General features: G+C 61.9%; 50 protein-coding genes and 1 tRNA gene (1 of these 51 cut by a window edge). 34 read left to right on the forward strand and 17 right to left on the reverse strand.

Features of this window, described 5'->3' with window-relative positions:
* From WNZ15_RS16690 to tdh, 3 genes are all read left to right on the forward strand, one after another.
* Positions 1-340 carry the 3' portion of an XRE family transcriptional regulator gene (locus WNZ15_RS16690; protein WP_342894125.1) on the forward strand. It extends 221 nt beyond the left edge of the window, so only the last 340 of its 561 coding nucleotides appear in the window; the start codon falls outside the window, past its left edge; its stop codon occupies positions 338-340.
* Between the two features lie 107 nt (positions 341-447).
* Positions 448-1,635: a glycine C-acetyltransferase gene (locus tag WNZ15_RS16695; protein WP_342894126.1), complete on the forward strand. Its 1,188-nt coding sequence runs from the start codon at positions 448-450 to the stop codon at positions 1,633-1,635.
* Entirely contained in the window at positions 1,632-2,672 is a 1,041-nt protein-coding gene (gene tdh, locus WNZ15_RS16700) for an L-threonine 3-dehydrogenase (RefSeq protein WP_342894127.1), read from the forward strand. The genes WNZ15_RS16695 and tdh overlap by 4 nt, the downstream gene beginning before the upstream one ends.
* A gap of 125 nt (positions 2,673-2,797) precedes the next feature.
* On the opposite strand, the gene WNZ15_RS16705 is transcribed toward tdh, so the two are convergent.
* Positions 2,798-3,001: a DUF2892 domain-containing protein gene (locus WNZ15_RS16705; protein WP_342894128.1), complete on the reverse strand. Its 204-nt coding sequence runs from the start codon at positions 2,999-3,001 to the stop codon at positions 2,798-2,800.
* A gap of 189 nt (positions 3,002-3,190) precedes the next feature.
* Positions 3,191-4,402: a crosslink repair DNA glycosylase YcaQ family protein gene (locus WNZ15_RS16710; protein ID WP_342894129.1), complete on the reverse strand. Its 1,212-nt coding sequence runs from the start codon at positions 4,400-4,402 to the stop codon at positions 3,191-3,193.
* A 294-nt stretch (positions 4,403-4,696) separates the two neighbouring features.
* Here WNZ15_RS16710 and WNZ15_RS16715 point away from each other — a divergent pair, with 294 nt between their 5' ends.
* A complete protein-coding gene (locus WNZ15_RS16715) occupies positions 4,697-5,467 on the forward strand; it encodes a transporter substrate-binding domain-containing protein (RefSeq protein WP_342894130.1) in 771 nt (256 codons plus the stop codon).
* A gap of 434 nt (positions 5,468-5,901) precedes the next feature.
* Here the strand turns inward: WNZ15_RS16715 and WNZ15_RS16720 are convergent, their stop codons facing one another.
* Positions 5,902-6,936, reverse strand: coding sequence for a GlxA family transcriptional regulator (locus tag WNZ15_RS16720; protein ID WP_342894131.1), 1,035 nt, complete (start codon positions 6,934-6,936; stop codon positions 5,902-5,904).
* Positions 6,937-7,339: 403 nt separating this feature from the next.
* On the opposite strand from WNZ15_RS16720, the gene WNZ15_RS16725 reads away from it, so the two are divergent.
* The 6 genes from WNZ15_RS16725 (at position 7,340) to WNZ15_RS16750 (ending at position 14,287) form a co-directional block, all read left to right on the forward strand.
* On the forward strand, positions 7,340-8,152 hold the full coding sequence (locus WNZ15_RS16725) for a ferredoxin--NADP reductase (protein ID WP_342894132.1): 813 nt from the start codon (positions 7,340-7,342) through the stop codon (positions 8,150-8,152).
* 655 nt (positions 8,153-8,807) lie between these two features.
* Positions 8,808-9,335 carry a hypothetical protein gene (locus WNZ15_RS16730; protein WP_342894133.1) on the forward strand — a complete coding sequence of 176 codons (528 nt, stop codon included), beginning with the start codon at positions 8,808-8,810 and terminating at the stop codon, positions 9,333-9,335.
* Between the two features lie 493 nt (positions 9,336-9,828).
* Entirely contained in the window at positions 9,829-11,652 is a 1,824-nt protein-coding gene (locus WNZ15_RS16735) for an N-acetylneuraminate synthase family protein (protein ID WP_342894134.1), read from the forward strand.
* A complete protein-coding gene (locus WNZ15_RS16740; RefSeq protein ID WP_342894135.1) occupies positions 11,645-12,676 on the forward strand; it encodes a GDP-mannose 4,6-dehydratase in 1,032 nt (343 codons plus the stop codon). The genes WNZ15_RS16735 and WNZ15_RS16740 overlap by 8 nt, the downstream gene beginning before the upstream one ends.
* A gap of 1 nt (position 12,677) precedes the next feature.
* Positions 12,678-13,373 carry an acylneuraminate cytidylyltransferase family protein gene (locus tag WNZ15_RS16745; protein ID WP_342894136.1) on the forward strand — a complete coding sequence of 232 codons (696 nt, stop codon included), beginning with the start codon at positions 12,678-12,680 and terminating at the stop codon, positions 13,371-13,373.
* A 35-nt stretch (positions 13,374-13,408) separates the two neighbouring features.
* Positions 13,409-14,287, forward strand: coding sequence for a class I SAM-dependent methyltransferase (locus WNZ15_RS16750; protein WP_342894137.1), 879 nt, complete (start codon positions 13,409-13,411; stop codon positions 14,285-14,287).
* Positions 14,288-14,406: 119 nt separating this feature from the next.
* On the opposite strand, the gene WNZ15_RS16755 is transcribed toward WNZ15_RS16750, so the two are convergent.
* Positions 14,407-16,263, reverse strand: coding sequence for a tetratricopeptide repeat protein (locus WNZ15_RS16755; protein WP_342894138.1), 1,857 nt, complete (start codon positions 16,261-16,263; stop codon positions 14,407-14,409).
* Positions 16,264-16,420: 157 nt separating this feature from the next.
* Between WNZ15_RS16755 and WNZ15_RS16760 the strand changes: the two genes are divergently transcribed.
* On the forward strand, positions 16,421-16,729 hold the full coding sequence (locus WNZ15_RS16760) for a hypothetical protein (RefSeq protein WP_342894139.1): 309 nt from the start codon (positions 16,421-16,423) through the stop codon (positions 16,727-16,729).
* A 343-nt stretch (positions 16,730-17,072) separates the two neighbouring features.
* On the opposite strand, the gene WNZ15_RS16765 is transcribed toward WNZ15_RS16760, so the two are convergent.
* Positions 17,073-17,147 (reverse strand) — tRNA-Val (locus WNZ15_RS16765).
* Between the two features lie 144 nt (positions 17,148-17,291).
* On the opposite strand from WNZ15_RS16765, the gene WNZ15_RS16770 reads away from it, so the two are divergent.
* A complete protein-coding gene (locus tag WNZ15_RS16770) occupies positions 17,292-19,262 on the forward strand; it encodes a DUF4139 domain-containing protein (protein WP_342894140.1) in 1,971 nt (656 codons plus the stop codon).
* Here WNZ15_RS16770 and gph read toward each other — a convergent pair.
* A complete protein-coding gene (gene gph, locus WNZ15_RS16775; protein WP_342894141.1) occupies positions 19,249-19,929 on the reverse strand; it encodes a phosphoglycolate phosphatase in 681 nt (226 codons plus the stop codon). The genes WNZ15_RS16770 and gph overlap by 14 nt on opposite strands.
* A 140-nt stretch (positions 19,930-20,069) precedes the next feature.
* The gene (locus tag WNZ15_RS16780; protein ID WP_342894142.1) at positions 20,070-21,755 is read right to left on the reverse strand and encodes a methyl-accepting chemotaxis protein; all 1,686 of its coding nucleotides are present in this window, start codon (positions 21,753-21,755) and stop codon (positions 20,070-20,072) included.
* A gap of 309 nt (positions 21,756-22,064) precedes the next feature.
* Here WNZ15_RS16780 and rpiA point away from each other — a divergent pair, with 309 nt between their 5' ends.
* The 3 genes from rpiA to gor all read left to right on the forward strand — a co-directional run bounded on the left by rpiA (position 22,065) and on the right by gor (position 24,985).
* The gene (rpiA, locus tag WNZ15_RS16785; protein ID WP_342894143.1) at positions 22,065-22,757 is read left to right on the forward strand and encodes a ribose-5-phosphate isomerase RpiA; all 693 of its coding nucleotides are present in this window, start codon (positions 22,065-22,067) and stop codon (positions 22,755-22,757) included.
* Positions 22,758-22,808: 51 nt separating this feature from the next.
* Positions 22,809-23,327, forward strand: a complete 519-nt coding sequence (locus WNZ15_RS16790) for a DUF2059 domain-containing protein (RefSeq protein WP_342894144.1) — start codon at positions 22,809-22,811, stop codon at positions 23,325-23,327.
* Positions 23,328-23,608: 281 nt separating this feature from the next.
* On the forward strand, positions 23,609-24,985 hold the full coding sequence (gene gor, locus WNZ15_RS16795; protein ID WP_342894145.1) for a glutathione-disulfide reductase: 1,377 nt from the start codon (positions 23,609-23,611) through the stop codon (positions 24,983-24,985).
* Positions 24,986-25,068: 83 nt separating this feature from the next.
* On the opposite strand, the gene WNZ15_RS16800 is transcribed toward gor, so the two are convergent.
* The gene (locus WNZ15_RS16800; RefSeq protein WP_342894146.1) at positions 25,069-26,595 is read right to left on the reverse strand and encodes a diguanylate cyclase; all 1,527 of its coding nucleotides are present in this window, start codon (positions 26,593-26,595) and stop codon (positions 25,069-25,071) included.
* A gap of 377 nt (positions 26,596-26,972) precedes the next feature.
* Positions 26,973-28,184 carry an aminotransferase class V-fold PLP-dependent enzyme gene (locus tag WNZ15_RS16805; protein ID WP_342894147.1) on the reverse strand — a complete coding sequence of 404 codons (1,212 nt, stop codon included), beginning with the start codon at positions 28,182-28,184 and terminating at the stop codon, positions 26,973-26,975.
* Between the two features lie 53 nt (positions 28,185-28,237).
* Between WNZ15_RS16805 and WNZ15_RS16810 the strand changes: the two genes are divergently transcribed.
* Positions 28,238-28,837 (forward strand): gamma-glutamylcyclotransferase family protein, encoded by a 600-nt coding sequence (locus tag WNZ15_RS16810; protein ID WP_342894148.1) that lies wholly within the window; start codon positions 28,238-28,240, stop codon positions 28,835-28,837.
* A gap of 21 nt (positions 28,838-28,858) precedes the next feature.
* On the opposite strand, the gene WNZ15_RS16815 is transcribed toward WNZ15_RS16810, so the two are convergent.
* On the reverse strand, positions 28,859-29,590 hold the full coding sequence (locus tag WNZ15_RS16815) for a VIT1/CCC1 transporter family protein (RefSeq protein WP_342894149.1): 732 nt from the start codon (positions 29,588-29,590) through the stop codon (positions 28,859-28,861).
* Between the two features lie 288 nt (positions 29,591-29,878).
* On the opposite strand from WNZ15_RS16815, the gene WNZ15_RS16820 reads away from it, so the two are divergent.
* The 5 genes from WNZ15_RS16820 to gltX all read left to right on the forward strand — a co-directional run bounded on the left by WNZ15_RS16820 (position 29,879) and on the right by gltX (position 36,751).
* Positions 29,879-31,261 (forward strand): 3-deoxy-7-phosphoheptulonate synthase class II, encoded by a 1,383-nt coding sequence (locus WNZ15_RS16820; protein WP_342894150.1) that lies wholly within the window; start codon positions 29,879-29,881, stop codon positions 31,259-31,261.
* Positions 31,262-31,438: 177 nt separating this feature from the next.
* Positions 31,439-31,966 carry a response regulator gene (locus WNZ15_RS16825; protein ID WP_342894151.1) on the forward strand — a complete coding sequence of 176 codons (528 nt, stop codon included), beginning with the start codon at positions 31,439-31,441 and terminating at the stop codon, positions 31,964-31,966.
* A gap of 111 nt (positions 31,967-32,077) precedes the next feature.
* Positions 32,078-33,745 (forward strand): NAD+ synthase, encoded by a 1,668-nt coding sequence (locus WNZ15_RS16830; RefSeq protein WP_342894152.1) that lies wholly within the window; start codon positions 32,078-32,080, stop codon positions 33,743-33,745.
* Positions 33,746-34,119: 374 nt separating this feature from the next.
* Positions 34,120-35,334 (forward strand): MFS transporter, encoded by a 1,215-nt coding sequence (locus WNZ15_RS16835; protein ID WP_342894153.1) that lies wholly within the window; start codon positions 34,120-34,122, stop codon positions 35,332-35,334.
* A gap of 55 nt (positions 35,335-35,389) precedes the next feature.
* Positions 35,390-36,751, forward strand: coding sequence for a glutamate--tRNA ligase (gene gltX / locus WNZ15_RS16840; RefSeq protein WP_342894154.1), 1,362 nt, complete (start codon positions 35,390-35,392; stop codon positions 36,749-36,751).
* On the opposite strand, the gene WNZ15_RS16845 is transcribed toward gltX, so the two are convergent.
* Both WNZ15_RS16845 and WNZ15_RS16850 read right to left on the reverse strand, forming a co-directional pair.
* Positions 36,714-38,060, reverse strand: a complete 1,347-nt coding sequence (locus WNZ15_RS16845; RefSeq protein ID WP_342894155.1) for a DUF2865 domain-containing protein — start codon at positions 38,058-38,060, stop codon at positions 36,714-36,716. The genes gltX and WNZ15_RS16845 overlap by 38 nt on opposite strands.
* 224 nt (positions 38,061-38,284) lie before the next feature.
* Positions 38,285-38,791: a MarR family winged helix-turn-helix transcriptional regulator gene (locus WNZ15_RS16850; RefSeq protein ID WP_342894156.1), complete on the reverse strand. Its 507-nt coding sequence runs from the start codon at positions 38,789-38,791 to the stop codon at positions 38,285-38,287.
* A gap of 369 nt (positions 38,792-39,160) precedes the next feature.
* Here WNZ15_RS16850 and WNZ15_RS16855 point away from each other — a divergent pair, with 369 nt between their 5' ends.
* Both WNZ15_RS16855 and WNZ15_RS16860 read left to right on the forward strand, forming a co-directional pair.
* Positions 39,161-40,462, forward strand: coding sequence for an MBL fold metallo-hydrolase (locus WNZ15_RS16855; RefSeq protein ID WP_342894157.1), 1,302 nt, complete (start codon positions 39,161-39,163; stop codon positions 40,460-40,462).
* Between the two features lie 115 nt (positions 40,463-40,577).
* Positions 40,578-41,093, forward strand: coding sequence for a CreA family protein (locus WNZ15_RS16860; protein ID WP_342894158.1), 516 nt, complete (start codon positions 40,578-40,580; stop codon positions 41,091-41,093).
* 27 nt (positions 41,094-41,120) lie between these two features.
* Here the strand turns inward: WNZ15_RS16860 and WNZ15_RS16865 are convergent, their stop codons facing one another.
* The 3 genes from WNZ15_RS16865 to WNZ15_RS16875 form a co-directional block, all read right to left on the reverse strand.
* Entirely contained in the window at positions 41,121-41,462 is a 342-nt protein-coding gene (locus WNZ15_RS16865) for a metalloregulator ArsR/SmtB family transcription factor (protein WP_342894159.1), read from the reverse strand.
* Between the two features lie 68 nt (positions 41,463-41,530).
* The gene (locus WNZ15_RS16870) at positions 41,531-41,719 is read right to left on the reverse strand and encodes a sugar transporter (RefSeq protein ID WP_342894160.1); all 189 of its coding nucleotides are present in this window, start codon (positions 41,717-41,719) and stop codon (positions 41,531-41,533) included.
* A gap of 137 nt (positions 41,720-41,856) precedes the next feature.
* Positions 41,857-43,506, reverse strand: a complete 1,650-nt coding sequence (locus tag WNZ15_RS16875; protein ID WP_342894161.1) for a L,D-transpeptidase family protein — start codon at positions 43,504-43,506, stop codon at positions 41,857-41,859.
* Positions 43,507-43,809: 303 nt separating this feature from the next.
* On the opposite strand from WNZ15_RS16875, the gene cysS reads away from it, so the two are divergent.
* From cysS to rarD, 5 genes are all read left to right on the forward strand, one after another.
* Positions 43,810-45,225 (forward strand): cysteine--tRNA ligase, encoded by a 1,416-nt coding sequence (cysS, locus tag WNZ15_RS16880; RefSeq protein ID WP_342894162.1) that lies wholly within the window; start codon positions 43,810-43,812, stop codon positions 45,223-45,225.
* Between the two features lie 296 nt (positions 45,226-45,521).
* Positions 45,522-45,890 carry a DUF559 domain-containing protein gene (locus WNZ15_RS16885; RefSeq protein ID WP_342894163.1) on the forward strand — a complete coding sequence of 123 codons (369 nt, stop codon included), beginning with the start codon at positions 45,522-45,524 and terminating at the stop codon, positions 45,888-45,890.
* Positions 45,890-46,396 (forward strand): GFA family protein, encoded by a 507-nt coding sequence (locus WNZ15_RS16890; RefSeq protein ID WP_342894164.1) that lies wholly within the window; start codon positions 45,890-45,892, stop codon positions 46,394-46,396. Before WNZ15_RS16885 ends, WNZ15_RS16890 begins: the two co-directional genes overlap by 1 nt.
* 32 nt (positions 46,397-46,428) lie before the next feature.
* A complete protein-coding gene (cimA, locus tag WNZ15_RS16895) occupies positions 46,429-48,024 on the forward strand; it encodes a citramalate synthase (RefSeq protein ID WP_342894165.1) in 1,596 nt (531 codons plus the stop codon).
* A 70-nt stretch (positions 48,025-48,094) separates the two neighbouring features.
* Positions 48,095-49,024, forward strand: a complete 930-nt coding sequence (gene rarD / locus WNZ15_RS16900) for an EamA family transporter RarD (protein WP_342894166.1) — start codon at positions 48,095-48,097, stop codon at positions 49,022-49,024.
* A 105-nt stretch (positions 49,025-49,129) separates the two neighbouring features.
* Here the strand turns inward: rarD and WNZ15_RS16905 are convergent, their stop codons facing one another.
* A complete protein-coding gene (locus tag WNZ15_RS16905; RefSeq protein WP_342894167.1) occupies positions 49,130-49,765 on the reverse strand; it encodes a TIGR00730 family Rossman fold protein in 636 nt (211 codons plus the stop codon).
* A 243-nt stretch (positions 49,766-50,008) separates the two neighbouring features.
* Between WNZ15_RS16905 and WNZ15_RS16910 the strand changes: the two genes are divergently transcribed.
* From WNZ15_RS16910 to WNZ15_RS16920, 3 genes are all read left to right on the forward strand, one after another.
* The gene (locus WNZ15_RS16910) at positions 50,009-51,709 is read left to right on the forward strand and encodes a LysM peptidoglycan-binding domain-containing protein (protein ID WP_342894168.1); all 1,701 of its coding nucleotides are present in this window, start codon (positions 50,009-50,011) and stop codon (positions 51,707-51,709) included.
* Positions 51,710-51,846: 137 nt separating this feature from the next.
* A complete protein-coding gene (locus tag WNZ15_RS16915) occupies positions 51,847-52,239 on the forward strand; it encodes a metalloregulator ArsR/SmtB family transcription factor (protein ID WP_342894169.1) in 393 nt (130 codons plus the stop codon).
* A gap of 149 nt (positions 52,240-52,388) precedes the next feature.
* Positions 52,389-54,236 carry an ABC transporter ATP-binding protein/permease gene (locus WNZ15_RS16920; RefSeq protein ID WP_342894373.1) on the forward strand — a complete coding sequence of 616 codons (1,848 nt, stop codon included), beginning with the start codon at positions 52,389-52,391 and terminating at the stop codon, positions 54,234-54,236.
* 5 nt (positions 54,237-54,241) lie between these two features.
* Here the strand turns inward: WNZ15_RS16920 and WNZ15_RS16925 are convergent, their stop codons facing one another.
* Entirely contained in the window at positions 54,242-54,430 is a 189-nt protein-coding gene (locus WNZ15_RS16925; RefSeq protein WP_342894170.1) for a hypothetical protein, read from the reverse strand.
* A 94-nt stretch (positions 54,431-54,524) separates the two neighbouring features.
* Between WNZ15_RS16925 and WNZ15_RS16930 the strand changes: the two genes are divergently transcribed.
* From WNZ15_RS16930 to WNZ15_RS16940, 3 genes are all read left to right on the forward strand, one after another.
* Positions 54,525-55,463 (forward strand): LysR substrate-binding domain-containing protein, encoded by a 939-nt coding sequence (locus tag WNZ15_RS16930; RefSeq protein WP_342894171.1) that lies wholly within the window; start codon positions 54,525-54,527, stop codon positions 55,461-55,463.
* Positions 55,464-55,618: 155 nt separating this feature from the next.
* Positions 55,619-56,323: a phosphatidylserine decarboxylase gene (locus tag WNZ15_RS16935; protein ID WP_342894172.1), complete on the forward strand. Its 705-nt coding sequence runs from the start codon at positions 55,619-55,621 to the stop codon at positions 56,321-56,323.
* 94 nt (positions 56,324-56,417) lie between these two features.
* Positions 56,418-57,203: a phosphatidylcholine/phosphatidylserine synthase gene (locus WNZ15_RS16940; protein ID WP_342894374.1), complete on the forward strand. Its 786-nt coding sequence runs from the start codon at positions 56,418-56,420 to the stop codon at positions 57,201-57,203.
* Positions 57,204-57,208 lie beyond the last annotated feature (5 nt).

Consider the following 57,208-nt stretch of genomic DNA (forward strand, 5'->3'; position numbering starts at 1 on the left):
GGAAGACCGGGTCGAGATCCTGCACGAGCACCAGACGCCCGCGCTCGATCGCGCCGGTGACGGCTGCAGGATCCGGATCCTGTCGCCGCCGCAGGACACCGGCCGTTTCGAGGTCTACGAGCTGATTTTCAGCGACGGCGGCAGACTGGAAAGCAAACCGCATGAACGCGGCACCCGCGAGCAGCTCATCGCCGAGGACGGCCGGCTGGAAGTCACCTCGGGTGTTGCCAAGGGGGTCATCAATCGGGGCGACACGGCGCGCTATGCCGCTGATGTGCCCCATGGCATCGAGGCGGTCGGTGGCCCCGCTCGCGCGATCCTGATGGTGGTCAAATTCTGAATCCGTTCAGGAGGGTCAAAATTCCGCTATAGTGGAAATCATGTCTTTTATTGCGAACGAAAATCCGGCATGGTGGACAGAACGTCCATTTCGCCGGAGAAGCCCCCGTGTCCGATGCCTTTCTGACCCACCTTTCAAAGACGCTCGATGAGATCGAGGCCGAAGGGCTCACAAAGCACGAGCGGCTGATCACCTCGCCCCAGGGCGGACTGATCACGGTTGACGGGCGCGAGGTCATCAATCTGTGCGCCAACAATTATCTCGGCCTTGCCGATCATCCCGCCCTTGAGGAGGCGGCCGCACAAGCGCTCGGACCGAAGGGCTACGGCATGGCCTCCGTACGCTTCATCTGCGGCACCCAGGATATTCACCGGCAACTGGAACAACGTCTCGCGGATTTCCTCGGCAAGGACGACGCCATCCTGTTCGCCGCATGTTTCGACGCCAACGGCGGTCTGTTCGAGCCGTTGCTCGGGCCGGAGGACGCGATCATATCGGATGCGCTCAATCATGCCTCGATAATTGACGGCATCCGCCTGTGCAAGGCCAGGCGCTTCCGCTACGCCAATTCCGACATGGCCGATCTTGAGGTGAAACTCAAGGAAGCCCGGGAAGCGGGCGCCCGCCACATCATGATCGCCACCGACGGCGTCTTTTCCATGGACGGCTATCTGGCCGATCTGCCCGGCATTACGGCGCTTGCTGAAAAATACGATGCCGTGGTGATGGTCGACGACTGCCACGCGACCGGCTTCATGGGGCCGAAGGGGGCGGGCATGCCGGCCCATTTCGGCGTTGACGTCGATATTCTGACCGGAACCCTCGGCAAGGCGCTGGGCGGTGGCATCGGCGGCTATATCGCCGGACCGCAGCCGGTGATCGATCTCCTGCGCCAGCGCGCGCGGCCCTATCTGTTTTCCAATTCCCTGCCGCCGGCGATCGTCATGAGCGCGCTTGAGGCCATCCGGCTGGTGGAGGAGGGCGACGATCTGCGCAAGGCCCTCTTCGACAATGCACGCTACTGGCGTGAAGGGCTGGAAAGCCTCGGCTTCACCCTGCTGCCCGGCGAGCATCCGATCATTCCGGTGATGCTGGGCGAGGCGAAACTGGCCCAGGCGATGGCCTCGAAGCTGTTCGAGGAAGGTGTCCATGTGTCCGGCTTTTTCTTCCCCGTGGTGCCGCGCGGCCAGGCCCGCATCCGCACCCAGATGAACGCGGCGTTGACCCGGGCCGATCTGGACCGGGCCCTTGGTGCCTTCGAAAAGGCCGGCAAGGCGACGGGTGTCCTGTCATGAGCAGCAACCAGATGAAGGCGCTCGCCAAGTCCGAGCCGCGGGAGGGCCTCTGGATGACGCGGGCGCCCGTGCCGGAAATCGGTCCGGACGATGTCCTGATCCGGATCAGCAAGACCGGGATCTGCGGCACGGACATCCACATCTGGAACTGGGACGACTGGGCGGCGCGGACCGTCCCGGTGCCGCTGATCACCGGGCACGAGTTCGCCGGGGAGATCGTCGAACTGGGCAGGAACGTCACGGATCTTGAAATCGGGCAACGCTGTTCGGGCGAAGGGCACCTGATCGGGCGGCATTCCCGCCAGTCCCGGGCGGGCAAGTTCCACCTGGATCCGGAAACCCGTGGCATCGGCGTCAACGAGCAGGGCGCATTCGCCGAGTTTCTGCGCCTGCCGGCCTTCAACGTCGTGCCGCTGCCCGACGAAATCGACGACGAGATCGGTGCCATTCTCGATCCGCTCGGCAACGCGGTGCATACGGCGCTCAGCTTCGATCTGATCGGCGAGGATGTCCTGATCACCGGGGCCGGGCCGATCGGCATCATGGCGGCGGCCGTCGCCCGTCACGTCGGCGCCCGCAACGTGGTCATCACGGACATCAACCAGGCGCGCCTCGATTTGGCGGCAAGGGTCGCGGACGTCATGCCGGTCAACGTTGCCGAGCAGGATCTCAAGGGCATCGAAAAGAAACTCGGCATGAAGGAGGGCTTCGATGTCGGCCTGGAAATGTCCGGCAGTCAGGCCGCGCTCGACCAGATGGTGGAGAACCTGGTGATGGGCGGCCGGATCGCGCTGCTCGGCATTCCGCCTGGCAAGTCCCCGGTGGACTGGTCGCGCATCGTCTTCAAGGCGATCACCCTCAAGGGGGTCTATGGCCGCGAGATCTTCGAGACCTGGTACAAGATGATCGCCATGCTCCAGAACGGTCTCGATGTGCGCAACGTCATCACCCACCGCTTTGGCGTCGACGACTTTCAGCAGGGCTTCGCCGCCATGAAATCGGGTGAAGCCGGCAAGGTCGTCCTGACCTGGGCCTGAGGACCGGTATTGGATGGCGTCCGGCCGCACAGAAGAACCTGTCGGCCCGATCCAGGGTCATCTCCGGTCTGGCCGGGGATCACCTCGGGTCGAGGGCCGTGCGGGCCTCGGCAAAGCCCTGAAGATTAGGAAAATCCGGCTTTTTGCGGCAGGCCGATCTTTTTCAAGATCATGACCACCGGGCACAGGCCGGTGAAGGAAGCCTGCACCAGATGGGCGCCAAGAATGCCCGTCAGCCAGAGCCAGTTGATATTCACATAGACGGCAAGCAGCACGGAAGCGACGATCAGCGCCCCGACAACGAGAAGAATACCTCTTTCCACGGTCATGATGGTCTCCTGGAGTTCATGAGGCCCTGTGAACGAATTTGAGAGGCATTTCGTCCACGGACCATAGTTTCGCAAGGATGAAAGTATGCGCTCATTCCGTTGCGCGCACCAGCGGTTTCAAGCGCAAGTCTTCCGCGGACCCTGCGGCATTTTGCCAGCCGGTCTGAAACTGACGGGGACGTTCCCGGTCTATGCCGGCCTCAGCCAGCCGCTTTCGTAGGTGACACCCGAACAGCCTGAAAACCGGGCGGTGCGATCCAGCTCCGCCTCAAGTTTTGCAATCCGGCCCCTGGACGGCCTGATGCCCTGTTCCGGCCAATAGGCGCGCACGTGAAGCCGGTCGTCGCTTCGAAACGCCTTCATGTCGATCCGCCCGATCAGGCGGTCGCCCTCCAGAACGGGAAAGACGTAATAGCCGTATTTTCGTTTGGGTTCGGGAACGAATATCTCGATCCGGTAGCTGAATCCGAACAGGCGCTCGGCGCGCTTGCGATCGCGCAGCGCGGGATCGAAGGGTGACAGAATGCGAACGCGGGACGGCGGATCCGGAAGATCGTCCAGGGTTCCGAGTGTTTCGGGAGAGGCGAAAACCTTCCGGTATGTGCCGTCGGCGTTTTCGATCTCGATTTCGGCAAGGGTGCCGGCCTCCAGGCAGGCCTGGCACCAGGTCCTGGCCTCCGGCGGCGTGATCAGGTCCCAGAACGCGGCGAGTTCGCCCGGCGTCGCGAAGCCGAGCCGGTCCAGCGCGGACCGTGCCGCCCAGTCGACCGTTTGGTCCACGTCGGGGGCAGGGCGCAGATGCGCGGACGGTATGACGCGCTCTGTCAGATCGTAGACTTTCTGAAAGCCGTCGCGGCGGCACACGGAAAGTTCGCCGGTCCGCCAGAGGAACTCCAGTGCGGTCTTGGACGGATGCCAGTCCCACCAGCCGCCACTGCTGCGCGGCTCGTCAGCGCCGACCGATGCGGAGGTGACCGGCCCGTGGTCGCTGATCTGCTTGCGGATCTCCTCGAATTTCTCCTCGAAGCCGGATCTGCGCCAATCCCGCCAGCGTCCTTTCAGCTTTTCCCGGTCCCTGCGGAACCGAAGCTGCCAGTGGGGGAAAAATTCGGTCGGGATGACGGCCGCATCATGTGTCCAGTGCTCGAACACATGACGGTCGCGCTCCAGCAACGACTTCAGGTTCTTTTCCCTGTAGGCAGGCCGGCGCGCCGCCAGGATCATGTGATGTGCGCGGGCCACCGTGTTGATGCTGTCGACCTGGACGAACCCGAGCGTGTCGATAACCGCACGCAGATCATCGCCCTTGCCGCTTCCCCTGGGTGCGGTGGCAAGTCCGTGTCTGTCGAGGAAAAGGCGCCGGGCAAGGCCGTTCGGCATCCTGAGAAGAGCAGCAGGCATGAACGCACGGTATCATCTTGCCGCGACGGATGGAACGCACTGCAAGGAAATCAGGCGTGCCAGGCCAGTTATTGTAATTATTAACAATGCTTTGGATCGCGGTACGACCATTCAGTTCAAAAACACACCCGCAATGCACGTTTACCGTGTCTATTCCGATTGACCGGGTGAGTGAAAACAGTTTCACTCAAATCGTGGGCATGCGAATTTTTGAGCTGGGCAGGTAAAAAAATGAGTAAATGCAATAGGTTAAATAAACTAATTGCGAATTTCTGTGTTGCGGTTCTTTTCAATGTGGTTGCGGGACAGGTACACGCAGCCTCTGAATCCTGTTCGACTGTCAAGCTGAACGGCTCGAGCGTCTGGTTTCCGGTTTCCATCCGGGAAGAGCCTGCCGGCGGCCTGCGGGGCGTTTTTCCGGATCTGGCGGGCAGGATCTTCGATATCCTTGACATACGATTGAAATCCGGGCCGGATCTGCCCTGGAAAAGGCAGCTCACCTTGCTCGAGAACGGCCAGATCGATGTGCTCGCCGGAGCCTATGTGACCAACGAAAGGCTTCAGAAATTCGGGGTCAGTCGGCCCGTCATGAAAGAGGATGTCGCGGTTTTCATCCGCGCCGGTCTGCCATTTCGCCCGCAAGGCCCGGCAGAGCTGGCGGGGCTGCGCGGTGTTGCCCCGTTCGGGGCCTCCTTCGGGGAGGAGTTCGATACATTCGCCGAAGTCAATCTTGCGATCGACCGGCATCCGGTCGATGATCTCAAGACACTCATCCGGCTTCTGATCGAGGACAAGGCCGACTACATGGTCAGCTCGCGTCCGGGCGGGGAGCGGTTGGTTGGAGAGATGTCCGCCTACGGTGTGGTGGAAGTCCTGCCCTGGCCGGCAGCCGTGAACACGCTGCATTTTCTGTTCTCCAGGGCAACGCCCTGCATTGATCTGCTGCATTCGTTCAATGCGGAACTGGAGCGGCAAATCGATGCCGGCAAGCTCGAGGACTACATGAATATCTATGGCCATGGTGCGGACAGTCGGACACCGGGTTATACCAACCTCAACAAATAAGAACCCATCTGATGGCACTGTTCCTATTTGTTGAGGTTGGTATTAGGTCACACGCTCCTCAATGAGGATGAACTGGCGACGGCACTGTCGAAACCGCGCCAGGACGCGCCAGGAACAGCGTGCAGAGCGGGCTTGTGCCCGCTCAAACACTCTGAAGCTGCGAAGTGATGCGGTTTCCTTGTTCGCCGGAATTGACCGGAAGCTGCCTCAAGCCATGTCACGCTCTTTTTTGAGGCCGTGACCTGGAACCAAGGCGCCTGCGGGAGGGGCATGACCGTCTGGTGTGGCTGGTCTTGGTATCGTCCCGCCGATCCTCCCGCCGGGACTTTGGAACCGTTCCGCCCGGGGCAAACGGCGGAACACACCGGCTACATCCATCGACGGACCATGCTGGGGCGCACCGCGGCTTGGTCCGGTACCTTGTCGCCGCGAGCCTATTTGGCGACGAGGCGCATCGGCGTGGCGGTGCCGACACCGGATGTCGACTTGGTATTGGCCCACTGATAGGACTGGCGTTCCTCGGTCGGTGTGCACAGGAACCGCTCACGGTAGCATTTGGTAAAGTGAGACGTGGATGCGAATCCGCAGGCCAGGGCGACGTCCAGAACCGGACGGCTGGTCCGGCGCAGGAGGTCGCGGGCGGTCTCCAGCCGAAGCCGGAGGTAGTACTGGCCGGGAGTGCAGTTGAAATGCCGCCGGAACAGCCGTTCCAACTGGCGCGGCGACAGGTTGACGGTCATGGCCAGTTGCTGGCAGCTGAGCGGGTCCTCGATATGCAGGTCCATGATCCGGATGGCGTCGAGGATCTTGGCATTGGAAATACCGGTTCGCGCCTCGATGTCGTGACGCTGCGCGGATTCGCCCGAACGCATGTTCTGATAGAGTGCGACTTCGGCAACCTCGTGGGCCAGATAGGCGCCGTGCTGGATCGCGATCAGACGCAGCATCATGTCGAGCGAGGCCATGCCGCCGGCGCAGGTGATGCAGTTGCGGTCGATCGCGAAAATGTCGGAGGTCACTTCCACATCCGGAAACTCTTCGCGCAGCGAGCGCAGGTTTTCCCAGTGAATGGTGCAGCGGCGCCCGTCAAGCAGATGGTAGCGCGCCAGGAGGTAGGCGCCCGTACAGATGGCGCCGAAGGTCCGGCCCATGGCGTTCAGACGGCGCAGCTTGTTGCCGAGATCCGCATTCAGCGGCAGTCGCTCGACATCGATCCCTGTACACAAAAGTGTAACATCGGCATCGTGAAGTTCGCGAATAGACTTTTTTACTGCGACTTCGCATCCGTTGCTTGCCAACACTGAATTCCCGTCAAGGGAATAAGTTGTCCAAGCGTAGTATTCTCGGCCAAGCAGCCGATTTGCTATGCGAAGGGGTTCGATCACGCTCGCGAAAGCGTTCATGGAAAAGCGGTCCAGGAGCACGAATGCTATGGTCTGGCCTGTTTCTTCGTGTGCGTGTCCAGACATTTACTTTGCCTCATTGGAAGGTATTATTGAAGCTTGTCTTTTGTTTGTAGTAAGCTTTGCAGTTTTTATTTATGTGTCAAATAAAAAAGACGAATTGCGCACTATTTCTACAGGTTGTCATAAATGGAGCAGAGGCGTGATCAGGCTGCTGCGCCCTGTGTCGGCCGGTTGCGGGAGCCTGTTGCGGGAGACAGCTGCCGGTGTGCGGTGCCTGTTTGCGAGGCACGGCTGCGCCTGCCAGACGCCAAAATCATGGGTCCGTACCCTGAAACCTGACCGGCATTAGAATGTTTTTTTTGCGTCAAGCCGGTTTAGGGGTTCCGGGTTGCTTCAAGTCAATGCGTGAGTGGTGCTACATGGGGCATGATAGATTGTGTGCTATGACCCACGGACCCCGATTGATATGAATGTACTTGCCAAACCTGCCGATCTCGAAGACGCGGCTCCGGCCAACGTTTTCGTCGAAGAGGTGAAATCCGTCCAGCATTACACGGACCACCTGTTCCGGTTCCGGATGACCCGCCCTGCGAGCTTCCGGTTCCGCTCAGGCGAATTCGTCATGATCGGCCTGATGATCGACGGCAAGCCGCTTTACCGCGCCTATTCGATCGCCAGCCCCGCCTGGGACGAAGAGCTTGAATTCTTTTCCATCAAGGTGCCGGACGGTCCGCTGACCTCGCACCTGCAGAAAATCCAGCCCGGCGACGCCGTGCTGATGAAGAAAAAGCCGACCGGCACGCTGGTGAACGATGCGCTCGTTCCCGGAAAGCGGGTCTACATGTTCTCCACCGGAACCGGCATTGCGCCTTTCGCCAGCCTGATCCGCGACCCCGACACCTATGAAAAATTCGACCAGGTCATTCTCACGCATACCTGCCGCGAAGTTGCCGAACTGAAATACGGCGAAGACCTCGTGAACGAGACCATCAACGATCCCCTGATCGGGGAATTCGCAAAGGACAAGCTGGTCCACTACACCTCCGTGACCCGCGAGGATTTTCCGCGCAAGGGCCGCATCACCGATCTGATCAAGTCCGGCAAACTGTTCGAGGATCTCGGCGTGCCGCCGCTCGATCCGGCCATCGACCGGGGCATGATCTGCGGCTCCATGGACATGCTGCGCGATACCAAGGCATTGCTCGAGGAAGCGGGCCTCAATGAGGGTGCCAACAACAAGCCGGCCGAATTCGTGGTTGAACGGGCGTTTGTCGGCTAGACTTCGGACTGATTTCCAGTATCAGGCGGTTGCAGCGGGGCAGAGTTCCGCAAGAACGTTTCTGATGTTGCGGTCTTGGCAGGTCGCTATCAATTGCGGTTGCTACGCGCCTGCCTTTTCCACCATGTGCGACCCGGCGGGCTCTTGCCGCCGTGCAATCAGTCATGACCTCGAGAGCTGGGCCGCCATTTCGCGGACGGGTGTCCAAACCGTTGTCCAGACACCCTTCTCAGCCCATCGAACGAACCGATTGTAGAGGGTTTTCCCTGGGCCGCAGGCTTCCGGGGGATCGATCCTGCGACCGCCAGTCTTTGAACATGAAACTTGCCGCTGATCGCCCACCAGTCATCAACAGGCACCTTGCCGCGCGGTTCGGCTGGCAGAAATGGCGGCAGCTCTGAAAACTGTTCTTCTTTGAGCCAGAAACCCCCCTCAGACATCGCCAAACTCCCATTCGGGAGTTTGAATAAGACTCTATCTGATTTGCAAATTTATTTTAAGGTTCCCAGATGTACTATGCGGCGGCCTGTGCGAGCAGAAGAGGCCATCAGGCGTCGCGAACCGCTTTGGGTACTGATCAATTGCCGAAAGGTGAACCAGCACGGGAACGCCGGTTTATGAAACGAAAAATTTGGATACAGGAGATTTTCCAAACATGCAGCTCTCTAAAATAACTGCAACGATGATGGCTCTGGGCCTCTTCGGCGCGGGGATAGGACAATCCGCGGCGGTGACTGCAGTTCCTCTTGCCGCTTCCTCGATAAATGCCGCTGCGCCAGATACGACTTCGGTTCATTCCGGGTTTGTGCAAATCGCTGAAAGAAAACGTGAAGTCCACAAACACAATAATCACAACAATAAAATCAAGAACAACAATGTCAACAACACAAAGATTGACCGCAATATAAACAATAAGAATGTCAACCGGAACGTGAATAACAAAACCGTCAACCGGAATGTGAACAATACCACGGTCAATCGGAATGTGAACGTGAATGTTGTTAACCGTCCGCGTGGATGGCATGGCCAATACTGGGGTGCAGCCGTATTCGGCGTAACCCTCGGAACGCTTATCGTCGTTGCGGCGAACACACCGCCGCCGGCACCTGATCCGACACTTTGCTGGACGTGGAGCAACAGCGCCATGACCGAAGGTTACTGGTATTATTGCACAGGGGGCTGAACTCGGTCGCGCTTGCCGTTTCGAAACAGGGAACGACCTGAAAGCGTGATTGTATGGGGCCGTGCCCTAAGTCCAAACTCAACTTAAAGACCCTCTTGGAGGGCTTGTTCCGGTCCGCCGGCAAAGAGCATCGCGGGTCCTGGCCGATGCTCCGCATCGAGCTGGGACACGCTCCTTGTCGATGGCTCTCGAATCACGGTCGATCAGGGTCTTGTTTGATGAGCTTCGGAAGACTTTAGTTTCCACCAGAATCAGAAAGGCCGGAACCTTCCGGCCTTTTTTGCATTTCACGGTCAATTCGGGGCAATGACTGCGTCAGGGGGGCATTCGCGCCGAAGAAACGCTGTCAGGACCTGCTAATCTGTGGAAGGTGAGGTCCAAGGAGGCGGTATCAATATCAACTGCTTAGTGCTTGCCATACTGTTTTGGCCAATGCACGTCGCAAGGCATGGCCTCTTTCACGAAGGCTTGGGTCCGGTTTGGGTTTCTCGACATGAAAGTTATCGCTGAACTCGGCATCAACCACCGCGGATCTTCAGGTGTCGCAGAACAGCTGATCGATATCGCCGCGGACGCCGGAGCCTGGGCCGCGAAGTTTCAGTACCGGGCCCGGCACGGCTTCTATCAGGCCACCGACGAAATCGGCGACGAAATCCTCAGCCGCGAAATCGATGACAGCTACATTTCCCCGGACACCGTGCTGCAGCTCGCGGACCGGATCCGGCGGAAGGGCATGGCTGCGGGAATCAGTTTCTTCAAGTTCGAGGACAGCGCCGATTTCGGCGACCGCATCCGGGAATTCGACTTCTTCAAGGTGCCGTCCGCGGAACTTCTCAACGAAGACCTGATCTTTTCCATGGCCGGGCTCGGCAAGCCCCTGATCCTGAGCACGGGCGGTCACAGCGAAGAAGACATATTCAGGGCGATCGAGGCGACGGCGTCGATCGCCGATGTCACTTACCTGCACTGCATCTCGAATTATCCGGTCCTGCTTGGCAACCAGCAGATGCGGTTTCTGCGGACCTTGCGGGAAAAAACCGGATCGGCCATCGGCTATTCAAGCCACGATCAGGACTGGGAGGTCTGTCTGGTCGCCGCCGCCAACGGGGCGACGGTGTTCGAACGGCATCTGACCATGGACAAGCTCGGCCAGGGGATCGACGACAGCTCGAGTTCCGATCCGCAGGAATTCCGCCGCATGTGCAAGCTCCTCAACGCCTATGACGAGGTTCAGGGCAGCGGCCGGCGCGAGGTCAACCAGGGCGAGCGCATCAACATGCAGAACCTGGGCTCGTCCCTTTATGCGAGCCGGGACATAGCTCCCGGCGAAACGCTGTCCGCCGACAACACGGTGGTCAAGGCCCCGCGCAAGGGGCTGACCTGGTCCGACGTCAAACGGCGCGGGGCGCCCGCGGTCAGGCGGCCCGTTGCGGCGGGTGCGGCTGTATCCGGGCTTCATTTCAGCGAAGCGAAAGCGCCGCTCGAAGACGCGCTGGTGGCCTTCTGCGATGACAGGCAGCTGTCGATCCCGCTCCGTCTGCATGACGCGGAAGTCCTGCAAAAGCGGTTTCCGATCCGCAACAACGAGCTGCATCTTTCCTGCCAGGAAGTCGGCAGCTTCGGTGAGGACATGGCGGCCGGCCTCGCGCAGCTTGACCTCAGCCGCCATTATTCCATTCACATCCCCGACTATATCGACAGCAAGACCCTGATCGATCCGCTCACCGGCGATGACCGCATCCGCACGGGAAGTCTCAGGATCATCGAGACCTGCGTGGATCTGGCGCTGGAGCTTCAGGCGAAGACCGGCGCCACTGTACCGATCGTCGGCAGTTTCTCGCGATTGCGGCCGGAAGGAAAAAAAGACACCTATCTGCGCCTGCGCGACTGTCTGGAGGAAACCGGCAGCGCGCGCGGCAGTCCGATCTATCCGCAATGGCTGCCGCGCATCGCCTGGTATTTCGGCGGCGCCGATGTGCTCGACATGTTCTGCGGTGCCGACGACATCGATATTGTCGTGGAGATCGGCATGGAACTCTGTCTTGACCTGTCGCATCTGATCCTGTCCGCCAATTATGCCAAGGACGACTGGCGGCAGTGGTGCGACCGGCTGATGCCGCTGGCCAGGCACATTCATATCGCCGATGCCACCGGCATCGACGGCGAGGGCATCGAGTTCGGCCGGGGAGACCTCGGCGATCCCGGCGTTTATCTCGACGGACCGCAGCGCAAGGTTCTGGAAGTCTGGCAAGGTCACCTGTCTGAAGGCGACGGGTTCGACAACGCCATCCGGCAATTGGGAGAAAAACATGGCTAAGGTGCTGATCACCGGTATTACCGGGCAGGACGGAGCATTTCTGGCGCGGGCGCTATTGGATCGCGGCGACGAGGTCTGGGGTGCGATGCGGCGCGGAAGCACGTCCAAGACCGGCCGGCTCAAGGAGCTCGGCATTCGCGAGAAGGTCAAGTTCTGCACACTTGAGGTGACCGAATTCGCCAATGTGCAGAGCGTGCTGAACGAGATTCGTCCGGAACTGATCTTCAACCTCGCGGCCCAGAGTTTCGTCGCCGACAGTTTTCAGTTCCCGCATTACACGTCCGACGTGAACTACATGGGGGTCCTGAATATCCTGGAAGCCATGCGTCTGCTCAAGCTGGATGCAAAGCTCTACCAGGCTTCGACGTCGGAAATGTATGGCGATGTTCTGGAAAAGCCCCAGACGGAAAAGACGCCGTTCAATCCGCTGAGCCCTTATGCGGTGTCGAAACTGGCCGCGCATTCCCTGGTCGTGAATTACCGGCAGGCCTACGACATGTTCGCCACCTCGGGCATCCTGTTCAATCACGAGTCCGAGCTCAGGGGCTATGAATTCGTCACCCGCAAGATCACCAGCTGGCTGGCGCGCATCAAGCTGCAGAACGCGGAAGCCATGCCGCTCGGCAACCTGAGCAGCGTGCGCGACTGGGGCTATGCGCCGGAATACACCGACATGATGATCAAGATGCTGGATCATGACCGGCCCGACGATTTCGTGATCTCGACCAACACCGAATACACGGTCCGCGAGTTCCTGTTCATGGCGGCGCAGGAAGTCGGCTTCGATCTCCATTCCGAAGGCGAGGGCGCTGAAGAGAAGTGCTACGACCGCAAGACCGGCCGTCTGATCGCCTTTGTCGATCCCCGCTATTTCCGGGCATCCGATGTCGTCTACCTGCGAGGCGACAACACCAAGGCCCAGGAAGTCCTCGGCTGGAAACCCGAAGTGCTGGCGCCCGATATCGCGCGGCGCATGGCCATCTACGATCTGAAGAAGGCCGCCGTCGACATGCCGGGGCTGTAGCATGAGCGAGCGCGTCGTTGCGGTGATTCCGGCCCGGGGCGGCTCGAAGGGCATTCCCGGCAAGAATATCAAGCCGTTTCTGGGTCTGCCCCTGGTGGCCCATTCGATCCGGGCGGCGCTGGCCGCCGGAACGGTTTCGGAAGTCGTCGTCTCGAGCGACGATGACGCGATCCTGAAGACCGCGGAAGACCATGGCGCGACGAGCCTGAAACGACCGCCGGAGATCGCCGGGGACGAAGCCTCGTCGGAATCGGCGCTGCTGCACGCGATTGCCGCCTATCAGGGATGCGCGGACGCGGACACGCTCGTGATGTTGCAATGTACCTCGCCGCTGACCACGGCCGGGGAAATCGATCTGGTGGTGCGCGCTCGCGCCGCCCAGGCAGCAGATACGGCGTTTTCGGTGGTCGATGTGCATGCGTTCTTGTGGGAGATCGCGCCGGACGGCAGCGGCATCGGTGTCAATCACGATGCTTCCAGGCCGCGTCAGCGCCGCCAGGACCGCCCAAAGCAGTTCCGCGAGACCGGCGCGATCTATGCATTGCGCAAGGCCGGTTTCGGAGAGGCTGGCCAGCGGTTTTTCGGCAGGAGCGTTCCCGTGGTCCTGCCGGACGCACCGGAAATCGACCTGGACACGCCGCGCGACTGGATTGCGCTGGAAGCCTACGCGAAGGCGGCCGGCAGGACGCCGGACTGAAGTCCGCCGCAAATGGCTGAAAAAGGCAAGCTGTGATGACGAGCATCTTTGAAACACTGTCGCGGATCGGCGTTGCCGCCGAGGACAGCCGCGAAGTCTATTCCGCCGGAACACGCGACCGGGACGATGTCACCGTGTACCGGGACAGCCGGTCCGGTGTCATCTACATAGACGGCTTTTTCGGCGGCGACGAGGTTTACCGGGAGGGCGGTTACCGGGAAATCAATCTGGCGAATACCGGTGCCCGCGACTATGAAATCTCGCGGGACGCCGGGCGCCGCGCCGCAGCCTGCATGCCGTTCGTGTGCGGACGGGATATCGTCGATTTCGGCTGTGGCGACGGTGCCTTTCTGCGCGCGGTTCAAGGCACGACCGGCTCGTGTTGCGGCATCGAACTGCAGCGCGACTATGTCGACGCGCTGAACCGCGAAGGTATCGCGTGTCACACTTCGCTTGACGTGCTGATGGACGACAGCATCGACACCGCCCTCAGTTTCCATGTCCTGGAGCATCTGCCGGAGCCTCTTGAGGTGCTGCGCGACCTGCGCCGGGTCCTGAAGCCCGGCGGAACCGCTGTGCTGGAAGTGCCGCACGCCAATGATTTTCTTCTCAAGGACCTCGATTGCGAAGCCTTCCGCTCCTTCACCCTGTGGAGCCAGCACCTCGTGCTGCACACGCGCGACAGCCTCAAGCGCCTGCTCGGCGAGGCCGGTTTCGAACAGGTCGTGGTGGAAGGCGTGCAGCGTTATCCGCTGTCCAACCATCTGACGTGGCTCTCGGCCGGCAGGCCCGGCGGCCACAAGTCCGCGCTTTCGGCTCTGGACACGCCTGAGTTGAGCGGGGCCTATGAGGCCGCGCTCAACAGGATCGACGCGACCGACACGCTGGTCGCAATCGCCCGCAATCCCGGGTGATCGGCATGGTGCGGGGCGTGTCCCGCAAGGCCGGGATGAACATGCCTCTCCGCCGGTGGGGACGGCGTCAAGTCATGGGGTCCGCGCCACGCTTGGGCAGGGCTTCCCGAACCCGGTCCTCACAGGCCCAGGCGCTCGTTCCGCCGGTCCGGTGACCAGCTCTCCAGTTGACGGTCCATTTCCTTGATGATCTCGGGCACGAACTCGGCGCAGGCACGGTCCGTGTACGGCAGCATGTAGGTCATGGACGGGTACCACGGCGGGTTCTTCTGGCCCAGGTTCAACGCCGCTTCCTGTTGTCCGAAGCGGATGGAAGGCACATTCAGGAGACCTGCCATGTCGGCCACGCTGGTGTTGGCCGACACGACAAAATCGCAGCAGGCCGTCAGTGCGGCAGCGCCCAGAAGATCGTCGAACAGATCGACATCCTCGAAATAGTTGAATGTTTCGGGGAAGCTGTTTTTGAAATAGGCGATTTCCTTGTCGATGGCCTTGTATTGCAGATTGACGAAGATGGCGTCCCGCGACGCCACCACAGGGGCAATGTCCGGTGCAGACAGGTAAAACCGGGCGCGGTTGGCAGCGAGGTTCTTCGAGCGCCAGGAGATGCCGATGACCGGTTTGTTTTCGTGGCCCGGCAAGCGCTTGAGATAGTCCCTTGCCCGCTCCTTCTCGAAGGAAAAGACCGGGCAGGGCGCGCGCCGGAACGATTCCAGATCCGGGCGGAAGAAATCCACGAGATCGGTGATGTTGGCATGCAGGTCATAGTCGGACAGGGTGGACCGCAGGTCCTTGTCCATGGCCGAACGCCGGCACAGGGTTTGCGGGAACGAATACTGAAAGAACTGCGCCCCCTTGTCGGAGAGTTCGACAATCACCTTGCCCGCCCGTGAAATCAGTTCCGGGAGCATCGTCCCGGCCCGCAAGGCATCGCCCAGTCCCTGATCGGACCAGACCAGAACGGTCTTGTCGGAGATGTCCTCGCCCTCCCAGGCAGGCACGTCGAACTTGCGGTCGTGTACCTTGGTGGACTTGTCCTCGAAACGGGCCTTGTGAAGCGCCCATCCGTTTGTCAGGTCGCCGTTTGCCAGATAGGCGAGCGACAGGTTCCAGTCGACCGTCCGGTTGTCCTCCGGAGCGTATTTCCTGGCCAGCTTCATCGTTTCCAGAGATTCCGCAGCCTGCCCGTTCATGAGGTAGGATACGCCGAGCGTGATCGCCTTGTGGTAATTGCGCGGATCGGAACTGAACGCCATTTCGGCATATTTCACGCTCTTGCGCGACTCGTTCATGGTGAACAGCAGGCGCGCGGCCTCGTGTTCCACGTCACTGTTTCCCGGAAACCGTTCCAGCGCCTCGGTGAGTTCGTATTGCGAAGGCTCGAATTGTTTCATTTTCAGGCGCGCACGGGCGCGCTGAATGAAGTTGTTCGCGTTGTCGGGTTGCAGCATCACCGCCTTGGTGAAAAAATTGACCGCGTGTTCTGCCTGGTCGGCTTCCATCAGAAGCAATCCGAAATTCTGATAGGCATCGACATAGTCGGGAAAATCGACGATGAGGCCCTGGAAAATATATTCGGCTTCCTGGTGTTCGCCCTTCCGGGTGAGCGCGATGCCCTTGATGTTCCTGGCCTCGCGTTCCTTTGGATTGAGCGACAGCGCCTTGTTGCTGAGCGCCAGCAGCGTTTCGGCTTCCGCGCCGACATCAATCATTGCCCGGGCGAGGTTGGCGTAAAAGGACGATTCCTTCGGATTGCTGGCAACCGCGCGCTGAATGTAGTCGATGGCGCGCTTCGGATAGCCGAGCTGCCGGTAGGTCACCCCCAGGAGGTTCAGGGCGTCGGGATGGTTCGGAACCTTCTTCAGCACCTGCTGATAGCAACGCTGGGCTTTTTCCAGCTCGCCGGCTTTTTGATAGTTCAAGCCTTTCAGCAGCTTCTCGAGAACCTTTTTCTGGGGAGCGGTCTGGACAGTCATCACGTCTCTGCTTCAGCGGGAATCACTTCGCGAGGATAGCAGGTGGACGTCCGAAAGGCAGGGGAGGAGGTTTTACCGGGGCAATCCCCTGGGGATTGCCTTGGAACGGCGCCGCCGGACAGGGGCGACACGCCCCCTATTGCCGACGGAACTGCTGTTGCCGGAACTGTTGCCGCTGATGGTGTTGCGGCTGGTTGCGCTGCCGCCCGTAGGTCTGGCCACGATGCTGCTGGCGCTGGTAGCTTTCCCTGTTCGATGGCAGGGACGGCTGTCGAATTTGTCTCTGCCGCTGTTGCTGCTGCTGAATTTGCCGGCGTATCCGGTAGGCGTCCAGATCCTGCCGGCGGCGCATGTCGTCCAGTTCGCGCCGCATCTGTTCCAGGCGCTGCCGTTCCAGTTCGAGGATACGTCTTTGCTGCTCCATATTCGCCTGGGCGAGTTGATGCGCATCCGCGGCGAGCGCTGAAACGGGCGTGAGGCCCGCCTGGAGGCACAGCGCAAGCATCACGATGAAGGCCGGCGGGATGAGTGTCCGGCACCAGACCGACCGGAAGATGACTGTCTGAAACATCGAAGCGCTTGCTCGTGAGCCGTTGCTGAACCGGTTCCCGGTCCGGGAACCACTGCCGAAACGCTACCCCCGATTGCTTTCGCCGGGCATTCCATCTGGGAGATATGCCCAGTTATCCCGCTGAGGGCCGATCATGATTCATCTGATGGCCCGTTTCCGTCGGCCGGCAAGACGCCGGCTGCCCATCAGGGGCGCCGGAATGCGGCAACGGGCTGAAAACACATCTGAAACTGGAAAATGGTGGGCGATACTGGGATTGAACCAGTGACCTTTCCGGTGTGAACGGAATGCTCTCCCGCTGAGCTAATCGCCCCAAGATCCGCGTGGATGGCGGGTGTCTAAGGGATGCCGCGGGGCTTGGCAAGTCCTTTTTGGCAGATGTCCGGGAGCCGGTTCCCGAAAAGGCCGCAATTAGAGCCGACGATCCGCGCGGGTTTGCATTTCCGGAGAAATTTTTATGATTTTGCGTGTTTCATCCGCCGTTTTCCTGCTGGTTGCCCCGCTCGCTTCGGCAACAACGGTCCTTGGGGCGGACAATGGTCCGATCACCTCCATCACCCTGTCCTCCGGCGGCCTGGCCGAGGTGGTGCGCCGCGCCGACATCGACAGCACCGGCCTGATCGAAATGACCGTGCCGCTCGACCAGGTCAACGACGTTCTCAAGAGCATCGTCGTCTTCGACGCCGCCGGTGCGGTCGAGGGCATTACCTTGCCGGGTCCCGACCCGCTTGCCGAGACCTTCAAAAATCTGCCGTTTTCGGTGGACGACCTTCAGTCCCCGGCGCGTTTGCTGTCGGCGCTGCAGGGCACGCGCGTGCGTCTCGATCGGGCCGGTTCCGCCGTCGAGGGGCTGGTGCTCGGGGTCTCTGCCCGTGATGAGGGCGACCGGGGCCAGTCCTTCGTGGTCTCTGTTCTGAGTGACGGCCGCATCAAGGCCGTCGGGCTGTCCGCGGACACGGAAGTGACCTTCCTGGACGAGGATATCCGGGTGAAAGTGGCCAGGGCGCTTTCGGCGGTCGGGCGCGGCAAGTCGGATGGCGCCCGCACGGTCGCCCTGAAGGTGGCCGGCGAGGGAACCCGGCAGGTTGCCGTGTCCTACGTGGTGCCGGCGCCGATCTGGAAAACCGCCTACCGGGTGGTGACGCTGGCAGGCGACAAGGCACGGCTGCAGGCCTGGGCGGTTCTGGAAAACGCCAGCGGCGAGGACTGGGACAATGTCGAGGTGACCCTGTCATCGGGCGCGCCGGTGACCCTGAAGCAGCGCCTTCACGATCTTTACTGGAAGCAGCGCCGGGAAATTCCGGTCGATGTCTCGGCGGGATATGTGCCCCCGACCGATCCGGGCGCGGAACCGCAGTTCGACATGGCTGAAAGCGAGGCATTCCTGGAGACCCGGTCCCGGATCACCGGGCTGGCGGCACCTGCCGCAGCCCCGTCGCCCATGGCGCGCGACATCGCCAGAGCGTCCGTGGGGGAGGCGGTCGAGGGAGCCGTGACCGCGTCCTTCACCTTGCCCTGGCGCGTCAGCCTGGAGAGCGGCGACACGCTGTCGGCGCCGATCGTCGACAAGGTGGTGAACGCGGAGACCGTTTCGGTGTTTCAGCCGGAAAGCGGACTGGCCCACCCGGTCGCCGCCATCCTGATCGAAAACGAGACCGACACCAGTCTGCCAAGAGGAATTCTGACCGTCTACGACGAAACCGAAGGGTATGTCGGCGATGCGCAAATCAGCGGAATGCCTGCAGGCGAAAGCCGCATGGCCAGCTTTGCAACGGACAAGAAGGTGCGGATTGCTCAGGAAACTTCCGGCGACAACAGGATCGTCTCGATCAGGGTTGCCGACGGAGTGTTGACTGCGGCTATACGCGAATTGTCCGAGACGCACTATGCGGTCAAGGGCGCACCGGACGGAGACCGCACCATCATCATCGAACACGCCAAACGGCCCGGCTGGACGTTTTCAGCCGACGGGCAGATGGACAGCACTGCCACCCATCACCGGTTGAGGCTTGAGGTGGCGGCCGGCAAGACCGGAAAGATGTCCGCGCTGCACGAGCGCACGCTTTCACAGACCTACGCATTGATCTCGACGGATGCGAACCGGCTGTTGCACCTGTCCCGGCAGGCCCCCGATGCGGAGGCCGCCGCCAAACTGCGGGAGCTGGCCGGACTGCAGGCCGAAATCTCGCGCATCGAGCGGCGGATCCAGGAACTGCACCGGGACAAGGACGGCGAGACCGCCGATCAGGAGCGGCACCGGGCCAATCTGACGGCCGCCGGGCCGGGCGCGGATCTCTACAAGCGTGCGGCGCGCAAGCTTGAGGACTCCGAAACCCGCATCGAGGTCATCGACACCCAAATCGTCGCGCTGACGGATCGCCGGACAGAGATCCGCAAAACGCTGGGAGACGCGATCAGGACGTTTTGACGTCCGGAACAGCGAGGTCGGCGACCGCCCGGGAGAGGTCGTTGAAATGCGAGATCACCCGGTCGGGGCCAAGTTCGCTGACCGGGACGGGCGTATAGCCGAAATCGACCGCGATGACCGGTATGCCGGCGTTGCGGGCGGCGTTGATATCGGCGGCGCTGTCACCGATCATGATCGAGCCTTGCGTCCGGCCACCGGCGCGTTCGATCGCCCCGTGCACAGGCTCCGCGTGCGGCTTGGCCCGGGCGTAGGTGTCGCCGCCCACCACGGCATCGAAATGCCTGGCAAGGTCGAGTTCGGCCAGCAGCGGCAGCGTCAGCCGTTCCGCCTTGTTGGTGCAGACAGCCAGTTTCCAGCCTTCCTCGCGGAACGCCTCCAGCGCTGTGACGACGCCGTCGAAGGGGCGTGTGTGAACCGCGATGTTCGCGGCGTAATGCTCCAGAAAATGGCCGAACAGCACGTCGACATCGTCCTCGGTCCAGGCGATGCCGTTGAAGTCTAGGCCGCGCTGGATCAGCACTCTCGCGCCGAGACCGACCATGTTTGCCACGTCCTTCTGCGGCACCGCGGTATGGCCGGCACCGGTCAGCACCACGTTCAAAGAGGCAACGAGATCTTCCATGGAGGACACGAGCGTGCCATCCAGATCGAATACCAGTACGGACATGAAGCTCCTCCGGGGGATTGTTTCCGGTGACTGACTAGCCGGAACGGCGGTGCTTCGCAAGGAAGGTTCCGGGGAACTCCGGCCGCCTGGCCTCGTTTCACGGGACCCACGGCGGAACGCCTTGTGTCAGCAGGAAGCGCCTACAGCTTGTAGGCCGTCCGGAACCCGCCCCAGTGGCGCCCCTGAACGATGATCGGGGCATCTATTTCCTTCATCCAGACGATGTTGCCGCCGCCCATGTCGCGCGCGTAGGACTGGATCAGGAACGGTCGTGTGTTGCGCGCGGCGCTGAGACCGGCCCGGTCGTCGAAGATCCGCTTGTTGCGGCAATTGGCGGTGTTCCAGGCCGGATCGTCGGGTCTTTGCGGTTTGGAATAGATCAGGTTGTGCACCGGCAGGTAGGCGTTGCGGTCAATAGCGACGCAGAACGCCATGTTTCGACCCGACCCGAGAATGTCCTGTTGGATGTCGGGCAGCGCCTTTTCCAGCTGGTGCAGGGCGCGGTTGGACACCTGAAGCGGATTGGTGCCGGCGATCGGCTGATAGTCGGTGTCGAACAGGTCGTCCAGGCTCAGTTTCCGTTGCGCAACGAGATCCTCCATGGCGGCCGCGATGCGCGCGGCGCCGGACTGGACGAGGCGGACTTCCTCGGCGTGGCTGGCTTGAACCGCGGCGATCTTGCGCTCCAGCGCTTCCTGGAAACGGGCCTCCGGTTCGACGAAACAGGCGTGGCAGCCGTGCTCCGAAATCGCGGCAATCCGGACACCGACGCGGCCAATTCCTTCCAGGTCTACCTGCACCTTGCTGCCCGGCTGCAACTTTTCGGCAATCTCCGACCTGAACAGGACGCCACCCTTCGAAATGTCCTGGGTCTCGAGCTTCGCGGTTGCCGGGCCGTTGGTCACGGTGCCGGACAGCTTGACCGGAAGCCGGTCGTGGCTGCGCCGGTCACCGATTTCGGTCTGCCGGATCATCATGGTGAACCGCGACTGCAGCGCGCCCGAGGCAACGCTCATCTCGGTACCGGTCGCGCGCGCCTGTCTGCCACCTTCCTCGGCAGCAAGCGCTGCTTCGGAAATTTTCTGTACGGTCCGCACGACGTCATGGACGAACTCGGCGGTCTGCTGGGCCTGTTCCCCGATCAGGTTGGTGGTTTCCACCTGGGTCTGGACGGCTTCGTCCACGGCGGCAAAACTCGGCCGGATCTTGCCGATCACCTCGATGATCTGATTGACCGAACCAAGGCTCATCTCGGCGGAGTGGTTGAGCCGGTCGATATTGGAGACAATCTGTTCGGTGGCGGACTGGGTCTCGACCGAAAGGGCTTTGACTTCGCTGGCCACGACGGAAAAGCCACGGCCTGCTTCTCCCGCCCGCGCGGCCTCGATGGTCGCGTTCAGGGCAAGAAGATTGGTCTGTTTGGCGATGTCCGAAATCAGGCTGACAACATTCGAAATGTCGTCAATGGCGCTTTTCAGTTCCAGCACGCCCTGATTGACCTGTTCGGCGACGTCGCGGGCGTCCTGGGCGAGCTGATTGGAGACACCGACCTGCGAGCCAATTTCGGAGCTGGACGCGCTCAGTTCCTGAATGGATGAAGCCAGGCTGGTGGCGTTTTCGTCCGCGGCTGCGGACTGGTCGGCCAGCGACTGGCTGTCGCCGCGGATGGCTTCAAGCATTTCAGTCTGACTGACAAGCCGGTCCTGAACCTTTTCGGCCGCCCCGTTGATGGTCTTTGCGGCGACCTGCAGGTCGTCCTCGAGGCTGTCGAGAACAAAATTCATCTGCGATGCGGCGGGCGCGGGTCCGGTGCTCGTCCCGGACAACCTGTCAATTTCCTCAAGGTTAGGCAAGTCTTTGATGGTATTGTTATTTTTATCATGCTGTCTTGATTTAAGTCGAAGGATGTTCATTGGGCTATGTGCTTTCCGGTCCCTGGACATTTCGAAGCATTATTGAACTTCTATCTAAAGTGAGTGTTAATAAACTCCACAATTCGACATGGGGTGCGGGTTTCCCCGGCGAAGTGGGGAATGCCACTGGACCGGCGGATACCGGCCATGTTAAGCACCCGGCGGCCTGATGAAGATCAGCGGCGGCTACCTGTCAGCCAGCCGGGGCCCAAGGGATCGTGAATGAGCGAACAGTACAAGAAACAGGCAGCGGAGCGTGCCGCCGAAGACGTCACCTCCGGAATGCGGATCGGGATCGGCACAGGCTCGACAGCGGAGTTTTTCGTTCATGCGCTCGCGCACCGCGTGGCCGGCGGCCTGGACGTGATCGGTGTGCCGACATCGGAGCGCACACAGGCGCTGGCCTCCAGCCTCGGCATCCGCCTCACGACCCTCGACGAATTGCCGGAACTGGATCTGACCGTGGACGGCGCCGACGAACTGGATCCGCGTCTTGCCCTGATCAAGGGCGGCGGCGGAGCGCTGCTGCGCGAGAAGATCGTCGCCAGCGCATCGGCTCGAATGATCGTGATTGCAGACGAAAGCAAACAGGTCGAGACGCTTGGGCAGTTTCCGCTCCCCATAGAAGTCGTGCCTTTCGGACTGGAAGTGACCCGGCGTGCCATCTTGAAGGTCCTGGCGGATCTTGCGCTGCCGGGCGAGCTGGATCTGAGGGGAGGGCCCGACGATCCGTTCAGGACAGATGGCGGGCACTTCATTCTGGACGCTCGTCTTCGTGAGATCGCGGATGTGCGCGCGCTGGCCGACCGGCTGGTCGCGATACCGGGCGTTGTCGATCATGGCCTTTTCATCGATCTTGCAACAAAGGCTTACGTGGCCGGCTCGGATGGGGTAAAGACCGTTCTGCCCATCTGAACAATGTGTTCGGCTTTTTGACCGTTTTGAAAGCCGCCTAGGAGTAGAAAAATGAATCTTATCAAATCTTTCCCGCGGGCAGCTGTTTTGGGCGCAGCCATGATGGCCGCAGGTTTCCTGACAGGCAGCGTCACAGCGCAGGAAGATGAACTGTCGGAAAGCCATATGGCCGCGGCCAAGAAAGTGGCGCTGGCAACCAAGATCCTCGAGCCGTTCGACGATATTCTGCCGATCCTTGCAGAACAGACCCGGACCGCCTTCATCCAGTCCGATCCGGCCCGCGCCGAAGAGGTCATCGAGGTGACACAGGACGTCGCCCTCAAGCTGGCCGGAAACAGGTCCGAGCTGAACGACCAGGTCTACAGGGTCTGGGCGCACAGCTTCACGGAAGAAGAGCTCAATCAGCTGGCTGAGTTCTACAACACCGAACTGGGCCAGAAACTGACGACGACGGTTCCCAGCATCACTCAGTTTTCCGTTGCTGTCGCACGCGAATGGCAGGACAAGATCTCCACCGAGATGGTGACCATGGTCCAGGAAGAACTTGCCAAACGGAACGCGGCTGAGTGAAACCGGCCGTCAGCGGGGTCATCGCCTGCGCGGATGACCTGCGCGGGCACCGCACGAACAGGTGATGCCCGGTGTGAATCCGGCGTTGTGGGCCGCGCAAGCGGCCCAATTCTTTTTGTCGGGCGGAAAACCCGCCTGTGTACCGGGAGATCCCGGCCCGTGGCATTCGGGCGTCGGGGCTTGCAAGACGGATCCGGCTGCCTATGTGGGACGGACGCCTTGCGGCCCCGCACTGGCGACCGGGCCGGCCGGCAGATGCCGTCAAGACTGAAGAGGCGTTCATGAGCGACTACGATTACGACCTATTTGTTATTGGCGGTGGTTCCGGCGGTGTCCGCGCCGCACGGATCGCGGCTACCCATGGCGCCCGGGTCGGGATTGCCGAAGAGTACCGCTACGGCGGCACCTGCGTGATCCGCGGCTGTGTGCCCAAGAAGCTTTTCGTCTACGCATCCAAGTTCTCCGAGGAATTCGAGGATGCCGAAGGGTTTGGCTGGACCGTCGGCGAGCGGGGTTTTTCCTGGCAGAAACTGATTGCCGCGAAGGATCAGGAGATCACGCGTCTTGAAGGTATCTACCGGCGAAATCTGGAAAAGACCGATGTCGAAGTTCATGACAGCCGCGCTGTCATCGAGGACGCCCACACGGTGTGCCTGCTGACGACCGGCCAGAAGATCACGGCGAAACACATTCTGGTCGCGGTCGGCGCATCGCCGAATGTCGATACGGACCTGCCGGGTGCCGAACATGTGATCACGTCAAATGAAGCGTTTCATCTGGCTGAATTGCCGGACCGGATCGTGGTCGCCGGCGGTGGCTATATCGCCGTGGAGTTTGCCGGCATCTTCAACGGTCTCGGTGTCGAGACGACCCTGATCTATCGCGGTGAGGAAATCCTGCGCGGCTTCGATCAGGATCTGAGAGCCACCGTTCGTCAGGAAATGGAGAAGAAGGGCATCCGGGTCATCCGGGAGGACACGTTTTCCCGGATCGAAAAACGGTCTGACGGTTCCCTGGTTGGGCACACCAAGGGCGGACTGGAGCTGAAAGCCGATCAGATCATGTTCGCGATCGGCCGGAACCCGCATACCCGCGAACTGGGACTGGAAAAAGCCGGCGTGGACATGGACGCTTCCGGGGCCATCAAGGTCAGCGCGGATTCACGCACGAACGTCGCATCCATCTATGCGGTCGGCGACGTGACCAATCGGGCGAACCTGACACCGGTCGCAATCCGCGAAGGCCATGCCTTCGCCGACACGGTCTTCGGCGACAATCCCTGGACCGTCGACCACAGCCTGATCGCCACGGCGGTTTTCTCGCAGCCGGAAATGGGCACTGTGGGACTGACGCAGGACCAGGCACTGGAGCGCACACCGAACCTCGACATATACAAGTCGAGTTTCCGGCCGATGAAGCACACCCTGTCGGGCCGTGACGAAAAGATGCTCATGAAGATGATTGTCGACGCCGACAGCCAGAAGGTGCTCGGCGTTCACATCGTCGGACCGGACGCGGGTGAACTGGCCCAGATCCTGGGCGTCACGCTGCAGATGGGAGCCACCAAGGCCGATTTCGACAAGACAATCGCCGTCCACCCGACAGCGGCCGAGGAACTGGTCACCATGCGCGAGCCAACCGAGCGCTTGCGCGGATAAGCGGTCCGGGCCGGCAGCGCTTGGCGGTGCCCAGACCAGCCTCGACTATCAGGACCCTGATTGATGGGGTGTTGAGGCTGGAATTATCCGGCAGGGCGTCCTGAGGCCGAGCGTAGCGGCGCTGCCTCGGGATCGTCGGCCTGATGCGGTATGTCCGAATAGAATGAAAACCGGTTGCGGCCCATTTTCTTGGAATGATAAAGGGCCGCATCCGACTGTATGATCATTTCTTCGGAAGTGGAGCCGTCCACAGGGGCGATCGCCACTCCGGCGCTCAGACCGACACGCGCTACCGTCCCGTCCGCCAGCGGCACGGGTTTGCTTCCCGCGGCGACCAGGGCCTCGCACAGTGGCACCAGAGAGTCCCTGGCGACCGGCCCTCTGTAAATCACCATGAATTCATCGCCGCCGACGCGGCAGACCAGTCCGGGTTTGCCCACGGCCGCGGTCAGCCGTTCGGCCATGGCCTGGATGACCGCATCACCGGCCGCGTGGCCAAACGTGTCATTCACCGCCTTGAACTTGTCGAGATCGCAATGAATGACGGTGAACGGTTTATCGGGCAGCAATTTGATCGCGTTTTCCAGCACGCGGTTGAATTGCAGTCTGTTGGCGAGACCCGACAAGGTGTCGTGCAATGCGAGATGACGGTTCTGGCGCTCGCTTGACTGGAGCGACGAGGTCAGCTGACCGATCCGCCATGCAATTCCGAAGGCAAGCGCTCCAAGTGCGACGCTGAGCAGCACGATCACCGGAATGATCGTCGGCCAGATTGAATCGCCGACGCTCTGGCTTGTCCATGTAAAGGCCCCGAACGGAGTTCCGTTCAGGTCGGATACCATGTGACGCGGGCCGTCAATTTGCAGGTTTTCTGTTTCGACGAAATCGAAATTCATGAATTCGAGCTGACTGTTCAACTGTTTGAGCAGAAGGTCATCGATGTAAAGCGCCGACAGGAGCATGGTCGGAGAGCCATCCGGAAGCGTGCTCTTGTAGGCATCCGGCATAATCGGCATCGCACCGAAAATGGCCGGTTTGCCGTCAATTCTGACAAAGCCCATAACGGAGTAATTGCTCGGATCGACCCCTTGCAGGGAACTGTGGCCGAACCCGCTGGGCACCCGCACGAGATTGCTCTGAAACAGTTCTTTCTGTTTCTCGAAGATGACTTCCAGTTCGGGCGTCTCGGCGATGGGGCGCTCGATGATGTGGGTGTAGTCTTCAAAGGACTCGGCGAGCACTTTGCCGCTGCCCGATATCAGCATGACCTTGCTGTGCCGGTATGTCGCCCAGAGCGTGTGAAAGCTGGCGCGCGCGTAGTTCTGATCCAGCGTGCGGACCAGTTTTCTGACGGAGTCGTCCGACGCGGCAATGGTGATCTGTTCGCGGACGATCGCGCGCATGTGATGTGCAAGGGTGCTGTGGAACAGGCTTTCTTCGTTGGCCACGGTCTGCTGGCGCGAGGCGTGCGAGGCGACCACTCCGACAAAAAGCAGCGAGACAGAGGTGACGGCAATCAGCAAGGCTGCCAGGATAAACGCGAGCCTTGAGATTTGTTGCCGTGGAACATTGACGGGCTGATCACTGTATCTGCGCCGAAATTCCGTCAAGCTGTGACCTTTATAGTTAAAAGTGACATTGTCGTAGTCTGAAGTTGAAGCGGCTAAGTGATTGTAGGCGTGAATACATTAACAAGTCGTGGGAATATTGAAAAAGATGGCCGGGAAATCTGGACTGTAACTTCCTGATCATCAATCAGGGGATGTGCTTCGGAGAAGGACTTGAAAACGCCCCAGGTGTGATTTCCGAGAAAGTTGGCACTTTCTGTTGAAGGTCCGGGACCGGTTGGTGACCGGGCAGACGCAGTTTCGGGAGCGAAGGCATCACCAAACCGCGCCGGCGATCCCGGACGTGTTCTTACTGTCGGGAGCACGCCGTTCAGCGATACCATCAGACGTCCTCCTGCCGGATCTGTTCCGGTCCGCGTTCAGAGAGACACCGGACCCTGGCCGGATTTTCCGAGCGCCTTGATGAAGTGTTCGATCTCATCCTCGGTATTGAAGGCATGCAGGGACGCACGGATCACCGCGTCGAGGCCGCGATGGGGAAGATCTATCCGTGAGGAACTCGCCTTGCTGACCGAGACGTTGATCCCGGCTTCGGACAGGCGCGCCTTGGTGTCGCCGGGGTCCTCTCCGTCCAGTGTGAAAGTGACGATGCCACCCTTGCGGCGCCCCTTGTCATGCAGGGCGACCCCTTTGATCGCGGAGAGTTCGGACCGCAACTGCGCTCCCAGGGCGCAGATCCGGTTGCCGATACGCTCCATGCCGAACCCGATCGCGTAGGTGGCGGCAACGCCCAGGCCGATCTGGCCGGCAACATAACGTTCCCACGTCTCGAAGCGGCGCGCATGTGGGACCAGTTCATAGGTCTCGTCATCGGTCCAGACTGCGGACTGAAGGTCCACGAAGGGCGGTTCCAACTGGTCGAGCACTTCGTCGCCGACATAAAGGAACCCGGTGCCGCGCGGGCCCCGCAGATATTTTCGTCCGGTTCCCGAAAGCATGTGACAACCGATGCTGTCGACCGCGAGCGGGATCTGCCCGACGGACTGACACGCATCCAGCAGGTACAGGACACCGGCCGCGCGGGCAATCTCGCCAACGTCTTCGGCCGGATTGATCAGCCCGGAAAACGTGGGGACATGGGTCAGGGCAATCAGGCGGGTCCGGGGCGTGAGAGACGCCTTGAGGGCGGCGAGATCGATCTGGCCGAACTCGTCGTCTTCGATGACGTCGATCTCGATGCCCTTGCGCCGTTTCATCTGCAGCAGGGCAAAGAAATTGGACACATACTCGGAGCGGCCGGTGACCACCCGGTCGCCTTCGCGAAAATCGATGCCGTAAAAGGCCATGTCCCAGGCGCGGGTGGCATTCTCGATATAGGCGATTTCATGGGGTTTGCAGCCGATCAGAGCGGCGATCCCTGTGTAGAAAGTGTCCAGTGCCAGGGTTGCTGCCGCTGCCGCTTCATAGCCGCCCAGACTGGCTTCCAGATCGAGATGCTGCTTGACGGCGCTCAGGACCGGCTCGGGAGCCAGTCCCGTGCCTGCGTTGTTAAAATGGATCCGCTGCCGTACACCGGGAGTGTCCTGCCTCAGGCTCTCGATGTCCTGGAGGGAAAGGGAAGGAACAATCATGAAAACTCCCGATACTGGAATGGGACAATGTACAGACACCGGACAAGCGCCAGATGACGATCACATATTTCGGTTATGGCTCCCTGGTCAATACTGACACGCTGGCCGCCGACGCAGAGGTCACGCCGGGACGCTTGGCGGGGTGGCGGCGTGAATGGAAGATTTGCGGCGAGGGGCCGGACGGGCAGGGGCGCTGTGCACTGTCGGTCCGGGAAGTGCCGGATGGCGCGATCCGGGGCGTGATGGCACGCGAGCCGCGCGCGCGCCTGGCCGACCTGGAGCGGCGGGAAAAGCGCTACGTCAAGGTTGACGCCGTCGGTCATGCCTTCCGCTGCGATGTCAAATCGAAAAGGGGGCCGGACGACCTGTTTCTGTTCAGGGCGGCGCCGGAGCAGTGCCGGTGGGGCTCGGCAACCCACCCCATCCTGCAAAGCTATCTGGATTGTGTGCTGGCGGGATTTTTCCGGTTCTGGGGCGAGGCGGGTGTCGACCATTTTCTCGACACCACCGACGGCTGGCACGTGCCGGTCCTGAAGGATCGCGACCGGCCGCATTATCCAAGACGGATCACCCTTGCTCCGGATCTCGCCGATCTCATCGATAGCAAACTGCGCGCCCATGGCGTGTCATATTTAACGCCGGGCCACGGGTAGGGCGCGCGTGAAGACCCGCGACTAGCCGAGCCATGTCTGCAGGCCGTGGCCCGCGAGAAAGGCAATGGCCGCGGCCACCGTGCCGATGGCGGTGGTTTCCAGACCGCAGGAGATCCAGTGTCGCTGCGACCATCTGGCCCGGAGCGAGCCGATCGCGAAAAAGGCCATCACGGTCAGTCCGGTTGCTGTCGAAGCGCTCGCCGGTACCGGCAGGATGAAGGGCAGCAGCGGAATGGATCCGAACAGGACAAAGGCAGCGAAAGTGTACAAGGCCGCTTTCAGCGGATTTCGGGACGTGTCCGACAGCCCGTATTCACCCTGCATCATTGTCTCTATCCAGGTCGTCTTGTTCGACGAGACCAGGGAGACCAGGGCTTCCAGTTCGTCGCCCTGAAACCCCTTCTGGTGGAAAATCTGGCGGATTTCTTCCCGTTCGCCATCCGGAGCCACGGCGATGTGCTTTTCCTCGATGGCCCTGAGGCGCGCATAATCCTCGTTTTCGGATTTGGAGCCGCTGTAGTTGGCCGCGGCCATGGAAAAGCCGTCGGCGAGCAGGTTGGCGATGCCCAGAATGAGGATCACCTTGGCGGACAGACTGGCGCCCACCGATCCGGCCACGATGGCGAAGGTCGTGACCGCGCCGTCGATGCCGCCATAGACCCAGTCCCTCAGATAACTGGCATCCGGTCCCGAAGACAGGCGGCTGGCAATGTCGGCGGGCCGATGGCTGTGCTCCAGGCGTGGAGTTGGCATATGGCATCCTTTCTCTGGTGCGCCAAGTTGGTACCATTTTCGACCTGTTCGCAATGATCCGTCTCAATGCGTTCTTCCGGGCACTCTTCCGGAGCCTCTTTGAAACGGGTGAAATTTCACGCGGTTTTGCCGTATGATTTGGGAGATTGCCCTGTGGCCTTGGCGACGCATGGCGTGTATAAGGCCGCACGTTTGCTTCGATGAGGCAGATCAGAATGGAAGACTAATTCGCGGACGCCGTGCCTGGGAATTGGAATGACCCTGCGGGTCCAGTGAGGAGTGACGAAAATGGCGGACAAGTGGAGCCCGGACAGCTGGAGATCCAAACCGATCCTGCAGGTGCCGGAGTACCCGGATCAACAGGCCGTGGCGGATGTTGAACAGCGTCTGTCGACGTATCCACCGCTCGTTTTTGCAGGTGAAGCGCGGGCGCTGAAGGCCCAGCTTGCCGACGTTGCACGCGGCAAGGGTTTCCTGCTTCAGGGCGGCGATTGCGCCGAGAGCTTCGCCGAGCACCATCCCGATCATATCCGTGATTTTTTCCGGGTGTTCCTGCAGATGGCGGTTGTCCTGACCTATGCGGCGAGCCAGCCGGTGGTCAAGGTCGGCCGCATCGCCGGACAGTTCGCGAAACCGCGTTCGTCCAATTTCGAGAAAAAGGGCGATGTGGAGCTGCCCAGCTACCGCGGCGACATCATCAACGACATCAATTTCGCTCCGGAAAACCGCATTCCGGATCCGGGCCGCATGGCCATGGCCTACCGCCAGTCGGCCGCGACGCTCAATCTGCTGCGCGCGTTCGCCCAGGGCGGTTTCGCCGATCTCGATCAGGTCCACCAGTGGATGCTCGGCTTCATAACCGACAGTCCCCAGGGACACCGTTACAAGGAGCTTGCCGACCGCATCTCCGAGGCCCTGGCGTTCATGCGGGCCTGCGGCATCGATAGCGGCAGGGTGCCTCAACTGCGCTCGACCGATTTCTTCACCAGCCACGAAGCGCTGCTTCTGGGCTATGAAGAAGCGCTGACCCGGGTCGATTCCACCTCCGGCGACTGGTACGCGACCTCCGGCCACATGATCTGGATCGGCGACCGGACCCGGCAGCCCGATCACGCCCATGTGGAGTTCTTCCGCGGCATCAAGAACCCGATCGGGCTCAAATGCGGTCCTTCGTTGACGCCTGACGGCCTGCTTGAGCTGACCGATCTGCTGAACCCGGAAAACGAGCCGGGCCGGCTGACCTTGATCGCGCGTTTCGGGGCCGACAAGGTCTTCGACCACCTGCCGCAACTGGTGCGGGCGATCGAGCGTGAAGGCAAGTCCGTCGTCTGGTCCTGTGACCCGATGCACGGCAACACCATCACCGCCGGCGGCTACAAGACCCGTCCGTTCGACCGCATCCTGAAAGAGGTCGAGGCCTTTTTCGCGGTCCACCGGGCCGAGGGAACCCATGCAGGCGGTGTTCACGTCGAAATGACGGGCCGCAATGTCACCGAATGTACCGGGGGCGCGCGCGCGCTCACCGCAGAACAGCTCGGCGACCGCTACCACACCCATTGCGACCCGCGCCTGAACGCGGATCAGGCCCTGGAGCTTGCTTTCCTGATTGCCGAGAATTTGAAGACGGAACGCGACGGCCGGCAGGCGGAACCGATGATGGCGAGTGCATAGCACCGGCCTGCACTTACGAGACGTTAACTATAGGGCGGCATTTGCCGCCCTTTTTGTTGCTTTTCGCCTGTTTTTCAAGCGTGAGACGGCCGCGGGTAAGTCTCGCTTAACGCGCCGCGCGATATCTGGTTGTAGGGAAAATCGACGACCGGGATGCGACGAAGGGGAGACGGGGGTTTGCGTGACAAATGGGAATTGTCGGCTGTTTCCTGCATGATTGCGGAAGACAACCCGCATATGCGCACGATCCTGCGCTCCGTCCTGACTGGGTTTGGCATCCGGACGATCTGCGAAGCGAGCGATGGTGCCGATGCACTGGAGCTGGTCGTGGACCGCAGGCCGGACATCGTTCTGTGCGACTGGGTCATGAGGCCGTTCGGAGGCAACGAGTTCCTGCAAATTCTGCGCAAAGACCGTGATCCGGACGTGAGCACGACGCCGGTTCTCGTGGTTACGGCGCATGCCAACCGCAAGACCATTCTGGAGGCCATCGAAATCGGCATCCACGGATTTGTCGCCAAGCCGATCGCTCCCGCCATTCTCTATCGTCACATCGGAGAGATTCTCGACCGCCAGCTCGTTCATGGCCGCACAAAGGGTCTGAGCGAAGCGGGGCAGCAGCCACCGTCGCGCGTCTCCGGTTCGGAAGCTCTGTCCGGTCTTGCCGCGCGCGCGCCCGCCGACGACGGCCTCGCACTGCTGTAGGGAACGGACCCGTATCCGCTTGCGGACAGGCAGTTCTGCCGACAGGGCGATTGCATGCCTTCCAGCTTGCCGCTACACCAGAAAGCCATGTCACTTTCTGGTACACCTCCGATGATTTCAGACCGTTTCAGACTGGCTGTCGCGCAGCTCAACCCGACTGTCGGCGATGTCGCCGGCAATGCCGGCCTCATCCGCGAGGCGCGCCGCGAGGCCGCCGCGCAGGACGCCGACCTTGTCCTGACCTCCGAGCTGGTGCTGGCCGGCTACCTGCCGGAAGACCTCGTCCTGAAACCGGCATTCGTCACGGCCTGCATGGACGCCGCAAGGGCGCTGGCGCTGGAAACCGCGGATGGCGGCCCGGGTCTGATCGTCGGCTCTCCCTGGAGAAGCGAGGAGGGCAAGACCTACAACGCCGTGCTGCTTCTGGATCAGGGCGAGGTGAAGGCGGTCCGCTTCAAGTACGACCTGCCGAATTACAGCGTCTTTGACGAAAAACGTGTCTTCGCCGCAGGACCGCTTCCCGGGCCCGTCGATTTTCGCGGTGTGCGCATCGGCCTGCCGATCTGCGAGGACATCTGGAACGACGAGGTCTGCGAGTGCCTGGAGGAAACCGGCGCCGAGCTGCTCCTGGTGCCGAACGGATCGCCCTACTGGGAGAACCGGGCCGAGGAACGGCTCCAGGTCGTGGTTTCCCGCGTCGTGCAGACCGGATTGCCCCTGATCTACTGCAACCAGCTCGGCGGCCAGGACGAGCTGGTGTTCGATGGCGGCTCCTTCGCCCTGCACGGCGACAGGTCGCTGGCTTTCCAGATGCCGCAGTTTCAGCCGGCGATGGCCATCACCGACTGGACGCGCACGGGCGATACCTGGATCTGCGCCAATGGCCCGGTCGCCAGTCTGCCGGATCTGAACGAGGCCAACTGGCGGGCCTGTGTTCTGGGTCTTGGCGATTACGTGATCAAGAACGGGTTCCCGGGCGTCGTCCTCGGGCTTTCGGGCGGGATCGATTCCGCCGTGTGCGCGGCCATGGCGGTCGATGCCCTGGGCGCCGACAAGGTCCACGCGATCATGCTGCCCTACCAGTATACCTCAAAGGAGAGCATCGCGGACGCGGACGCCTGTGCATCGGCTCTGGGAATCCGCTACGACACGATTCCGATTGCCGAGCCGGTCGCAGGCTTCCGGAATGTGCTGAGCGATCTTTTCGCCGGCACCGATGAGGACACGACAGAGGAAAACCTGCAGTCGCGCACGCGCGGCGTCATCCTGATGGCGGTCTCCAACAAGTTCGGCTGGATGGTGGTGACCACCGGCAACAAGTCGGAAATGTCGGTCGGCTACGCGACGCTCTACGGCGACATGAACGGCGGCTACAATCCGATCAAGGATCTCTACAAGACACAGGTCTATGACCTGGCGGCCTGGCGCAACACCGCGCGCCCGGATGGGCTGTCGGGCCCGGCAGGGGAAGTGATCCCGGCCAACATCATCACCAAGGTCCCGAGCGCGGAACTGCGGGAGAACCAGACCGACCAGGATTCGCTGCCGCCCTACGATGACCTCGATGACATCCTGGAGTGCCTGGTCGAGAAGGAAATGTCGGTTGGAGAAATCGAACGGCGCGGTCACGAGCGGGCCCTGATCCACCGGATCGAACACCTGCTTTATATCGCCGAATACAAACGCCGGCAGGCGCCTCCGGGCGTGAAGATCACCGAGCGGAATTTCGGCAAGGATCGCCGCTATCCGATCACCAACCGGTTCCGGGACCGCTCGTAAGGGCAGGGCGTCACTGCTGTCCGGCGCGAACGTGTCGATGCGCGTTCGCGCGCAGCAAGCGGCGATCCTTTGCGACAGACCTTCGGCCTTTTTCGGGATGAGGGTGAAGAGAGTTGACGGTCTCGAAATAGAAACCGCATGATCCTCATCGTGAGGAGGGGCCCGATTTCCGGAAGCCCCGGAATATCAACACATTGACCCTCGTTCTGAGGTAGGCCGGAGGCCTGACACGGAGAACGGGCCGTCCTCCGCACAAGAACTCGCCAGTCTTTCGGGACGAACCTGGCGTCTCTCCTCAGCACGAAACCGTTTCCGCGATCAATCCTTCCGGCCCACACTTTCCAGACGTTTTTCAAAAGGCGTTTTCAGACCCGATGACCTATTTCACGTTCCTGAGAGACAATGCGCGCTGGCTGTCCGCCAGCTATCTGCTCGCGGTGTTTTCCGGATTTGGACAGACATTCTTCATTTCCCTGTCGGGCGGGGACATCCGGGCCGAGTTCGGCCTCAGCCATGGCGACCTGGGCCTGATCTACATGCTGGCAACGCTCGGCAGTGCCCTGACGCTGCCTTATGCGGGCAAGAGCCTGGACCATTTTCCGGTCCGCTGGATTGCGGCTGTCGTCATGATCGGCCTGGCTCTGTTCTGCCTGATGCTGGCCGGAGCGACGTCCGTCTGGATGATCGCAATCGCGTTTTTCGGCCTGCGCCTGTGCGGGCAGGGGATGATGACACACACCTCCATCACGGCGGCGGGGCGCTGGTTTTCCGCGCAGCGGGGCCGGGCGGTGTCCATCGCGGTGCTTGGATTTCCGACCGCCGAGGCGCTGTTTCCGATCTGCTTCGTGGTGCTCGACAAGGCCTTCGACTGGCGTGGGGCCTGGGCGGTCTCCGCACTGGCCGTTGCCGTGATCGCCATGCCGGTGATCCTGACGCTGCTGGCCCGGGACCGCGTTCCAAGCGCCACCGAAGTGGCCGCCGCCAGGCCCGAGGGGCGGCAATGGACGCGCAAGGAGGTCTTGCGCGACCCGCGTTTCTGGCTGGTCTCTTGCGGCGTCAATGCGCCGGCCTTCATCGGCACGTCGATCTTCTTCCACCAGATCTATCTGGTCGAGTTGCGGGGCTGGACACTGGAACTGTTCGCGACGTCGTTTCTGTTCATGGCATCCGGCGTTGTCGCCGCGTCGCTGGTGATCGGCCAGTTGATCGACCGGTTTTCCGCCCGTCAGTTGTTGCCGTTCACGCTGCTGCCGTTGACGACCGCCTGTTTCGTTCTGGCGCTCTTCCACGCGCCGCTGTCCGCGTTCATTTTCATGACGCTGGTCGGATTGTCCAACGGCTTCAATGGGACCCTGGTCGGTGCCCTGTGGCCCGAGGTCTACGGCACCCGGCACATGGGGGCAATCCGCGCGGTCGCGTTCTCCTGCATGGTGTTCGCTTCCGCGGCGGGGCCGGGGCTGACCGGCTGGCTGATCGACCTGGGCATCCCGTTCGATCTGCAGGTTCTGGGAATGGGCCTCTACTGCCTCGTCTTCTGCGTTGTCCTGGCACTGACGGCGCGGGCGTATCGGATTGGCGAACAATCTTGATTGCAAAGCTCGTTTTCGGTTGATGGCGCCCGCATCACGGGCTAACTCAGACGCCATGACCGTCACTGTTCGCTTCGCGCCGTCGCCGACCGGCCACATTCATATCGGCAACAGCCGTCCGGCCCTCTACAACTGGCTCTTCGCCAGAAAGATGGGCGGGCAGTTCATCCTGCGTTTCGACGATACGGACGTTGCCCGATCCCGGCAGGAATTTGCCGAGTCGATCGAAAACGATCTGCGCTGGCTCGGCATCGATCCGGACCGGATTGAACGCCAGTCCGACCGGCTGGCCGGCTACGACGTGGCCGCGCAGAAGCTGAAGGACGCGGGGCTTCTGTATCCGTGCTTTGAAACTCCGGACGAACTGGAGCGGCGCCGCTCGCGCCAGCGCGCGCTCGGCCGTCCGCCGGTCTATGACCGCGCCGGCCTGAAGCTTGACGACGACGACCGGGCCGCGTTGGAAGTCGAGGGCCGCAAGCCGCACTGGCGGTTCTTGCTGCCAAATCACGACGGCGATCCCTTCGAGACGCGCCGCACGGATGTCGCCTGGAGCGATCTGTGCCGCGGCGATCAGGCGATCGATCTCTCATCCATGTCCGACCCGGTGCTCATCCGCGCCGACGGCTCCTACCTGTATACCTTCACCTCGATCGTCGATGACATCGAGATGGCCGTGAGCCATATCATCCGTGGCGAGGATCACATCTCCAACACGGCTGTCCAGATCGCCATCTTCGAGGCGATGGGGGCGGCAGCGCCGGTCTTCGGCCATCATAACCTTTTGACGACGCCGGACGGCGAAGGCCTGTCCAAGCGCAAGGGCGCATTGTCGATCGGCTCCCTGCGCGAAGCCGGCGTCGAGCCCATGGCCGTGGCATCGCTGGCGGTGCTGACCGGCACCAGCCAGGCGGTCGAGCCGGTGCAGACCATGGACCTGCTGGTGGAAAAATTCGATCTGACCAGCGTGTCACGTTCGTCTGCGAAATTCGATCCCGAGGAACTCAAGGGTCTGAATGCCCGGCTGGTACATGGCCTGCCGTTCGCGGCGGTTTCAGACCGGCTGGCGAACCTCGGTATCCGTCCGAGCGCGGAATTCTGGGAAACGGTGCGCGGCAACTGCGAGATTGTCGCTGATGCCCGCCAATTCTGGCAGGTGGTGGTCGGGCCGGTGGAAAGCCGCGTCGAGGACGAAGACCGGGATTTCATCGCCTCCGCAAGGGCCTTGCTGCCCGAGGGCGAGATCACCCCTGAAACCTGGGGCGCCTGGACATCGGCTCTGAAGGCACAGACCGGACGCAAGGGCAAGGGCCTGTTCATGCCGCTGCGCAGGGTGCTGACCGGAATGGATCACGGTCCTGACATGAAGGCGATGCTGCCGCTTATTGGGCGACAAAATATTCTGGACCGACTACCCTGACCGGCATCTGACTGCCGGAGGCGTCCCGGAAGCCGTCATCGTCCTTTGCGAACACTGGAGAAAAGACGGCGACCTCGGCATCGCCGGTTTTCTGTCTGCGTTCCATCGACAGCACCGGAAGCCCGTCGCGCAGACCTGTTCCCGCAAGCGTCTCGCGCGCGGGACCGATCCGCGCCGCGGCACGGCTCAGGCTGACAGTCACGTCGAAACCCTTTTCCAGGTTGAACAGGGTGTCGGGATCCTCGTAACGCGGCAACTGGGCGCGCCGCAGGGGCGTGCGTGCGAGCGGCGAGGGCGTCCCGCCGTCATCCGCATCGAAGGTGCCGCCGCGGCTCGGCTGCAGGGTCCGTCGCGGCAGTCCGGCGCTGATGTCTGAAAAGAACACCCGGTCGCCGGAGCTGGTGCCGAGTTCTGTCCACGCCGATTTCGGTTCCGACCGGCTTGCCGCACGGCAACTGCACCCCTCCACGAACTCGCTCTTGTAGCGGTGGGCAAACGGCTGTTCGGAATAAAGGTCACCCGCGAGCGACATCATCTGTGCCTGATCGCCGCCCGGATTCCGGTAGACATAAAGCTCAGTCCGTGCGGCCGGGCAGATTTCCGAGCACCGTGCCTCGTCGTTGGCGAACTGGGCCTTGCCGGTGGAAAAACTGACCGGAAAGAAATAGCCGTCACAGGTCCTTACGCACAGGGTTCTGAAGGTGCCGCCAGTTGGCAGGCGGCGGCTTCCCGACGTGTTGCGTGACTGCCGCCGGACGGTTTCGATCTCCCGGTCTCCGGGTTTCGCGGCGACAAGATCCGCGCGCGACTGGGGATTGAACAGCCGGGCGAGCAGAGACCGGGGCTTGTCAGCGTCCGGTTTTTGCTCTGTCCCGGCCTTGCGTGGTTTCGATGCGGCATTGCAGTTCTGCCGGGCAATCGCGGCGCGCACCTGGCGGAGACGCTTGGGGCTGGCCGAGGCGCCGCCGCCGGCCTTGGCCAACTGGCGGTCGATCGCCGCCAGGTTTTTGCGCATGCGCTTGATCTTGCTGTTGAGGCCGGTGCATCTGGAGGACGCTGCCGTGGCACAACCGAAATAGCCGGCGTCCCGTTCGGCGGCGGACAGTGCTTTCTGCTGCTGGCGTTTTGCCGTCGTCCACTTGCGGGCGTCTGCCGATTGAGACCCCGACCCGCTTTCGAGACGGCGCAATTCGCTCTTCAGGCCGGAACAGGTCGCTGCCCCGGCCGATTGCGCGCACAGCACAACAATCGCGCCGGCCGCAAAAGCGCGCGCAAACAACACAGACCTGGCAGTCCCGCGACGTCCCATACCCGTTCCCTGCGGCTCGTGTCCCCGCGCCGTATCGTGCGAATGCCTATTCGTTAGAGCGTGTCTCAATCCGATGGTTTCAGTCCACGGGACACGCCCTGAGTATCTCCGCTCACCCTATCAATAGCAACGAAAGCTCTCACGATAGGTTAATCCCGGCCGTGATCGGCGGCCCTTCGTCAGCGGCGTGCGGCGGCGCGCACCGGTGCCCGGTTCCCGGCGTGTCAGGCGCCCCGGCGTCCGCCGGCGGCGCGGTGGAGCCGGTCGAACAGGTCAGGCAGGAGCGCCCTCTGATCTTCGGTGAGCGCATTTTCCAGTGCCGCGGAGTAGGCGAGCGCCCTGGGCACGATTTCCTCGTAAAGGGCCTGCCCCGCCGCGGTCAGCCGAAGGACCAGCTCGCGCTGGTCCGCGGGATTGGTCTCGCGCAGGATCAGATCACGCTTCTTGAGGGCGGCGACGGCGCGGCTGACCTTGGTCTTGTGCATCGACGTCGCCTGGCCGACATCGCGGGCGGTCATGGCGCTGATCTCGCCAAGTGTGGCGAGCACCCGCCATTCGGGAATGCCGATCCCGAATTCTTCCGCGTAAATGCCGGAAAGGGAGCGGCTCACCGTCTCGGCGAGGTCACTGAGCTGGTAGGGCAGAAAATGCCGCAGCTTCAGAACGGGTTTGGCGCCCGGAACCGGGCCGGATGTGTCTTTGCGGGAACCTGTGTCGTCGCGCTTTGGCATGCTGCCGCCTTGGAGCTGTGTGAGGTCGGTTCGAACGGCAGATGAATGCCGCCGCGTTCCGGCCATTTTCTGTGATTAGCAAGTATATCCAATTAAAATGATCGGCAAGAACAACCCGGCCTGCAGGAAAAAATCGCCAGTGTGGGAAGCAAGGCGGGCGGAGAGCTTTGAGGGATACAGTCAAAATGTGGCATTAGGCTCAACCTATCTGTTGATAAGAAGGGAATAGTTAAGGATTTCAGAAGCGGGAAATTGCGAATCGGCCCCGGAAGCTGAGACGCTACAGTCAACAGCAAATGCGCGGCATCCACCGTGCGCAATGCTTCAGGCAGCCGCCGGCCACGCAGCAGGCAGGAAAGCGAGACCGTTATGGTAGAGATGACAAACAGGTCCGATGCAGTGCCGGGCGCCAACGGGCGCATCGAGCAACTCGGTCGCGGCTGTTACGCCTATTGCGCGGACGGCTGCGCGAACACCGGCATCGTCGTCGGTGAGCGTGGTGTTCTGGTCATCGACACACCGGCAACTCCGGCGCTGGCGGAACATGTGCTGGAGAAAATTCGAGAACTCACCGACAAGCCGGTCAAGTCGGTGGTGCTGACCCACTTTCACGCCGACAGCTCGCTCGGCACCCCGGCGTTTGAACCCGGTGAGGTGATCGCCTCCGATCTGACACGGCGCATGATTGAAACGCGCGGCATCGAAGACATCCGGGTCTCGCGTCAGCGCAACCCCGACCTGTTCTCCGGACTTCCCGAGGGGACCGGCGTGACGGCGCCGACCATGACGATCGCCTCCTCCATGACCATGGACCTCGGCGGGCTCGAGGTTCGGCTGATGCATCTTGGCCGTGGTCACACCATGGGAGATCTCGTGGTCTGGGTTCCCGAGACCGGTGTGATCTACGCAGGCGACCTGGTCCAGAAATCCGCCGTGCCTTATTGTGGCGACGCGCATCTTTCCGACTGGCCCCGTGCGCTCGACCGCATCACCGCCTTCCGTCCGGCCGTGCTGGTGCCCGGCCGCGGCCGGATCGCAACCGGTGCCCAGGCGGTCGCGACCGCGATCGAGACCTCGAGAGATTATGTCACGACGTTGCGCGACGGGGCTGCGGCGTGTGTCGAGCAGAGCTTTGGTCTCGGGGACACGTTTCTCGCCGTTTCCGACACGTTGTCACCGCGCTTCGCTTCGCGGGACGACTTCGAATTTCATCTGCCCATCAATGTTGCCCGTGCCTATGACGAGGCGCTCGGCCTCGACCTGCCGCAGGTCTGGACCCGGGAACGGCTCGCCGATCTTCACGACGCGCTGGAGGGCATCGTTCCCTCGGCACAGCCGGACGGGGAAAGCGGTCCCGCCGGAGAAGGGGAGACTGCAGAAGGCGCGGCCGCCGAGGCGGCGCCGGATGTCAAAGACATGATCCAGACAGAAGAGGATACGGCGACCACGGAAGAGGGGGCCACCCAGGGCCTCGTTTCCGACAGCGCGTTTGCCGCCTCTCTCGCCCAGGAAGACGGCGCCCAGGAAGACGGCGCCCAGGAAGACGGCGACCCGGAGGAAGAAGCTTCCATGGATCTGTCCACCGAGGACATTGTCGAGGACGGCGGCAATGAAACGCCGGCACCGGACGACGTCGCGGACGACGGAAAGGTGCTGGAGACCGCCCGCTGATCCGGGGACAGGACACGCATCCGCGCGCCTCGGGCATGCAATTGTTTCTTCAGGGCGCTTGACCGCGGCATCGTGAACCCCACATGAAGGGCGTTTCATGCACCGGAGGATTTTCATGCGTTTCCTGACCGCCGCCGTTCTGGGTTTTTGCCTGCTTTTGCAGGGCGCGGGCGCAGCGTTCGCGGCCGACGAACCCGACCTGATCTTCAAGAAATCGACGGTCTGGAAGTTTCTGACACCCGACCACAAGCTGGCGACCTACGCGATCGACGATCCGATCATCGACGGCGTTTCCTGCCACTTTACCGTACCGGAAAAGGGCGGCGTGTCGGGCTGGCTTGGCGTGGCCGAGGAGGTCTCCGACGTTTCGCTGGCTTGCCGGCAGGTTGGTCCGGTCACGATCAAGGAGAATTTCGAGCAGGGCGAGGAAATGTTCCGTCAGCGGCGCTCCTTCATGTTCAAGAAGATGCGGATCGTGCGGGGCTGTGACGCTGACCGGAACGTGCTGGTCTATCTCGTCTATTCCGACAAGTTGATCGAGGGCAGCCCGAAAAATTCGACCTCGACCGTGCCGCTGATGCCCTGGGGCGACCAGACGCCGCCGCGATGCGGTGATTTTCTGCAGGGATAGAAACGTCCGAAACGTCCCGGACGGCGCTCACTCTGCGTCGAGCGTCTCCAGGTGCTTGGCCACGGGCAGATCGGTGCCGGCGCAGAAGTGCTTGTAGAGCATCGCCATGATGTCCTTGACCGGTTCGCTGGCCAGCCGGTAATAAATCGTGGTGCCTTCGCGGCGGGTCGTCACCAGACCCTGTGCGCGCAGCAGCGCCAGCTGCTGGGAAACCGTCGGCATGCGCATGCCGGTTTTCTCGGCCAGTTCACTGACGCAGCGCTCATCTTCCAGAACAAGGCACATGAGCAGCAGTCGCGGCGCGGATGCCATCATTTTCAGGAATTCAGCTGCGGATTCTGCTTTATCTTCAAGTGCTTTGTAGTCCATGCGCAGACTTTGCCAAACATCGGTTTAAACTGCAAGTCAACATTCGATCCGGCGCAGGGAGCGCCGCATCACAGTCGGCTTGCGACAGTCACGATGATGTTTCCGTTGCCGCATCCCGTCCCGGTTGTCAGGCACATGCCTTTCTGTTGCGCTTCCTGCCCGAAAGCCCGGGTGCCGTCCGTGATGGCGATGATGGCGGCAAACGGGCCGCCGAGGATCAGGGTCAGGAAGATCAGGACGAAAATGCGGTTCAACATGGTGCTCTCCAGAAGACGGTCCGTATTGGTTGACCGGACAATAGGAGAGGTCGCTTGAACCCGTTCTGAGCGCGCTATTCAGCTGCCGTTCAGATATGTGAACGGAAATAAATCACGTTATTTCAATGGTTTGTTGGTTACAGGTTTTTCGTCATCGCCGTTCTGAGAGCTTCGAGAAGCACCTTGTCGCGGCCGTAGATATCTTTCCTGAAGTGCGTGGAGCCATCCTTGTTCATCCAGGCGGTCAGATAGGTGAGATGAACCTCGATCGGGACCTTCGGCTTGACGACGGTCCGCTCGCGGCCGTCGCGGACGTTCAGCCAGTGGCCCGGCGCGGCATCGCTATCGGCCAGAAGGACATCCGCCAGAGCGAACGGGTCGGACACGCGGATGCAGCCGTGACTGAAGGCGCGTTCCGAGCGCGAGAACAGGGTCTTGGACGGGGTGTCGTGAATGTAGATGTTGAACCTGTTGGGAAACATGAACTTGATCCGGCCGAGTGCATTGCCGTCACCCGGGTCCTGGCGCAGCCGGAACGGAAAATTGCCGCCGGAATAGCTGTTCCATGCCACTTGGGTGGCCGCGACCTCGTTCCCCTCCTGAAAGACGCGGATGTTCTTGGCACTCAGGGCCGCCGGGTTCTGCTTCAGCTTGGGAAGGTATTCCTTGGTCGCAATGGAATAGGGCACATTCCAGAAGGGATTGATTTCGACATATTCCAGCCTGTCGGAAAACACAGGGGTCGCGTGATACGGCTTGCCGACAACAACCCGGGCCGTGTGAATGGTCTTGCCGTCGCGCACGACCTTCAGGTTCTGGTCGGCCAGGTTGGAGAAAATGTAAAACGCGCCCAGATCGTCGCGCATCCAGCGCCGTCGCTCCATGTTCAGCTCCATCTGGATAAGCTTGTCCTGAAGCGGAATGTTGAGGCGGGCGAGCGTGTTCTTGCCAATGACTCCGTCGGTTTCGAGGCCGTGATACTCCTGGAAGGTCTTCATGGCCTCGACCAGCGCACCGTCGTAGATGTCGCCGGCGTGATCGCCCGCGCCCGGAATGTCCTCCTGCACCAGGCGCTCGCGCAGGGTGGCGACACGCGGATCGCTCATGCCGGGCTTGAGCACCTCGCCGTCCGGGATTGGCGTGAAGGCGCCGCCATTGGCGGCTTTTTCCCGGAATTGGGACAGGCGGCGCTTGAGCCTTGCATAATTGTCGGACCTCGGTGCCAGACCTTCCAGGAAGGCGCTGAAATCGACAGCCTCTTCAGCGGTTTCGAGCAGCGTCTGCGCGTCCGGCCGGTCCGGAAACAGGTTCAACGCCTTGTTGATCGCGTTCGGCTGGACCCGCCCGGAGGACAGATGGGTCGCATAGCGCAGAAACTGGTGCGAGAGGTCGATGTCGAACCGGGCCCAGTCCTCTTCGGAGCGGGCCGTCTCCGAACGTTTGATGAAGCCCAGCGGATCATAGTTGCTGGGATTGAGCGCGTGTTCGTTTGCGGCAGCCATGGCCGCGATCACCAGGTGGGCGTTTTCACTCAGGCCGTTCCGATCGAACCAGAGGGGGGCAAAGGCCCGCGTACCGTAGGAATTCACCAGTCCTTCCGGCAGATCCGGCATCATGGCGGCCTGGATCGCGCGTGCGATCGGTGTCTGCGGTTCCAGGAAATCAGCCGCCGGGGCGGCCAGGGCCGGATCTGGCGCCGGACTTGGCGTTTGTGCGGAAGCAGGCGTCAGCATGCCGGCCGCCGGCAGCAGCAGGACCAGCGCCAGGGTAAATGTTGCGCGCGTCAAGCCACCGGACCTGAAATATCTCACCGGAAAGTCCCCCAATTGATTCCCAATTGGCAAAGTTTAGAGGAAGTCGGGCAAGGCGCCAACTTCACAAGGCGCGGCTTGCGGCGTTTCCGGGCAATTGCAGTCTTGACCGGCTTCCGTCTTCCGGTCCATAAAGCTGCCCATGATGACGGCCACATGGAACATCATTTCGAACACCACTATTTGCAGCTAGCGACACCGCTGGCTGTGGCCGTTCCCTCTTGGCGAAAACCTATCTGAGACGGACCGCCCGGCCAGCCGGCCAGGAGACCGTTTGACATGAGCGCCGCTGAGACAGCGATATCCGGCACTTTCAAGGGCTTGAAGCTCACCAACACGCTCACCCGCGTGAAGGAGGATTTCCGTGCGATCGACGACGGCAACGTGCGCCTGTATGTCTGCGGTCCGACGGTTTACGATTTCGCCCATATCGGCAATGCCCGCCCGGTGATCGTCTTCGACGTGCTGTTCCGCCTGTTGCGCCATCTCTACGGGGCCGACCATGTCACCTATGCGCGCAACATCACCGACGTCGACGACAAGATCAACGCGCGCGCACTCAGGGACTTTCCGGATCTGCCGCTCAACGAGGCGATCGCGAAGGTGACCGGCAAGACGGCGGATCAGTTCCACAAGGACATCGGCGCGCTGGGTGTGCTTGCGCCGACCTTCGAGCCGCGGGCCACAGGCCACATCGGCGGAATGATCGACATGATCGCCACGCTGATCGAAAAGGGCCATGCTTATCAAGCCGGCGGCGAGGTGCTGTTCGACACGGCGTCCATGCCGGACTACGGCGGGCTGTCCCACCGCAACCTGGACGAACAGAGAGCCGGCGCCCGCGTCGCGGTGGACAAGCACAAGAAAAACCCGGGCGATTTCGTGCTCTGGAAACTGTCTTCCGGGGACGAACCCGGCTGGGACAGTCCCTGGGGACGCGGCCGGCCCGGCTGGCACATCGAATGCTCGGTCATGAGCGCGCATCACCTCGGTAAAGTGTTCGACATCCACGGCGGCGGCCTGGATCTGATCTTTCCGCATCATGAGAACGAGATCGCCCAGTCCCGCTGCGCGCACGGCACCAGTGTGATGGCCAACTACTGGCTCCACAACGGCTTCCTGCAGGTAGAGGGCAGGAAGATGTCCAAGTCCGAGGGCAATTTCTTCACCCTTCAGGAGCTCCTGGAAACGGACAGCTTCGGCGGCCGCAAGTGGCCGGGCGAAGTGCTGCGCCTGGCCATGCTGATGACAAATTACCGCGAACCGATCGATTTCTCGGTGCGCAAGCTGGAGGAAGCGGAGAACCTTCTGGCCAAATGGCCGCAGCCGGTGGCAACCCAAACCGCGCCCGCACCGGACGTTGTCGAGGCGCTATGCGACGACCTCAATTCGGCCGGTGCCATCCAGGCATTGCACGCTCTGGCGGTCGAGGCGGCAAAGGATCCGGACCAGCTGGCGCTCTACTCCGCGTCGGCGGCCCTGCTCGGTGTCGGGCCGGTCAAGGCCGATCTGTCCGGTATCGACACGGCCGCAGTCGACGCGGCCGTCGCAGACCGTCTGGAGGCGCTGAAGCAAAAGGATTGGGGGGAGGCTGACCGGATCCGGGATGATCTCACGTCTCAGGGAATCTCGCTAAAGGACTCCAAGGATTCAGAAACCGGCGAACGGGTGACAACCTGGGAGGTCAAGCGGTGAGGGGAACGTTGGCGGACAGGCCCGATACCCCCCTCTGTCCCTTTCAGGGACATCTCCCCCGCAAGGGGGGAGAGGGGCATCTGTCGCAAGTCCTTGCCTCACCAACTGTGGTCGCCGATTGCACATATCCGGCCGGTGGGTCTTATTTCACAGTTCACACCCAAGGTAGATTGAGCGACCTGAGGCTTGCTCCGGTCTCCCCCCTTGCGGGGGAGATGTCCGCTCTTGCGGACAGAGGGGGGTCTGTAGCCTCTGTTCCACATGCTGTCGTCGGCTTTCCGAAGGGAATCCGATCCATGCCCCACGAAGACGTCTCCCAGTGCCTGCGATCCAACTCCAGGCGCCTCCGCTCGCAGATGACCGAAGCGGAAAGGAAGCTCTGGCAGGTGATCCGGGCACATCGGCTGGAGGGCATTTCGTTTCGCCGCCAGATGCCGATCGAAGGCCACATCGCCGACTTCGCGGCGCCCGCCCATCGCCTGATCGTCGAACTGGACGGACCGCAGCACGGTGAAGCTGACGGCTTGCAGGGTGATTTTGAACGGGACCGAACCCTGCACACCCGCGGCTGGACGGTGCTGCGTTTCTGGAACACGGACGTCCTGACAGATCTCGACGGTGTCTGCCGGAAGATCCTGGATGCCTGCGGCGAGGAGCATTTCTGATGGTGGACAAGAGCGACGGTTTCACAGGCGGCTGCCAATGCGGTGCTGTCCGGTTCCGGGTTTCGGGACAACTCGGCAAGGCATCGATCTGTCATTGCCGCATGTGCCAGAAGGCCGTCGGCGGCTTTTACGCGCCCCTGGTCAGCGTGCAGAACGAGACGGACCTTACGTGGACGCGGTCCGAGCCGACGCGGTTCCGGAGCTCCAATGTGGTTTCTCGCGGGTTTTGCCGGAAGTGCGGGACACCGCTGACATATGAAGCGCCAGACGGGATCGCGATTGCGATTGGCGCGTTTGACGAACCGGGCGCGATTGCGCCCGTTATCCAGTACGGCGTGGAAGGCAAGCTCCCCTATGCCGACCACATGGCCGACATCCCGGCGCGCACCACGGCAGACGACTTCGAGGCGCTGGCCTTTCTGGCTTCGATCGTCTCGAACCAGCATCCCGACCATGACACCGACACCTGGCCACCGGTCCAGTCCGGTGAAACCAGACCCCTATAAGACATGGCGAACACGCCGGGCAGGAAACACTGATGACCAAGGACCGCCTTTATATCTTTGACACAACGCTGCGCGACGGCGCGCAGACCAGCGGCGTCGATTTTTCGGTCAACGAGAAAATCGTCGTCACGGACCTGCTGGAACGGTTGGGGGTCGATTACATCGAGGGCGGTTATCCCGGCGCCAACCCGACCGATACGGAGTTTTTCAAGGCCAGACGCACGGACAAGGCGCAGTTCACGGCCTTCGGCATGACCAAGCGCGCCGGGCGCTCCGCGGCCAACGATCCCGGCCTTCAGGGCATCCTGTCCAGCAGCTCCGATGCCTGCTGTTTCGTCGCCAAGGCGTGGGACTACCATGTCCGGGTCGCGCTCGGATGCACCAACGAGGAAAATCTCGATTCGATCTACGAGACGGTCGTCGCCGCTGTTGCCGCCGGCAAGGAAGCGATGATCGACTGCGAGCACTTTTTCGATGGCTACAAGGCCAATCCGGACTACGCGCTGGACTGCGCCCGCACCGCCTATCAGGCAGGCGCGCGCTGGATCGTGCTGTGCGACACCAATGGCGGCACGCTGCCGGACGAGATCTTCGACATTGTCACCAAGGTGCAGGCAGTGGTGCCGGGATCGCACCTGGGCATCCACACCCACGACGACACCGGCCATGCGGTCGCCAATTCCCTGGCCGCGGTCGATGCCGGTGTCCGGCAGATCCAGGGAACTCTGAACGGGCTCGGCGAACGGTGCGGCAATGCCAACCTGATCACCCTGATCCCGACCCTCAAGCTGAAACCGGTCTTCGCCGACCGGTTCGAGATCGGTGTCGGCGACGACCAGCTCAGGGACATCACAGCGATCTCCCATGCCTTCGACGAGGTCCTGAACCGCTCTCCGGACCGGCAGGCACCTTATGTGGGCGAGACCGCCTTTGCCACCAAGGCCGGCATTCATGCGTCCGCGATCCTTAAGGATCCGCGGACCTATGAGCATGTCACGCCGGAGAGCGTCGGCAATCAGCGCCGGGTGCTCGTCTCCGATCAGGCCGGCAAGAGCAACCTTCTGGGGGAGCTGACCCGGGTGGGGATCGCGGTCGACAAGACGGACCCGCGTCTTGACCGCCTTTTGACGCTCGTCAAGGACCGCGAGGCGGAAGGCTATGCCTATGAAGCGGCCGATGCCTCGTTCGAGCTGCTCGCGCGCCGTGAGCTGGGCGAGGTGCCACGCTATTTCGAGGTCAGTTCCTTCCGCGTGATGGTCGAGCGCCGCTTCAATGCCATTGGCGATCTGGTGTCTGTGTCCGAAGCGGTGGTCAAGGTCGACATCGACGGCGAGACCCGGATGTCGGTCGCGGAAGGCAACGGCCCCGTGAACGCGCTCGACAGAGCCTTGCGCAAGGACCTCGGCAAATACCAGTCCGCGATCGAAGGCCTTGAGCTGATTGACTACAAGGTGCGAATCCTCAACGGTGGCACCGGCGCCGTCACGCGCGTCCTGATCGAAAGCCACGACACCCGGTCCCACCGCCGCTGGTTCACGATCGGGGTCTCCTCCAATATCGTCGATGCCTCTTTCCAGGCACTGGTCGACTCCATCACATTTGCGTTGTTGAAGGCCGAAGCCGCCTGATCGACCCGGAAGTGGTCGAGCATCTCTTCGGCGTTCGGGCGAACGCGCGATGGTTCAGAAAGGCCAATCCATGTCGCAGCCAGTGACCCCGTCGCAGGCGCAGGCCGAATTCCGCCAGGGGATCCTGTTCGGCCTGACGGCCTATGGCATGTGGGGCTTTTTCCCCGCCTACTACAAATTGACGGATACGGTCCCCGCCGACCTCGTCGTCTCGCACAGGATCCTGTGGTCGGTGCTGTTTGTCGGCCTGTTCCTGTGGGCGCGCGGCCGCTGGCCGGAGGTGCGCGAGGTCTTCCGTCAGCCGAAGGTTCTCATGAGCCTGATGGCTTCCGCCTCGTTTATCTCGGTGAACTGGCTCGTCTTCGTCTGGGCGATTGGCAACAATCAGGTCCTTGACGTCTCGCTCGGCTATTTCATCAATCCTCTGGTGAGCATCCTGGTCGGTCTTGTCGTTCTGCACGAGCGATTGTCGATCGGACAGGGAGGTGCGGTCGCGCTGGCAGTCCTTGCTGTGGTGCTGCAGGCCGTTCTCGCCGGCGGGCTGCCCTGGGTATCGCTGGTGCTGGCGTTTTCATTCGCCGGATACGGCTATGTCCGCAAGATCACCCCGGTCAAGCCGACGCCGGGCCTGTTCGTGGAAACGCTGCTGCTGTTTCCTTTCGCCGCCGGCTACATACTGCTGGGCCTGGGCCGCGGCGTCGACGCCCTTGTCCTGAACGACCTGCCGGTTCTGGCCGCACTCGCCGGAACCGGTATCGTGACCGCGCTTCCCCTGATCTGCTTTTCGGCTGCGGCGCGCAGGCTTCCGCTCTTCATGACAGGGCTGATGCAGTATATCGCGCCCTCGATCCATTTCCTGATGGCGGTCTATATCTGGGGGGAGCCGCTTGACCGAACCAGGCTGCTGACATTCGCAATCATCTGGGTGGCGCTGGCGATCTTCACCTATGACAGCTGGCGCCGGTACCGTGCCAAATCCAGACTGGCGGCCAGGTCATAGCCTTGCAGTCGTCCTCCCTGCCAGCCGGCTTGCGCGCCGGTGCCGGGGTGTCTCATTGCTGCGTCCGGGAGGACGAACTTGAGGATTGTCAGCAGCCCTCAGGCCCTAAAGGTCTTTCACCGTTGCGACGTGCTCGGGCGAGGTCCGGGCTTCGCCCGAAACGGCCTGGCGAAGCATGGGCAGGATGTCGTCGGTGTTGCGGGCGACAAGATAGGGAACCTCGGTATCCGGCCGGATATACCCTTGCGCGCGCATGTGGTCGAGCAACTCGAGCAGGGGCGACCAGAAACCGTTGATATTGGCCAGAACAACCGGTTTGCGGTGCTGGCCGAGCTGGGCCCAGGTCATCATCTCGACAGCTTCTTCCAGGGTCCCGATGCCGCCCGGCAGCGAGATGAAGGCATCGGATCTTTGAAACATCAGGTGTTTGCGTTCATGCATGTCGCGGGTAACGACAAGATCCTCAAGCGTTTCCAGCATCACTTCCCGTTTCTCCAGGAAATGCGGGATGATGCCGGTGACCTTGCCACCTGATTCGAGCGCCGCGTTGGCGACCGTTCCCATGAGGCCGACCGAGCCGCCGCCATAGACCAGGCGCAGGCCGGCCTCGGCGATGAGCTGGCCAATCCGCGTCGCCGCGGCTTCGTGGGCCGGGTCCGATCCGAAGCTCGAACCGCAATAGACACAGACGCTTGCAAGCTGATTTTGAGATACCGTATTCATGACGCAAAGGTGTGACATTCAGATTGCCATGAGGTCAAGCATTCTGTTCGCGGAGCCCTGGCCGTCAGGCGGGTATTCTTGCCGCGCCTGAAAAAGAGGGCTATGCATGGGCAGGATCGGAATTTGTGTCAGCGGCAATTGAGTCACCACCTTCACCCGCGCCATGGACCGGCCTGAAGGTGACGGATCAGCAGGCCGGATGCAGGGGAACAGGTACATAATAGCGCCGGGCCGACCGGGCGCTTCCTGACAGGAAGAACAATGAACAAGACCACACTCGTCTGGACTTTGATCGCGGCAGTGCCGGTTGGCCTTGCTGCCCTGGCGACGGCCTATGTCTATCGCGATACCGGAAAATTGCCGTTTCAGGAGGCCGTTGGCGCCTTGTCGACACCGGAAGTGGCCGGCACGGACACGCAGCCGCAGGTCGGCGCGGATCCTGCGCCCTCCGCTCAAAACGAGCAGGCCGCCACATCCGCCGCCGATGACGCTGCGCCCGCAAGCGCGGACGGTCCGAGCTTCGACGTGGTCGGTGTGGAACCCACCGGAGAAACCGTCGTGGCCGGCCGTTCCGATGCCGGTGCCATTGTCGCACTGACCGCGAACGGTAAGGTGGTCGGCAAGAGCATCGCAAACGACAAGGGCGAATGGACGATCATTCTTGATGAACCGCTCAAGCCGGGTGACTATGACGTCGGCGTCGAGGTGCATGACGAGGCCGGCACGCCCGTTGTGACCTCCCAGGAGCGTCTGGCCGTCTCCCTGCCGGAAGGCGGCAAGGAGCAGCCGCTGATCGTTCTGAACACGCCGGACGGCCCGTCCGATATTCTGCAGAAGCCGGCACCCGCGCAGCAGGTTGCCGACGCTGTGGCAGACCCGGCCGGCGCGGATGAAGAGGTGGCCGCCGATGCCGGCCCGGCCAGCGAAACCGGACAGGCGGAAGCCGAGCTTCCGGGAACGGCGCCTTCGGACACCGAAGCCCGGACTGAGGTCGCCGCGTTGCAGCCTGCCGCTGAAACGCCGGCGGAGCCGAAGCCGGGCGCGCAGACCGCAGCTCAGCCGGACCCGCAGAAACCGGCCCCCGAGAGCCCGGACACGGACCAACCGGAGACCGCTGCGGTGGCTCCTCCTGCCGATGAGCCCGCCGGTACAGGCACAGCCGCCGCCGGGGATCCCGCACAGCAAGAACAATCCGGCGACGTGAGTGTCGCAGCGGCACCGGACGACAGCGGTTCGGTTGATACCGGTCCGGCAGATACGGCGGGCACGGACACCGCTGCGGCTTCGCAAGAGACCGCCCCGGACAGCTCTGAGGCCGGTGACCCGGTTGTGCAGCAGGCCGCCAGGGAGACTGCGCCCGAAGTGACCGCAAGTGCCGCGCCTGCCGCACAGACGGAAGGGCAAGCGGCCCCGGATGCGCCGACGGTGACCGTGGAAGCGGTGGAATCGGAAACGGACAAGGTGTTCGTCGCCGGCACCGGTGAACCCGGTTCGTCGATCCGCGTCTATGTGGGTGACGATTTTCAGGGCGAGGTCCAGGTCAATGCCGACGGCAAGTGGCTGGTCCAGGGCGACAAGAATATTGCCGAAGGCAATGTCGAGGTGCGCGCCGACCTGATCGGCAAGGACGGCAATGCGGTGGATGCGCGCGCGGCCGTCACGTTCGAGAAGGAGCGGGACCGGCAGATCGTGCTCACCAAGGTGGTGGCAACCGGCGCCAGTGGCAGTCCGGAAGGACAGGGAGCGGAAGTCCGCAAGTCCCTGCCGGTCGTGATCATCCGCAAGGGCGACAATCTGTGGCGGATCTCGCGCCGCCTTTATGGCGAGGGGCTTCGCTACACCACGATCTATCAGGCCAACCAGGAGCAGATCCGCAATCCGGATCTGATTTATCCGGGGCAGGTGTTCCTGACACCTGAGGGCGACCTGAACTGGGAAGAAACTCCGGAAAACAACGGCTGATCCGGATTTGACCCGGACAGAGTGAAAGGGGCGGGGGCCGGTCAGGCTTCCCGCCCTGCGCATGCGGGGCTTGTTTTTTCGTTCATTCATCGCATATCAACGATGAAACAAACTGTCGTGAACGAGGAAACCGCCCCATGAGCGGGACGGATCTGCCACCGAATAAAACCTGCCCTGAAACCGCGGACGCGTTCGCGGGCTGTGAAGAGCTCGCCGCCGTGTTCCGCGCTCTCGGCCATCCGGCGCGCCTGGCGATCGTCAAACAGCTTGCGTCGCAAAACGAAGCCTGCTGCGGCGAAATCGTCCGTCATCTGCCTCTGGCCCAGTCGACCGTTTCGCAACACCTGCAGGTACTCAAGGACGCGGGCCTGCTGACGTGTGATTCGCGTGGCCGAAACTGCCATTACCTGCTGAACCGGCAGAAACTCGATCTGGCGGAGCGGCGTTCGAAGGAATTCTGGGAGCGCCTCAATTCCATGACACCGGACCGGCCCGGCGATGCCTGTTCCCCGCCGGAAAATCAAGAATAAGACCCAACCGGCTGCCCCGGCGGCCTGGAGAGTTAAGTGTGACTGATCAATCAGCGACCTCGCCGCGAGAGCCCTCTGCCGCGGCTTCCGGCAGCCAATCCGAAGATCCGCAGGTCCGCAAGCCGGTCAGCGCCGACGAGGGCAGCACGATGGCGACGCTCGCCAATCTGTGGCCCTACATCTGGCCTTCTGAACGACCGGATCTCAAGAAGCGGGTTCTGCTCGCGGTCCTCGCCCTGATCGTCGCCAAGTTCGTCACTGTGCTGTCGCCCTATTTCTTTGCCTGGGCAACGGACGCGTTGACCGGCGAGACATCGGACCTGCCGGCCTTCCTCGTGGCGCCGGTCATGCTGGTGCTGGCCTATAATGCCGCCCGCGTCTTTGCCATGGGGTTCAATCAGTTGCGCGATGCCCTGTTTGCGCGGGTGGGCCAGCATGCTGTCCGCCAACTGGCGATCCTGACGTTCCGCCACCTGCACAAGCTGTCCCTCAGGTTCCACCTGGCCCGCCGCACCGGCGGTCTCAGCCGGGTGATCGAGCGCGGCGTCAAGGGCATTGAGGCGATCGTCCGCTTCACGATCCTCAACGGCATTCCGACCATCCTGGAATTCGCCATCATGGCGGCCGTGATCTGGTACCAGTTCGGCTTTTCCTATGTGATCATCGTCGCGGTGATGATCGTGGCCTATGTCTGGTTCACCATCAAATGCTCCAACTGGCGCATCGAGATCCGCCGGGAGATGAATGACAGCGACACGGATGCCAATTCCAAGGCCATCGACAGCCTGCTGAATTTCGAAACGGTCAAGTATTTCGGCAATGAGGACATGGAGGCGGAACGCTTCGATGTCTCCATGGCGAAATATGAGAGCGCCGCAACCAAAACCTGGACGTCGCTGGCCTGGCTGAACCTGGGTCAGTCGGTCATCCTTGGCATCGGCATGGCGCTGTGCATGGCACTGTCCGCAAGAGCCGTGCTGGCGGGTGAGCAGAATATCGGTGACTTCGTGCTGATCAACGCGCTGCTGATGCAGATCTCCATCCCGCTCAATTTCATCGGCTTTCTCTACCGGGAGATCCGTCAGGGGCTGGCGGATATCGAATCCATGTTCGATCTTCTGCTGGTGCCCGCCGAGATCGAGGATAAGCCGGGCGCCGGAGCGCTGCAGGCGGTCGAAGGCAAGATCGCGTTCAAGCAGGTCCGCTTTCACTATGATCCCGAAAGGCCGATCCTGAAGGGGATCGATTTCGAGGTGCCCGCGGGCAGGACCGTGGCCATTGTCGGCCCGTCCGGCGCAGGAAAGTCGACCATTTCCCGCCTCCTGTTCCGCTTTTACGACGTCACCGACGGGGCGGTCGAATTCGACGGGCAGGATGTGCGCGACGTCACTCAGGAAAGCGTGCGCGACGCGATCGGGATGGTGCCGCAGGACACGGTGCTGTTCAACGACACGATCGCCTACAACATCCGTTACGGACGCCCGGACGCATCGGAGGAAGAGGTCAGGGAAGCGGCCCGCATGGCCCAGATTCACGACTTCATCGAGAATCTGCCGCACGGCTATCAGTCGGAAGTCGGCGAGCGCGGCCTGAAACTGTCGGGCGGCGAGAAGCAGCGCGTGGCGATTGCCCGGACGATCCTGAAGTCTCCGCCGATCCTGATCCTGGACGAGGCAACCTCCGCGCTGGACACCCATACGGAACGGGAAATCCAGTCTGCACTGGACGAAGTCTCGCAGAACCGCACGACACTCGTCATCGCCCACCGTCTGTCGACGGTGGTCAATGCCGACCAGATCATCGTTCTGGAGGCCGGCGGTATCGCCGAGCGCGGCACGCACCTGGAGTTGCTCGACAAGGGCGGTCTTTATGCCTCCATGTGGGCGCGCCAGCGCGAAGCCGACGAAGCCGAAGAGCGGCTTCGGGCGGCCCGGGAGAACGACGATCTTGGCATCATCACGCGCGGTCAGCCGGCAGACTACGTTCCGGCAAAATGATGCCGCTACGCCGCACGGTCGTTTCTGTCCGGGCGGTCGTTGGCGCAGCCGAGATCGGCCGGGCGGCTGGCCGGGCCCGGTCCGGGTTTCGCGATCCGGCTGAAAAACCCGAACAGGGCACCGGCCAGCCGGCGCAATTCCTTGTGCCGTTCGGCACGGGCGCGGACTTCGTAGTCATCTCCGGAATGATACATGGCGGGCTCCTGTTGCTGCCACACCTTTGTCTCACGTTGCCTTTCCTCGAAGAATGAGGCTAAATTCGAAGACATCTTTCGAAAGAATCGAATAATGCGTGTCGACGATCTCAAGTTTTTCAAACGCGTGGCCGAGGTTGGCAGCCTGTCGGCGGCAGGCAGGGAATTCGGTCTGTCTCCGTCGGCGGCGAGCAGCCGTTTGAGCAATCTGGAAAAGGAACTGGGCACGCAACTCGTTGCCCGGACCACGCGGCGCACCGGCCTCACGGAGGCGGGAAAGGTGTTTCTGCGCCATGCCGGCGCTGCGATCGAAGAGCTGGCCGAGGCACGCAGGCTGATCGATGCGGCGCAGGACACCCCCCGTGGCACCTTGAAGATTTCGTCCAACGTCTTTTTCGGCCGCAAGCATATCCTGCCCTATGTGGCGGAATACCGGCAGCTCTATCCGGATGTGCGGCTGGAAGTCGACATGACCGACCGCATCGTCGACCTGGTCGAGGAAGGCTACGATCTGGCAATCCGCGGCGGGCTGTTGCCCGATTCCAGCCTGCTCGCCCGCAGGCTCGGCGGCAATCCGCGGGTCCTGTGCGCCAGTCCGGACTATCTGGCGCGGCGGGGAGCGCCGCAGAGCCCAGGAGATCTTCGCAATCACGACTGTATCGGCTTCGAGCCCATGCCGGTCTGGTATTTCAACGGGCCGGACCACGAGATTTCCCATGTGCTGGAAGATCCGGTGATTTCGGGTGACAGCGGTGATTTCGCCTACGATGCCGCCATCTACGGGCTCGGTCTGACCGTCAAGTCGATCGCTCATGTCTGGGAGGACCTGAGGGATGGCCGGCTTGTCGAATTGATGGAGGATTATCCGGTCGGGCGCACGGGCAATATCTATGCGGTCTATCCGCCCGCCAGGTACATACCTCCGAAGATCACCAGTTTCACGGACTTCCTGATATCCAAATACGGTCGGCCGGCCTACTGGGAAACGGACTACCGTCTGGCGAGAGAGAAAATTGCCGGTGGGACATCCTGAACCGCTGTGGTTTGTGAGAGAATCCGGTTCTCTTGAGCGCCAAAAGCCTCTAGAAGCGGGGACAACACAAGTGCAACAGGTGCGTGTCCGGTTGCCGGACAGCCCGTCTCCCGGAGCCGGGGCACGAATCGCCTGTTCTGAAAGCGGATGAAAAGATGTCGATTGTAGACTCCGTCACCAAGGCCATGGTCCCGATCCACCGTGAAGGCTGGCCCTTCATCGCGATTGCTCTCGTGGCAACACTGGTGGTGGGATATTTCATCAGCCCGCTGTTCTGGATCGGGCTCTTCTTCACAGGGTGGGTCTGCTATTTCTTTCGCGATCCCAGCCGGGTGACCCCGGTCGGCGACGGCCTTGTGGTGTCTCCGGCCGACGGCGTCGTCAGCCAGGTCGGAATGGCCCGCCCCCCTTTGGAACTGGAACTGGGCACAGAACCGCTGATGCGCGTGTCGATTTTCATGAATGTGTTCAACTGCCATGTGAACCGGGCGCCGATCGGCGGCAGGATCGTGCGCGTGGCCTACCGCGCGGGCAAGTTCCTGAATGCGGAACTCGACAAGGCAAGCGATGACAATGAACGCAACGGCCTCGTGATCGAAGCGGGTGACACAAGGATCGGCGTGGTCCAGATCGCGGGCCTGGTTGCCCGGCGCATCGTCTGCTTTGTGCGCGAAGGGGAGTCGCTCTCCGCCGGTGAGCGCTTCGGCCTGATCCGGTTCGGTTCGCGGCTGGATGTCTATTTTCCCGTCGGCACCCAGCCGAAGGTAGCCCTCGGCCAGACCATGATCGCCGGAGAAACGCTTCTGGCCGATCTGGCGCAGCCGCAGGGCACGGCACAGACACTGACCCGCGTGAGCTGAGGCCGCCGTGATCGACACTCCCGAAGACACACCGTCAAAGGACCGCAAGACACCGCGATTCCGCCGGGTCCCGTTGCGTCTGATCGTGCCCAACATGGTGACGTTGCTGGCGCTCTGTTCCGGCCTGACAGCGGTTCGGATGGCCTTCGAGGAGCGTTGGGAATTCGCGGTTGGGGCGGTTCTTCTGGCGGCTGTGCTCGACGGTCTGGACGGCCGCGTGGCCCGCCTGATGAAAGGCACGTCCCGGTTTGGCGCGGAACTGGACTCCCTGTCCGATTTCGTCAATTTCGGGGTCACGCCGGCGTTGATGCTGTATCTCTGGATCCTGAAGGATGCGGGCAACATGGGCTGGATCGCGGCGCTGGTTTTCGCGATCTCGGCGGCCCTGCGGCTGGCGCGGTTCAACGTGGCGCTGGACGATCCGGACAAGCCTGTCTGGGCATCCCGCTTCTTCACCGGCGTTCCGGCCCCGGCGGGCGCGCTGACGGTGCTGTTGCCGCTTTATCTGGATTTCCTGGGCCTGTTTCCGCACTGGTTCGCCGACGCGGCCTTTGTCGCGGCCTATACGATCGGCATCGCCTTTCTGCTGATCAGCCGACTGCCGACCTATTCGGGCAAGACGCTCGGCACGCGGGTGCGTCGCGATTTTGTGCTGCCGCTGTTTGTCTTTGCCGTGCTGGTCGTGGCCCTGACCGTCAGCTATCCGTTCCGCATGCTGGCCGGTGGTGCGGTGCTTTACCTTCTGACGATCCCCGTCTCCTGGCGGGCCCACCGCTTGCTCGTCCTGGCGGACGCCACCCTTGCGCTGGACGATGACGGTGACGAATGCGACACCGATCTCGACAACATCGCCGACCGCGACAAGGACCACGGCGGCTAGATCCG

This window comes from Roseibium sp. AS2 (genome assembly GCF_038900065.1).
In the GTDB taxonomy this organism is placed as follows: Bacteria; Pseudomonadota; Alphaproteobacteria; order Rhizobiales; family Stappiaceae; genus Roseibium.

Coding starts and splice junctions, on each gene's coding strand:
- tdh (WP_342894127.1), top strand. CDS start 1,632: ATGAGCAGCAACCAGATGAAGGCGCTCGCCAAGTCCGAGCCGCGGGAG.
- WNZ15_RS16705 (WP_342894128.1), bottom strand. CDS start 3,001: ATGACCGTGGAAAGAGGTATTCTTCTCGTTGTCGGGGCGCTGATCGTC.
- WNZ15_RS16710 (WP_342894129.1), bottom strand. CDS start 4,402: ATGCCTGCTGCTCTTCTCAGGATGCCGAACGGCCTTGCCCGGCGCCTT.
- WNZ15_RS16720 (WP_342894131.1), bottom strand. CDS start 6,936: ATGTCTGGACACGCACACGAAGAAACAGGCCAGACCATAGCATTCGTG.
- WNZ15_RS16725 (WP_342894132.1), top strand. CDS start 7,340: ATGAATGTACTTGCCAAACCTGCCGATCTCGAAGACGCGGCTCCGGCC.
- WNZ15_RS16730 (WP_342894133.1), top strand. CDS start 8,808: ATGCAGCTCTCTAAAATAACTGCAACGATGATGGCTCTGGGCCTCTTC.
- WNZ15_RS16735 (WP_342894134.1), top strand. CDS start 9,829: ATGAAAGTTATCGCTGAACTCGGCATCAACCACCGCGGATCTTCAGGT.
- WNZ15_RS16740 (WP_342894135.1), top strand. CDS start 11,645: ATGGCTAAGGTGCTGATCACCGGTATTACCGGGCAGGACGGAGCATTT.
- WNZ15_RS16745 (WP_342894136.1), top strand. CDS start 12,678: ATGAGCGAGCGCGTCGTTGCGGTGATTCCGGCCCGGGGCGGCTCGAAG.
- WNZ15_RS16750 (WP_342894137.1), top strand. CDS start 13,409: ATGACGAGCATCTTTGAAACACTGTCGCGGATCGGCGTTGCCGCCGAG.
- WNZ15_RS16755 (WP_342894138.1), bottom strand. CDS start 16,263: ATGACTGTCCAGACCGCTCCCCAGAAAAAGGTTCTCGAGAAGCTGCTG.
- WNZ15_RS16770 (WP_342894140.1), top strand. CDS start 17,292: ATGATTTTGCGTGTTTCATCCGCCGTTTTCCTGCTGGTTGCCCCGCTC.
- gph (WP_342894141.1), bottom strand. CDS start 19,929: ATGTCCGTACTGGTATTCGATCTGGATGGCACGCTCGTGTCCTCCATG.
- rpiA (WP_342894143.1), top strand. CDS start 22,065: ATGAGCGAACAGTACAAGAAACAGGCAGCGGAGCGTGCCGCCGAAGAC.
- WNZ15_RS16790 (WP_342894144.1), top strand. CDS start 22,809: ATGAATCTTATCAAATCTTTCCCGCGGGCAGCTGTTTTGGGCGCAGCC.
- gor (WP_342894145.1), top strand. CDS start 23,609: ATGAGCGACTACGATTACGACCTATTTGTTATTGGCGGTGGTTCCGGC.
- WNZ15_RS16805 (WP_342894147.1), bottom strand. CDS start 28,184: ATGATTGTTCCTTCCCTTTCCCTCCAGGACATCGAGAGCCTGAGGCAG.
- WNZ15_RS16810 (WP_342894148.1), top strand. CDS start 28,238: ATGACGATCACATATTTCGGTTATGGCTCCCTGGTCAATACTGACACG.
- WNZ15_RS16815 (WP_342894149.1), bottom strand. CDS start 29,590: ATGCCAACTCCACGCCTGGAGCACAGCCATCGGCCCGCCGACATTGCC.
- WNZ15_RS16820 (WP_342894150.1), top strand. CDS start 29,879: ATGGCGGACAAGTGGAGCCCGGACAGCTGGAGATCCAAACCGATCCTG.
- WNZ15_RS16830 (WP_342894152.1), top strand. CDS start 32,078: ATGATTTCAGACCGTTTCAGACTGGCTGTCGCGCAGCTCAACCCGACT.
- WNZ15_RS16835 (WP_342894153.1), top strand. CDS start 34,120: ATGACCTATTTCACGTTCCTGAGAGACAATGCGCGCTGGCTGTCCGCC.
- gltX (WP_342894154.1), top strand. CDS start 35,390: ATGACCGTCACTGTTCGCTTCGCGCCGTCGCCGACCGGCCACATTCAT.
- WNZ15_RS16845 (WP_342894155.1), bottom strand. CDS start 38,060: ATGGGACGTCGCGGGACTGCCAGGTCTGTGTTGTTTGCGCGCGCTTTT.
- WNZ15_RS16850 (WP_342894156.1), bottom strand. CDS start 38,791: ATGCCAAAGCGCGACGACACAGGTTCCCGCAAAGACACATCCGGCCCG.
- WNZ15_RS16855 (WP_342894157.1), top strand. CDS start 39,161: ATGGTAGAGATGACAAACAGGTCCGATGCAGTGCCGGGCGCCAACGGG.
- WNZ15_RS16860 (WP_342894158.1), top strand. CDS start 40,578: ATGCGTTTCCTGACCGCCGCCGTTCTGGGTTTTTGCCTGCTTTTGCAG.
- WNZ15_RS16865 (WP_342894159.1), bottom strand. CDS start 41,462: ATGGACTACAAAGCACTTGAAGATAAAGCAGAATCCGCAGCTGAATTC.
- WNZ15_RS16870 (WP_342894160.1), bottom strand. CDS start 41,719: ATGTTGAACCGCATTTTCGTCCTGATCTTCCTGACCCTGATCCTCGGC.
- cysS (WP_342894162.1), top strand. CDS start 43,810: ATGAGCGCCGCTGAGACAGCGATATCCGGCACTTTCAAGGGCTTGAAG.
- WNZ15_RS16885 (WP_342894163.1), top strand. CDS start 45,522: ATGCCCCACGAAGACGTCTCCCAGTGCCTGCGATCCAACTCCAGGCGC.
- WNZ15_RS16890 (WP_342894164.1), top strand. CDS start 45,890: ATGGTGGACAAGAGCGACGGTTTCACAGGCGGCTGCCAATGCGGTGCT.
- cimA (WP_342894165.1), top strand. CDS start 46,429: ATGACCAAGGACCGCCTTTATATCTTTGACACAACGCTGCGCGACGGC.
- rarD (WP_342894166.1), top strand. CDS start 48,095: ATGTCGCAGCCAGTGACCCCGTCGCAGGCGCAGGCCGAATTCCGCCAG.
- WNZ15_RS16905 (WP_342894167.1), bottom strand. CDS start 49,765: ATGTCACACCTTTGCGTCATGAATACGGTATCTCAAAATCAGCTTGCA.
- WNZ15_RS16910 (WP_342894168.1), top strand. CDS start 50,009: ATGAACAAGACCACACTCGTCTGGACTTTGATCGCGGCAGTGCCGGTT.
- WNZ15_RS16915 (WP_342894169.1), top strand. CDS start 51,847: ATGAGCGGGACGGATCTGCCACCGAATAAAACCTGCCCTGAAACCGCG.
- WNZ15_RS16920 (WP_342894373.1), top strand. CDS start 52,389: ATGGCGACGCTCGCCAATCTGTGGCCCTACATCTGGCCTTCTGAACGA.
- WNZ15_RS16925 (WP_342894170.1), bottom strand. CDS start 54,430: ATGTATCATTCCGGAGATGACTACGAAGTCCGCGCCCGTGCCGAACGG.
- WNZ15_RS16930 (WP_342894171.1), top strand. CDS start 54,525: ATGCGTGTCGACGATCTCAAGTTTTTCAAACGCGTGGCCGAGGTTGGC.
- WNZ15_RS16935 (WP_342894172.1), top strand. CDS start 55,619: ATGTCGATTGTAGACTCCGTCACCAAGGCCATGGTCCCGATCCACCGT.
- WNZ15_RS16940 (WP_342894374.1), top strand. CDS start 56,418: ATGGTGACGTTGCTGGCGCTCTGTTCCGGCCTGACAGCGGTTCGGATG.